The following is a 57671-nucleotide window of genomic DNA, read 5'->3' on the forward strand; positions in this document are numbered from 1 at the left end:
AGAAGCGGTAGCCTATGCCGATATTGAAACCGTTAATGGCATGGGTTTTATTATCGTCATTGATGCTGGTACCTTCGTAGCCAATATCAATCGCAACGTTGTTAACCGGGTTAATCTGTATGCCAGCCCCATACATAAATGCGGCTTTAGTCTTCCGGCCATATTCTGTGCCCATATCACGGTAAGAACCGGATTCATAATTCAGCCAGGAAGAGGAGTATTTGGCCCGGTCGACATTGATACCCAGCAGGCCATAAACACTCACCAGCGGGTTAAACCGGTAAGCAGGGCCGGCAGACAGCGAAAAGTAATTAATATCTGCTTTGTTATGAATAATATCTTTGGACCCGGAGGGAGAATATTCAGCCTTACTGGTCATATAAGTAATTGAGCCGATAACACTCAGCGGTGAATTCCACTCATAGCGGTATTTTATATTCACCCCGTTCAGGCCTTTTGCATCCTGTATTTTACTGTGCGCATAGCCCAGAGATACGGTCTGCTCATTTGCCAGCACTGGCATACTCAGGCCCAGACAGGTAGCGAGTATGGAAACAGTTAATAATACTTTCATCGTTAAGTCCTTTTATTGTTGAGGATTAGTCCCGGGTGACGGCCTTGTCAGGCTGAAACCCGCGGGTAAGGTATTCCCGTTGACCGTTCGGGAATTCAGGAAGAGGGACCATTAACGGGTTCGCCTCACGCCAGGCGATGGCCTGCTGGTGGCTGACCTGGTCTCCTTTAAAATTGATCACCCGCGGGCCTTTTTCGGCTCCGCGGTGATAAAGCGCGCGTGCGCAGCGTTCAGGAAAAAGTATCCTGCCGAACAGATGGCGCATGGACAGGGTGTCGCCAAAAGGGGCAATCCAGTCGCGGATCCACATTCTTTCGCCGCTGGCCCAGTCCCGCTCCTGCACCATGATCGCCGGTTGTGACAGATAGCGCTGTTCGGCGACATCGTCCAGCCACATCCAGCTCATAAACACCCGTGGCGTTGTGCCGCGACTGACCAGTACATACTGCTGGCGATTAATTAGCGGCAGCAGCACCGTCGGTAGTGCATGGATCGGCAGATCCCGATGCTGCAGTGAGTGCATCCACAGCCAGACGGCAGCGCCGAAAGCTTCTGCGTCACTCATTTCCCCGCCGATGATCATCGGTGAATGCACATCATAAGGTCCGGTCTTCATCTCTGCCTCTCAGTACTGCCAGTTAAGGTTAAAACCGAGCGATACCGGGCTGGTTTTGAAACCTTCAGGTTTGGAGAATGGCACGGCGGCAAACAGGTCATAACCGGTGTTAAATGCCGAGCCGCGGATACCGAGGGCGCCCCCGGCCAGATGGTTACCTACCAGATTTTGCGTGCCATTGCCCCCCGTTTCACCGTAATCAACGCCCAGATAGAGTTCCTGCAGCGGGACCGGTGTCACCCAGGCGATTTCATTGCGCACGAACCAGCCGCGATCGGCATTCAGCGAACGCTCACCGTCAAAACCGCGCACTGTCCAGCGGTTGCCGATAGCAAACTGATCCTGTGGCGTCAGCGGGGTGGTGCTGAACTGGCGCTGGTATTGCAGGTTATAACGGAGTTTCTGCTTCGCCAGTGTGAAGGGGAGATCGAGCTGAGACGATATGCGGATAATTTTGCTCAATGCCGTGGCATCCCCGAAATTTTCTTCCGGGGCAGGCAGGGCGCCGAACCAGCGGGTGCCTCGCTGATAACTGATACCTGCATCCAGCGTGGCCTGAGCAATATAATGGCGATGTTGCAGCCCGATACGCCAGGCGGCGGTATGCCGCCGCTGCACTTCAACTTCGGTATCGTTGATATAGTTTTTCGATTCGCGGGCCAGTACATCGTAAGTCAGGGTGGTTTTCTGACTGCCGTTACGATGCAGAACACGGCTGACCCGGAAATCGATATTGCTGCTTTTTCCACTGTAACGGTAATCACTGTTCAGGCCGGCGACCGTCTGGTGATAGCGATAACGGTTGACGGTGATGCCCGACATCCAGTAACCGGCAGGGACCGAATAGTGGCCGGTGATATTCCCCGAGCCTTTTCCGCGTTGACTGTCCAGGCTGCTGCTGGCGGAAATATAGGCTAAATCGCTGAGCGAAAAGGGGTTATCCAGAAACAGTGTCAGCCCCCCCTGATAACGGCCGGTACTACGGGTTCCGGAGTCATCCAGCGAAGCGGCAACCCGCCACAGACGCCGTTGCTGCCAGTGCAGGGCAATATCACTCTCGCCTGGCTGACCGCCAGGCAGGATTTCCATGCTGGCCTGCACCGAAGGCAACCGCTGTAAATTCTCCAGCCCCTGTTCGATGTCGCGCAGATCCAGAAGAGTACCGTTGCGGACGGGGAACGCGTTATACAGCGTAACGTAGTGGCCACTGTCCGGTGTCAGCGTGAGCTGGCGGATATCCCCCGGGATCACTCTCAGCTTCAGTTCGCCGCCGGTGAGATCCTGCGGCGGGGCCAGCACGCGGGTCGTGATATAGCCGTGATCCACCAGACGGTTTTGTAATGTGCTCATCAGCAGGTTGATGCCTTTTGCGCCCAGACAGTGACCGATCGCCTGGTGGCTGAGACGTTGCAACGGTAACCAGTGCGGCAGGGTATCAGTGCCCGAAAGAGTGACCCGGGAAAGAGTAAAACACGGGGTTTCCTGCGGAAAAATTACCCTTCCGTTACGGCCGGCAGACGGAGACAGGCGAACATCGGGGACCGTCGGGGTCAGACGCTGCTCTAATGCCCGCTGTTGCTCCTGCTGATGGATCCACTGTCTGTCACCCGTGTTCAATGCGGGCGGTGACCCGGGGACGGGTGGCTGAAGAACAGGTGCGGGTAATACCGGCAAGGCCAGTAACGGCAGCGGTAAGAGGATCAGCAGAATAAGATAAGCGCGGCATCGTGCCGCATTTAGCGTAAAAATCATGACATATCCTTGTCAATGAAGCGTAAATATCCATTTATGCTTTAAATACATTCATAAAATGACACTTATTGTACGGATTGGCAATGAACTGTTTATTAAATATACACTGCATGTCGCAAATCAGACGAAATATCCCGGGGCCGTCACGGTTTTTACGGAGGACAGAAAAGGTAATTATTTCACCCGGCAGTGAGCACCTATTTCCTGCCGCCGGACGTCTCGCCTGAAACATATCTTGTGCTGTTCAGGCCCGGGGTAAGCACTCTGCGCATCTGTTCAGGCAGAACCCTGGCTCTGTATTTCGTCATCGCTCTGTTTTGCCGTTTCTCATCACGGCTTATCGTGCGGGTGGGTTCACAGATTTGTGATAAGTACCGTGGCGGGGATGTTAAATGCCGGGTTGTATGATATTTAATCACCGGAAGGGTTTTTCGATGGGTGAAAGAAGGATTTCTATCTATGCAGAAGGAACAGGCTCAGTACCCGTACAAGGAAGGGACGTTACGTCTGATGACTCCGGGTGAGATTACGATGGCCCGGTGTGTATTTGGCAATCATATTATTTATCATCGTGTATGGATTCATAATGACAGCTATTTCCCTTTTGGATTGCAGGGGAAGCGGGTTGCAATGTCTCCCAATGGGGAGGTTTGGTTCCGGAAAGAATATTATCATCCGGACTTTTCTTCGGGTTCTGTCGATGAGCGTTTAAAGCATAACTTCATTCATGAGTTAGGTCATGTCTGGCAACATCAGCATGGGCAATGGGTAAGGACCAGGGGGCTATTTAGTTGGGCGGCATATTATTTTTACACTCTTGATAAACCGCGACTCACCGATTACTCCCTTGAACAACAAGCCAGTATCATTGCTGATTACTGGCTAATTCTTCGTTATGGTATAAATATGTGGCTATATTTTCATAATAATATTTTGCAGGGAGAGTATCAGGGGAACGATAAGCTTAGTGATATCCCCGGATTATACAAAAAAATTGTCACTACGGGTTGGCTGCAATGATCAAACATACTTTATTGTGTGTGCCGGTCCTGCTTACCGGATGCTGCGGGCCGGGGGATAGGCTTCCGGAGATCCGCTATGCACAGGTTAACCTGAGTGGAAAACTGCCCTGTATTACCTATGCAGTGAGCCAGGGAGACCATATTTCTGCGGTTCAGATTGCCAGTGAATCCTCAGAAGGGCGTGCTTTTTTCCGGTTTTTTACTGAAGATCCGCCTTTCCCGAAAAAAGGACAGTGCCTGCCTCTCTTTGAATATCCTTTTAAATCTGCAATGAGTTATAGCGTTTATTATTCAATTTATAACATTAATAACCCGGAAACTTTCGAGGTTAAGGCGCGCTTCACTCTCTCTGATCAGAAGTAATTATCTTCTTTACGGTTAGTTATCCGATGGTTTTATTTATATTATTTTTTTAGTTTTTTATAAATTAATAGCTATGACGGTTGTTGTTTTTATAAAAGTGATTTTTATAAAAGCGCACTACAGAGACTTCTGTTAATCGCAGACTTCCGTTATCGGTTGACTCCCGGAGGTCAGTTTCCGTGAGCGGAAGTCTGTGGGAGGAAGGCGGAAACAGGTCTCAGGCACCGCAGGGAAGTGAAACCAGACAGAACACAGGTAAAACGCGAAACGCTGAATCTGACCGCCGGGGAGTTTATTTTCTGCTTTTTACGTGATGCAAAAAACGCTGCAAAGTCATATGCGAAAGACAAGGACAAGGTCATGAAAATTTATCTGTTAGCTGCGCTGGCGCTGCTCACCGGATGTTGCGGGCGCTCAGGAAACGTCCCGGAGACCCGTCAGGCGGTTACCGTTCTGCAGGAGAATCAGCCCTGTATAACCTATGCTGCCAGCCCGGGGGACATTCTGCTTTCTGCTGAATTTATCCGTGAATCCGGTAAAGGCGACAACTTCTATAAATCTCTTATCAGCTCCCGGCCGGTGATAACAAAAGGAGAATGCCTGCCTGTTTTTGGTTTTCATTTTGAACCCGCAGAGCAATATAACGCGTATTATCTGATCAGCAATCTGAATCATCCACGGAAATTAATACTCAAATCAGTATTCACTCTGCCCGGTGATCACTCCGGGCCAGCCGGGGTCGGGCCATAGGGGATCCGGGCGAAATGATGACGTCAGGTCTTTCCTGACGATAACAGCCCGATACGGGGGCATTCCACCTGCCTGCCGACCGTATAAAAAGGCTCTTAGCCGGATTTGCTGAGGCCCGGATTTCCCAACATACCCGCATTGTCCTAGAGCCCGGACCCGCCGCTTGCGGGCGGGCCCGGCAAACGCCGGTTACTGACCGTATAAAAAGGTACTTAGCCGGATTTGCTGAGGCCCGGATTTCCCAACATACCCGCATTGTCCTAAAGCCCGGACAAGCCGTCTGCGGGTGGGGTCGTTAAACGCCGGTTACTGACCATATAAAAAAGCACGTAGCCGGATTTCCTGAGGCCCGGATTTCCCAACATACCCGCATTGTCCTAAAGCCCGTACAAGCCGCCTGCGGGCGGGCCCGGCAAACGCCGGTTACTGACCGTATAAAAAGGTACTTAGCCGGATTTTCTGAGGCCTGAATTTCCCAGCATACCCGCATTGTCCTAAAGCCCGGACCCGCCGCCTGCGGGCGGGGCCGGCAAACACCGGCTACTGGCTTTCCATCAATAACGAGCACACGGCACGTTCCGCTGGCAACGAGTGATACCGGGAGCGATGGCTCACCGTGGTTGTGCATTACGCTGGTGCGAAAGTGCACCGGTAATTAACAGCGCAGAGAGGTGAAGGCGGAAGGATCGGGGTAAATTTTATTAATAAACAGTCAGATAGTGTTATGGCACAGTTTTTGCTCTGTTGAATTCCATCTTGTATACCAGTCGGGATTCAAACATGGCATCTACTTTCGGACTCACCCTTCAGGATTGGCAACATCGTTACCGGCAGGATCCGCAGTGCATCCATTCGCTGCTGGCCGCACACCTCGACGCGATCGACCCGCAGGATAATGCCTGGATTTATCTTGCGACCCCCGCGCAGTTACAGGCGCAAACCCAACCTCTGCTCGAACAGTATCTGCGTGACCCGCAGTCGCTGCCTCTTTTTGGTGTTCCCTTTGCGGTGAAGGACAACATCGACGTCGCCGGCTGGCCGACCACGGCGGGCTGTCCGGCCCTGACCTATACCGCGCAGGCTGATGCCTTTGTGGTCGCGAAACTGAAAGCGGCAGGTGCGGTAGTGATTGGCAAAACCAATCTCGATCAGTATGCCACCGGACTGGTCGGCACCCGTTCGCCGTATGGCGCGGTCCCCAATACCTTTAACCCCGATTATGTCAGTGGCGGGTCCAGTTCCGGTTCGGCCTCTGTACTGGCGCGGGGCCTGGCAGGCTTTTCTCTGGGCACCGATACTGCCGGATCCGGCCGCGTGCCGGCCGGATTTAATAATATCGTCGGCCTGAAACCGACAAAAGGGTGGCTGTCGGCCAGCGGCCTCGTCCCGGCCTGTCGCCTCAACGATACGATTTCGGTATTTGCGCTGACGGTGGAAGATGCTTTTACGGTCGCGACCCTCGCAGGCGGCTACGATGCCACCGATGCTTACTCACGCAACGACCCGCATACCGCGCCTGCCGGGTTCAAAGCACAGCCGGATTTCGCGATCCCGGCGGCCCCGGAATTTTTTGGCGATAAGCAGGCGGAAGCTGCCTGGCGGAAGGCACTTGAACAATTACAGGCCGGCGGGGCAACACTGCATCCCATCGATTTCACCCCGTTCAGCCAGCTGGCAGAACAACTCTATTACGGCCCGTGGGTGGCGGAGCGTACCGCTGCCGTCGGCGGGATGATCCACCGGCCGGAAGAGATGGACCCGGTGGTGTACGGCATTGTCAGCAATGGCCTGAAATACAGCGCGGTGGACGCCTATCAGGCCGAATACCTGCGGGCTGAGCTGGCGCGTCAGATAGGGCAGACGTTGTCCGGGTTTGATGCGCTGGTGGTACCGACCTCGCCGACGATCCATACGCTGGAAGAGATGAAACAGGAGCCGGTGAACTACAACTCGCAATTCGGCACCTATACCAACTTTACTAACCTCGCCGACCTGAGTGCGCTGGCGCTGCCTGGTCCGTTCCGTGACGATGGCCTGCCGGCGGGGATCACACTGATCGCGCCGGCCTGGCACGATCGTGCGCTGGCCGGGTTCGGGATAACCTGGCAACAGCAGCTGGCATTGACTGCGGGGGCCACCGGAAAACCGCTGAAGACCCCGTCTGCGCCGTTACCGGCCTCCGCCGGGCATGTCCGGGTGGCCGTGGTGGGCGCGCACCTCACCGGTATGCCGCTGAACTTCCAGCTCATCACCCGCAATGCGGTGCTGGTGGAAGAAACGCAGACCGCCGCCAGTTACCGGCTGTTTGCCCTGATCGATGGCCCGGTGAAAAAACCCGGTTTGTTGCGTGACGAAAACGGGGCGGCGATCACCGTTGAACTGTGGGATATCCCGCTGGCGCGCTTCGGGGAATTTGTGGCTGAAATTCCGGCACCGCTCGGTATCGGCAGCCTGACGCTGGCCGATGGCCGGACGGTTAAAGGCTTTATCTGCGAACCGGCGGTGCTGTCTCAGGCCCCGGAAATTACAGAATTCGGCGGCTGGCGTCACTGGCTGGCCTCTCAGGAGAATAAATAACCATGTTCAGCACCGTTCTAATTGCTAACCGTGGCGAAATCGCCTGCCGTGCTATCCGCACGCTGAAACGCCTGGGTGTGAAAAGCGTGGCCGTCTATTCGGACGCGGATCGTAACGCCCGTCATGTTAAAGAAGCCGACCTGGCGATTGCGCTGGGCGGCGATAAAGCCAGTGATAGCTATCTGCGCATCGATAAAATTCTGGCAGCCGCGAAGGAAAGCGGAGCGGAGGCTATCTGGCCCGGTTACGGATTCCTGTCTGAAAGCCTGCCGTTTGCCGCGGCCTGTGAAGAGGCCGGGATTGCATTTGCCGGCCCGACCGCGCAGCAGATTGGCGAATTTGGCCTGAAACATCGCGCCCGTGAACTGGCGGCGAGTGCCGGAGTGCCGATGACACCGGGCACGCCGCTGCTGAACTCGGTGGAAGAGGCTCTTAGTGCGGCAGAGACCATCGGCTACCCGGTGATGCTGAAAAGTACTGCCGGTGGCGGCGGGATCGGTCTGACCCGCTGTGCAGATGCGACCGCATTGCAGGAGGCCTGGGAGAGTGTCCGTCGCCTCGGGGAACAGTTTTTCAGCGATGCCGGGGTGTTCCTTGAACGCTGTATCGATCGCGCCCGTCATGTTGAAGTGCAAATTTTCGGGGATGGTCGCGGTAAGGTGGTCGCGCTCGGCGAACGGGACTGTTCGCTGCAGCGTCGTAACCAGAAAGTGGTGGAAGAAACGCCGGCACCGAATCTACCGCAGGCCACGCGTGACGCCTTACTGGCGTCTGCCGTCCGCCTGGGCGAACTGGTCAGTTACCGGAGCGCCGGGACGGTGGAATATATTTATGATGCTGAACAGGATGCCTTTTATTTTCTTGAAGTCAACACCCGTTTACAGGTCGAGCATCCGGTGACCGAATGTGTCACCGGTCTGGATCTGGTGGAGTGTATGCTCCGGGTTGCGGCAGGGGATGCCATTGACTGGGATCGCCTGCAACAGCCCCCGGCCGGTGCGTCGGTTGAAGTCCGTATTTACGCCGAGGACCCGCTGAAAAACTTCCAGCCCTCGCCGGGTGTACTGACCGGCGTCACCTTCCCGCAGGATGTGCGGGTGGATAGCTGGATCGATACCGGTACAGAGGTCTCTGCTTTTTATGACCCGATGATCGCTAAACTGATCGTCCATGCAGAAACGCGTGAAGCCGCACTGGCCAAAATGCAGCAGGCGCTGGATGCAACGCAACTGCACGGGATCGCCACCAATCTCGATTATCTGCGGCAAATCGTCGCCACCGACGCCTTCCGCAGCGGGAAAGTCTGGACGCGCTTCCTCGACAGTTTCACCCCGGCCGCCAGTGTGATCGAAGTATTGCAACCAGGCACCTTCAGCACCGTTCAGGATTTCCCCGGCCGTCAGGGCTACTGGGATATCGGTGTTCCGCCTTCGGGGCCGATGGATGACTTTGCCTTCCGGCTGGCAAACCGTATTGTGGGTAACCATGAAAGTGCCGCCGGGCTGGAGTTTACGCTGCAGGGGCCGACACTGCGTTTTCATTGCGATGCCGTGATAGCGCTCACCGGTGCCGATTGTCCGGCAACCCTGGACGGTGAAAGCGTGCCGTACTGGCAGCCGGTCAGGGTCCGTGCCGGGCAAACGCTGGTATCAGGCCGTGCACAGAAGGGTTGCCGCACCTATCTGGCGGTACGTAATGGTTTCGATGTGCCGGAATATCTGGGCAGTCGTTCCACATTCTCACTCGGTCAGTTTGGCGGTCACGCCGGACGCACCCTGCGGGTGGCCGACATGTTACCGGTTTCCCGCCCGCAACTGGCTGCCTGTACCACACCGGCCCCGGTCAGTGAGCCGCAAGCGGCGGACCCGGCACTAATCCCTGAGTATGGCAATGAATGGCGTATCGGCGTGTTGTACGGCCCGCACGGTGCGCCTGATTTCTTCACCCCGGAAGCCATCGACGAGTTCTTTGCCGGTGAATGGCAGGTACATTACAACTCTAACCGGCTCGGCGTGCGGCTGACCGGCCCGAAACCGTCCTGGGCCCGCGCCAATGGCGGTGAAGCCGGACTGCACCCTTCCAATGTCCACGATTGCGAATACGCGATTGGCGCAGTGAACTTTACCGGAGATTTCCCGGTGATCCTGACGCATGACGGCCCGAGCCTCGGCGGTTTTGTTTGTCCGGTGACCATCGCTAAAGCGGAATTATGGAAAGTCGGTCAGGTGAAACCCGGGGATCGTATTCGTTTTTATCCGATCAGTGCCGACGAAGCCGTCGCGCGGGAAAAAAGTCAGGCCCGCAGCGTGGAAACGTTACACAGCAATGAGACGCCGTCTTTTGCCACGCCGTCACTGGCCGCCAGTGACACCGGTTCGGCGACACTGTTAGCGGCATTACCGGCGACCGCTACCACCCCGGCAGCCGCGTACCGGCAGGCCGGTGACAAATATATTCTGATTGAGTATGGCGATAACGTGCTGGACCTGGCACTACGTCTGCGCGTGCATTTACTGATGAATGCCCTGCGTGAACGGGCCGTGCCGGGCGTGGCAGAACTCTCACCCGGAGTGCGTTCGCTGCAGGTGCGTTATGACAGTCTGATCCTCAGCCAGAAACAACTGATGGATCTGCTGCTGGAACTGGAGGCCGGGCTGGGGGATGTCAGTCAGCTGAAAGTGCCGTCACGTATTGTCTGGCTGCCGATGGCGTTTGAAGACAGCGCCACCCTGGGTGCCGTGGAACGCTATAAAGAAACCGTCCGCGCGACAGCGCCGTGGCTGCCCAATAACGTGGATTTTATTCAGCGTATCAACGGGCTGGAGAGCAGGGAGGAAGTCCGCGACACCCTGTTTAACGCCAGTTATCTGATCCTCGGCCTCGGGGATGTTTATCTCGGCGCACCCTGTGCCGTTCCTCTCGACCCGCGTCATCGCCTGCTGAGTTCCAAATACAATCCGGCCCGTACCTTTACTGCGGAAGGGACCGTGGGTATTGGCGGCATGTATATGTGTATCTACGGCATGGACTCGCCAGGCGGTTATCAGCTGGTGGGCCGCACGTTACCGATCTGGAATAAATTCCTGAAAAATGATCAGTTTGCGACAGAGGAACCCTGGTTACTGCACTTCTTTGATCAGGTGCGTTTTTATCCGGTATCGGAAGAGGAACTCAGCGGGCTGCGGGATGATTTTCGCGAAGGCCGGGCGACCGTCCGCATCGAAGAAACCGTCTTTGATTTTGCGGCGCATCAGCAGTTCCTGCAGGAAAACGCAGCCCCGATAGCCGCGTTCCGTGAACGTCAGAGTGCGGCCTTTGAACAGGAAGTCACGCGATGGGCACAGGAAGAGCAGGAAGTCCCGCTGACCAGCGAAGAAACACTAGTTATCACCGAAGAGGAGTGCGATGCACTGGCGGTCAGTGCCGACATGAACGGCAATATCTGGAAAGTGCTGGTGAAGCCCGGCGACCAGGTCGATGCCGGCCAGACCCTGATCATCGTTGAAGCGATGAAAATGGAACTGGCGATCACCGCACCGCAGGCCGGAACGGTAAAACGACTCGCCTGCCAGGCGGGCCGGGCAGTCAGCCCGGGCGATACCCTGCTGTGGCTGGAGTAAGGCGTGATGATGACCCCAACCCCGAAGAGTAAAGGACGGCCTGAGGCGCTGGCAGAGAAGGTCTACCAGGCGCTGAAACAGGACATTTTTGAGTTTCGTCTGATGCCCGGCGACCGTTTCAGCGAAAACGAGATTGCAGAGCGGCTGGAAGTGAGCCGTACCCCGGTACGTCAGGCGCTGTTCTGGCTGGAGCGCGAGGGATATGTCGAAGTGTGGTTCCGTAGCGGCTGGCAGGTAAAGCCGTTTGATTTCGAATATTTCGAAGAGCTGTACGACTTTCGTACCGTGCTGGAGCGCGAAGCGGTGCGTCGTCTGTGTGCCATGCCACCGCTGGCCTGTGCCGAAGTGCTGGCTGAACTGAAACGTTTCTGGATCGATACCCCGCGTCCGGACGACGGCAGGATCGTGTCGGCGAAGGACGAAGCCTTTCATACCACGCTGGTCGCCGCAGCCGGAAATCAGGAGATGGCGCGGGTCCATGCCGGACTGACCGAAAAAATCCGGATTATCCGGCGGCTCGACTTTACGCGGGAGGACCGGGTAGAGGCGACTTACCTCGAGCATGCGCAGATCCTGCAGGCCATCTTCCGGCAACACACCGACGAGGCACAACGTATTTTAACCGGCCACATTGCAGTCAGTAAGGCGGAGGTCCGGAAAATCACCTTACACCGGTTACAGCAGGCCCGGCCGCAGCCGGCGGCACCGGAGGAGGCAGACACCATTCATCGGCGAGGGTGAACAGACCGGGGCGGACCCACGTATTTAGCCGCCCCGGGGGTGCCTGCGGAGAAACCGGCAGCAGGGCAGGCAGGGTTTTTGTCACTGCCACGCCGCAGAGGGCACTGAAAGGAGACGCGGCACTGCCTGTGACCCGCCGTCAGCAGGGAACCGTACCGGGACCGGCCGGGAACCACGGGGTCACTGCGGCCGCAGAAAGTGAGGGTAAATCATCGGCGACCGCTGACGGTGGCGCAGCGTGTCAATGAGCAAGGGTAAGAGAACCTGTGGCAGAAACCAATCAACGAGTTAACCGCAATAGGATGGATTATGAATATAAACGATGATGTCGTGACGTCGGGGGCTTCCCCGCAACAAAGTAATCATTCTGTCAATGAAACGCTGGAGGACTATACCTTACGTTATGCTCCTTACAGTTTCAGACGCTGGGGCAGCCTGACGGTTGCCATTACGGCGCTGGGCGGAATTGCTTATCTGGCAGATTTCTCCATCGGGGCCAGTATCAGTCTTTCCTACGGAACAACCAATGCGCTGCTTTCCATTCTGTTTGCGGCGATCATTATTTTCCTGACGGGGATACCGTTAGCCTATTACGCTGCCCGTTATAATATCGATCTCGATCTGATTACCCGCGGCGCAGGATTTGGTTATTACGGCTCGGTGGTCACCAGTATTATCTTTGCCAGTTTTACCTTTATATTCTTTGCCCTGGAAGGATCTATTATGGCCCAGGGGTTACAGCTGGGGTTAGATATTCCCTTATGGCTGGGGTATTTATTATCCACCGTGCTGGTGATCCCTTTAGTGATTTACGGGATGAAAGTCTTAACTAAACTGCAGATCTGGACGACGCCCTTATGGCTGGTGCTGATGATTGGGCCGGTCCTTTACCTGGTCTGGAAACAACCGGATCTTCCGCGACAGTTTATGGCCTTTGCGGGGCAGCAGGGCAAAAGCGGCATTAATATGTCTTCTGTGATGCTGGGGGCCGGGGTCTGCCTTGCGCTGATTATGCAGATTGGTGAGCAGATCGACTATCTGCGTTTTATGCCGGCAAAAACGGCTAAAAATAACAAAACCTGGTGGCTGGCCGTGATTTCTGCAGGCCCGGGCTGGGTGATCCTCGGGGCCATTAAACAGGCCATCGGCGCCTTCCTGGGGTTCTATCTGCTGACGCTCACGCCCGGGATTAACAGTACCGAACCGGTCCGGCAGTTCAGCGCCGCTTTCCACGATATGCTGCCTGGCGGAGCTGCGCTGACACTGGCCGTGATCCTGGTGATTATTTCCCAGATTAAAATCAATGTGACCAATGCGTATTCCGGTTCTTTGTCCTGGACCAGTGCGTACACGCGGATACGCAAACATTACCCGGGGCGCATCGTCTTTGTACTGGTTAACCTGGCCATCGCACTGGCGCTGATGGAAGGGGATATGTTCTCTGTGCTGGGCAATATCCTGGGCTTTTATTCCAACTTTGCCATCGCCTGGGTCACCGTGGTTGCGACCGATATTGCCGTCAATAAATACCTTCTCAGGCTCTCTCCTAAGCAGCCTGAATACCGCCGGGATATGTTGTATAGCGTCAATCCGGTGGGAATGGTCTCATTCCTTGTGGCTGCCGGGCTGTCTATTGCGGCATTTTTCGGTCTGCTGGGGACGTTTCTGACCTCTTACTCACCGCTGATTGCTCTGGTGGTGGCGGCGGTGATGACACCGCTGATGGGGCTGCTGACGCGCGGGAAATTTTATATTAAAAACACCTCGGATGGCATCGAAGAGCCCCGTTATGATCACGACGGGGCACCGGTCGGCACCGTCTATTCCTGTGTTGCCTGCGCCCAGCCTTACGAGCGTCCGGATGTGCTCTTTTCCCGCCAGCATCAGGGCGTGATCTGCTCGTTATGTAAAACCCTGGAGTAGCCCCGGTAACCCCCTCCGACCGCTGATCATCAGGGACGATTATCAGCGGTTATCTGCAAGGATTACCGCCATGCGGAACCCGTTAAGTCACTGGCTTTCTGCAGGGCGGCATCACCGGAAGTACACCGAAAAGCCCCGCCGTTGGCAGGCTGCCCTGATTCAGCGCGTTTTTTATTTTCTGTCATGCCATGGCTTACCACTCTGCCTGGTCGCGCCATTTTTGCCGGCACGGTACGGCGTTTTCCGGAGCCGGCAGCCAGCGCAGAATCATCTCTGTCAGCGATTCTGTTGCCTCAGGAATTAATCTCGCGGTCAGATAAAAACTCACGACGTATGGCGGGGGATGGCAGGCACATTAAAACGCTAATATGGCCGTACCCTGGTTTTCCCGGCCCGGTCTGTGTTTATCCTTCACTGACCGAAGGTTCACCGGCGGAAAAAGGAACGTCCCGTATCACACCGGTCCTCACCGCCTTTAAGACAACGAGCGCGGGCCACTCAGGCTTTGAAAACGTTTGTCTGATGCCATTCGATAAATTTATCCGCGGGCCAGTAGGCCTTATTGCCGGGCAGCAGCAGTTTTTTCCCTTCGAGGTCCCGGAAAAGACGGTCTACCATGGGGCTGCGATTGATGCCGCCGGAGATACGGATGGTAAGATGTTCATCGACCCCGATTGCGCCTCTGTCGAGTGCCGAATGGTGTACCGAACACAGCGCCAGTCCGTTACTGACCTCGCACGGGCCACCATACTGTTTCCAGCGGATATGTGCCGCTTCCAGCCCGACCAGCGCCCCATCCAGTCGCAGGTTATAACCGCACACAGCACATTGAGAATGGTATGCCCGCAACACACTCTCGCGGAAACGCGGGTCGCGTGTTTTCATCAGCGTCATAATATCAAAGCCTAACTGATCGGCGAGTACCTGCTGCAGACTTTCCGGAAAGCGTTCCGTCAGAATATTTTGTGCCAGCTTATCGATCATTGCCGGGTTTTGATTCAGTGCCCGGAAACTCTCCTCATCAAAGCCCCCGCTGACCTGATGTTCTGTCAGTTCACGTTTTAAAGGCTGGGTATTACCTTTGCGCGGTTTACAACGTTCGGCATTTTCCAGGCACCAGAAGCTTTCTGTCCTCAGTCGCCAGAAAGGCATGTTCGGGTAATAATCCCGCCGTTTCGGGCCAAATTCCTGCAGTAACTGCGTCAGTGGCTGCTGGATCTCGTCACCATAATTAAACAGCCTGTGATGGCCTTTTTTATATTGCGATAATACATACAGTATCAGCAGAGGTTTATGGGGCGCACATTGGTCACCTTTCCGCCAGACAGCGACATCGGCAATGGCCTGGTTCAGGATGTGATATGAGGTCATAGTCATTCGTCACAGCTCAGGGGGATAACGAGCATGCACGTAACCCGGAGAAAATTCAATATTCACCCGGCGGCGGCAGGCCATCATCGTTAATCAGGCGGGTCTCCGGGGCTGGGGAGATCAGTCACCGCCGCCGGCAGACAGGCAGACAGGAAGACAGACAAACAGGCAGGCAGGCAGATAAACAGACAAACAGACAAACAGACAAACAGGCAGACAAACAGACAGACAAACAGACAAACAAACAGACAAACAGACAAACAGACAAACAGACAAACAGACAAACAGACAAACAGCCAGACAGACAAACAGGCAGACAGACAAACAGACTGACCGCCAGCCAGAGATCTGCCGGTGGCAGTCCCGCGGGGATGCCGGGACAGAAAGCCATCTCCCGGTTTCAGGACATCGCGGGGACAGGGTTTGATAATAGGGTCGGGGAGTTGTTTATTCCGCCATTAACGACAGTGCAACTTCCGCCTGCCGTGATCGGCCGGGAAGCTGCGCTGCATATTATTGAAGGACGTACCGGTGGGGGCTGTAAGCGGCTTCACTGCCCGCTACTGATCCGCAGTTCCGCCTGAGGACGGTTAACTCAGTGACCAGAGCGCGCCGCTCATCAGCACGGCCTTACCGCCGGCAGCGTACAGTGAAAGTTCCCGCTCTCCGGGCCGCGGATAGATTCGGCTACTGAGCACCGCCTCGCCATCATTGACGAAGACTTCTGCCGAAGACATGTCCAGAAAGATCCTCAGCGACAGGGACTCCCCGGGGGGTAAAGCAATACTGCGATAACCGTCGATCGCCTCCTCCGGACTGTGACGCCACAGCACCAGCCGGCCTGCCTGATTATCGACATATAACTGCAGGCTGCTGCCGAGTCTGAGTCCGTAATGTTCGGCCTCGCTTTTCCGCAGGCCCCACTGTAGCGTGACTTCCACTGCCTGCGCGTTATCCTGTAATACGCGGGTTCCGGTGATCTCCCCGGCAGGGATTGCCTGATGTGAACCGCGCAGGGTCTCCGCTTCCTGCACCGGCCGCTGGATCAGTTTCCCTTCATGTTCGGAAAGTTCACGGGCCAGCGTCAGGCAACCGGACCAGCGCTCTTTTTTGGAGGGCATGGGGGATTCCCACATATCCATCCAGCCAATGATCACGCGCCTGCCGTCACCGGCCGTAAAGCTTTGCGGCGCGTAAAAATCATGGCCATTATCCAGCTCGGTAAAAGGGCCGGAGGGGATAAAGTCACTGCCCGGAGACCACTGACCCGGGATGACCCCGCTCTGAAACAGGTTACGTTTGTGGTAGCCTTGCGGTGACATCCCCTGCGGGGAGAACATCATATAATGGTGTTTGCCGAGAGCGAAAAGATCCGGACATTCCCACATATAGGTTTCACCATCATCGGCCTGGCCGAGTACGCGATCGAAGGTCCATTCACGTAACGAACGGCCACGGTAAAGCAGGATCTGCCCGATATTGTCCGGAGTTTTTGCCCCGACCACCATCCACCAGTGGCCGTCCTGCTGCCAGACTTTCGGGTCGCGGAAATGCATAATCCCTTCCGGAGGCGTTAACACGACCCCCTGTTTCACGAAATGCACGCCGTCCCGGCTGGTGGCCAGGCATTGTACCTGACGGATTTCAGCATCATTGCCTTCTCCCGCCAGCCAGACATGGCCGGTATAGATCAGCGAAAGGACACCATTATCGCTGACGGCACTGCCGGAAAAACAGCCATCTTTATCCTCATCATCGCCCGGCGCCAGGGCGATAGGTTCATGATGCCAGTGCACCATATCTTCGCTGGTGGCATGTCCCCAGTGGATCGCTCCCCAGTTCTCATTCAGCGGGTTGTGCTGATAAAACGCGTGGTAGCGGTGGTTAAACCAGATCAGGCCGTTGGGGTCATTCATCCATCCCGCCCGGGGGGCGAGGTGATAATGCGGGTAAAAAGTGTTACCACGATGATCGCACAGCTCTTCAAGCGCCTTCTGCGCCTTATCCGGACGGGATTGAGTCATATTCAATATCCTGATTCAGTAAATTCACCTGATTGTTAACGTTAACTATGACAAAGATAAAGCCGCTAAGTTTGCTTTTTGTGATGTTATTCGCAAATGTTAACGTTAACCATCCGGATTTGTGATCGAATATGCATATTGCCGATAATTCGCAACGAATTTCGCATAAAGCAGTTTATCAATGTGCTTATGCAGCATAAGCACAGGATAAAAACATGTCAGTGAAAGTGTGGGTGTTAGGGGATGCGGTGGTGGATCTGTTACCGGAGGCCGATGGCCGCCTCCTGCCGTGTCCCGGCGGAGCGCCGGCCAATGTGGCCGTGGGTATCGCCAGGCTGGATGGACGCAGTGGTTTTATCGGCCGGGTGGGGAGTGATCCTTTCGGTGCCCTGATGCAAAAGACTCTGCAGGCGGAGGGCGTGGATACCGCTTACCTGACTGAAGACGAAGGGCACCGGACGTCGACCGTCCTGGTGGCACTTGAACAGGGCGAACGCTCATTCACCTTTATGGTTCGTCCGTCTGCCGATCTGATGCTGGAAAAAACCGATCTTCCCCGATGGCATCGCGGTGAGTGGTTACATCTCTGTTCGATTGCTCTGTCGGCGGAGCCCTCACGCAGCAGTGCATTGGCCGCAATGTCAGCACAACGGGACGCCGGCGGATTTGTCAGTTTTGACCCGAATATTCGCCAGGATCTCTGGCCCGATACCCGGCGATTACAGGAGTGCCTGCAACAGGCGTTACAGCTGGCCGATGTGGTCAAACTTTCAGAAGACGAACTCACCTTTATCAGCGGAGAACCGCTCAGCGATCGGGGTATCCGCACGCTGGCGGCAGAGAATGATATCCGGTTATTGCTGGTCACCCGCGGAGCCGACGGGGTGGCGGTTTTTTGGCGGGGGGAGGTCCGCCATTTCCCGGGCAGGCCGGTGACCTGTATCGACAGTACCGGGGCCGGGGATGCCTTTATGGCCGGTTTACTGGCCTGGCTGGCGGCGCGGGGCTTTCCGGAAAACGAAGAAGAATTACAACAGATGATCGACCAGGCCCAGCGGTGTGGTGCGATAGCGGTGACGGCAAAGGGGGCGATGACGGCACTGCCCCGTCGGCAGGCATTGACTCAGGGAAAGTAACAGCCAAACCGCGCTTCCCGTGGACAGTATCTCCATTTTATTAACGACAGGCAGGTGATTATGACGCTGAATATCCCCTTCAGAAATGCGTACTATCGTTTTGCATCCGGTTACTCGTTTCTCTTTTTTATCTCCTGGTCATTATGGTGGTCGCTGTATGCCATCTGGCTGAAAGGGCATCTGGGGCTGTCCGGTACCGAATTAGGGACGCTGTACTCCGTTAACCAGTTCACCAGTATGCTGTTTATGGTGGTCTACGGCATTATTCAGGACAAACTGGGCCTGAAGAAAACGCTGATCTGGTGTATGGGGATCGTGCTGCTCCTGACCGGGCCGTTTATGATTTATATTTATGAGCCGTTGCTGCGAACCCACTTTTCGGCGGGCCTGGTGCTGGGCTCACTCTTTTTCGGTCTGGGGTATCTGGCCGGTAGCGGCCTGCTGGACAGCTTCACCGAAAAAATGGCCCGCAGTTTCCACTTTGAATACGGGACGGCCCGTGCCTGGGGATCTTTCGGTTACGCCGTCGGGGCATTTTTCGCCGGTATCTTTTTCAGTATTAATCCGCATATTAATTTCTGGCTGGTGTCGTTATTCGGTCTCGCATTTATCGCGATCAATTTCCGGGTGAAATTTCAGCCTCAGCATTGTGTGACCACCGGGGAAGGCCGCGTCAAAAAAGAGGATTTCCTCGCGGTGTTTAAAGATCGCAATTTCTGGATCTTCGTGCTGTTTATTGTCGGGACCTGGTCCTTTTATAATATCTATGACCAGCAATTGTTCCCGGTCTTTTATGCCGGCCTGTTTGAATCCCGTGAGGTCGGTACACGGGTTTACGGCTATCTCAACTCGTTCCAGGTCATATTGGAAGCCCTCTGTATGCTGGTGGTCCCCTTCTTTGTGAACCGTGTCGGCCCTAAGAATGCGTTGCTGCTGGGGGTAGTGATTATGATGCTGCGGATCCTGTCCTGTGCGCTGTTTGTTAACCCTTATATTATTTCGCTGGTGAAGTTATTACATGCGATAGAAGTGCCGCTGTGTGTGATTTCAGTGTTCAAATACAGCGTCGCCAATTTTGATAAACGGCTCTCTTCGACGATCTTTCTGGTGGGATTCCAGATTGCCAGTTCCGTCGGGATCATTTTTCTGTCTGCGCCGATCGGGATCCTGTTCGATAACGCAGGCTACCGGACCGTATTCTTCGCCATCTCCGGCATTGTGTTTCTGATGTTGCTGTTCGGGAGGGTATTACTCAGTAAAAAACGGGAATGCCCCGGCGCTGAACCTGCGGCAGCCACCGCGCCCGGAACACTATAGAACCGCGGGATAGCCTGCCGACGAGGTATTCATCCCGATGTATTTGCCGGTAATAACGACCCTGGAGGTCATTGATTACCGGCATTCGGAAGCGAGTACCGATGGCCTCTTTGCCGTAAGTTGCCTCCCGCATAAGCGTGCAATTGCGGGAATGTGGTGAGGCCTCTTATGAGAGGACAATGTAACTGTTAGTGGCTGCTGGCTCTCTGTGTCATCTCTCTGTGAAGAGCAGGCTGACGATTATAGCCAAATAAATAATAGAAAAGAGTTAGCATACCGATCCATCCTAACCCGACAACGACTGCCCCGCGTAATTCAGGTTGCATTAGCATGATAATTAATACACCAAACATAAACAGCAGTGCCAGTATGGAGCTCAGTGGATATAACGGAACCAGCAGAAGAGTTTTTGCCTTATCCTGAGCGGAAAGCCCGGCACGAAACCTGAGCTGAGAGAACAGGATGATGATCCAGGTCCAGATGGAGGCAAAGGTAGATACCGCACTTAACCAGACAAAGACTTCCCCGGGGGCAAGGTAATTCAGTGCTACTCCGATAAGCAGCATGATGACAGAAAAAGTAATGGCAGGCACCGGGATACCTCGTTTGTTAATCTTTTTGAACACCGGTAGTGCATGACCTTGTTCTGAAAGATTTAACAGCATACGACCTGTGCTGAAAATACCGCTATTGCAGGACGAAAGCGCAGCAGTAATCACGACAAAATTAATAATTCCGGCAGCTGAAGGTATACCCATTTTTTCAAAAGTCATTACAAAAGGACTGCCCTGGGTACCAAGTTCATTCCACGGGTAGATAGACATTATGATGAATAAAGCGCCGACATAGAAAATAAGGATACGCCAGAAAACAGTATTAACAGCTTTACTTATTGTTTTCTCAGGTTCTTTAGCCTCTCCTGCTGCAATTCCTAACATCTCAATACCGCCGTATGAGAACAGGACGAGCGGCAGGGCCATCAGGAGACCACTCACACCTGCCGGAAAAATGCCACCGTGAAGCCATAAGTTATGGATACCGGTAGCAATACCATGATTCCCTAATCCGAAAATAATCGCACCCAGACCAGAAATGATCATTAGTATAATGGTGACAATCTTTATCATCGCGAACCAGAATTCAAATTCACCGTAAAATTTTACTGAGAAATAGTTAACGCTGGCCATAATAATGAGAGCCGAACATGCCCAAATCCAGTTAGCCACATCGGGAAACCATACATGCATATAAATCCCGACAGCAGTAATTTCTGCCATACAGGTGACTATCCACATAAACCAGTATGTCCAGCCGGTAAGGTAACCCGCCAGTGGACCCAGAAAATTCCTGGCATAGCGGCTAAAAGAACCTGACACAGGGTTAGTGATTGCCATTTCACCAAGAGCCCGCATGACGATAAAAATAGCCAGACCACCCACCAGGTAGCCAATCAGTATGGAGGGACCTGCTATTTTTATTGCAGTGGCAGATCCAAGAAATAATCCGACCCCAATGGCAGCCCCCAAAGCCATAAGACTAAGGTGACGTCCTTTTAGTCCGCGTTTTAGTTCACCTTGTTGCATAGAAATACATCTCCTGCTTATCGGTTATTGAGTCAATGTGTTTTATATAAGTAAGGTATGAGTTACTGACAGGGGGTTTCTGAAGCAAGATATAAGCCAGGTATGATTAATTGATTAGTAATATAAGTAATTAATTCCAAGGTGGTTGTGTTATTTTTTGGCTACTTATTGAGTTCTAAGGTTTTTTGTTTTTTTAAAGTTTAACCGAGGGTGGTTTGTTTTTTTCTTTGGTTTTGTTTTATGTCTGATAACTTTTTATATTGCACTCAAATGGTGATTTATAGTTTATTTTGGTGCATAATCTTTCTGTTTTTATTTTATTCAAACGCAAGTTCACCCTTTATTTTAAATAGAGAGTGTTTATTTTTAATTATAATTTGAGTGAATGATACCATGTGTTCGGATATTCCATGATAGTTTCTATTCAGATTATTGTTGCTATAATCAGAACGCACCTTACCCCTTGGCTTGGGTGAAGTCATCCCCTGAACAGCGTGCTGAGTATCTGTTGCAGTAATTTATTTACACCACTCCCCAGCTGTCGTCCGAGTCGTGTGATAATGTGGGTTTGCGTTGCGGAGAAAAAGTTATGATGTAATGGCAATGCAACCAGTTGTTTATCCGCCACTTCTTTTTCGACCATAAAGCTGGGTAACAGGGTGAGCCCACCATCTCTGGCATAGGTTTTCAGCAACATAAGATTATTACATACCAGGGTCGGATCAAGACTAATACCAGTGTCTTCCTCAACGACAGTGACTATCTGCCGAATACCATGTGAAACTCTTGTCAATGCAATTCGGTATTGTGTCAGGGTATGCATCTCAATCCGTTCATTTACACATGCTATCGGATGTTCAGGATGCGCGATAACGCATAACGGATGGATAAATGATTGGTGAGAGCGGAGCTTTGTATCGCGCGCGGGGTTAAAGAGAATTCCGATATGGGCCTCATCTTCTGCGATAGCACGGATAACCTCATTACTTCCGCAGACCTCAACCTGAATGCGTATACCAGGATAGCGGCAGGAGAATGCAGAGATAATAGTAGATACACTTTCTATATACCCCTCTCCGATCGCCAGTGTAATGCTTCCCGAGTGTAGCCCGCGTAAGGATTGCAATGAATCCAGTAGCAATTCCTGCTGTGCAACATGCTGGTGATGATATTCTAATAGCCTTTCTCCCGCCTCTGTCGGGTTTATTCCTCTGCGATGTCGTTCGATTAATGGTGTAAATAACTCCTGTTCCAATTGTGAGATTTGGCGGCTGACTGCCGATGGCGCTACATTCAGATAGTCAGCCGCTGCTCTCACACTTTTAAGCCTGACAGCTTCGAACAAGTATTTAATTCTGTGGTCATTGATTCCGCTCATAACACCCCTTATCTGTGTTGCTTCAAGCGCAACAAACTATAGAATTTGTGAATATTGTATGAAATTAACACTGAAGTCTATAGTGTGGTTAACTTTTATCTGAGAGGTTTGATGATATGTTATGGGACTTAATTCGGGAACAGGCTGTGGGGATGTTAAGCATTAATCCACGACTGTCTGATTACCTCAATTCTTACATTCTCGATTTTGACGATTTCAATGATGCTCTGGCATTCCATGTAGCAGAGCATCTGGGTAAACAAGTCCGTCAGATTGATATTAAATGCTGGTTCTCAGAAGTTCTCGCTGCAAACCCTTCAATTTACCAGGCCACTGAAAAAGATATTTTAAAATTAGTTACCGTTAATCCTGCATGTCCGGATGAATTAACCGGGTTATTAACTTCCCGTGGAATAATCGCAGCGGCAGCACAACGCATTTCTCACTGTATTTATCTGACGGGGGATGTGCGTAGCGCAGCTTTGGTACAGAGTTGGATTGCTTTGCAAATGAATATTGATATTCATCCTGCCGCAGTCTTAGGTGCCGGGTTATTTATTGACCATGGGATAGGGATTGTGATCGGTGAAACGGCCATCGTCGAGGATGATGTCAGCATCTGGCATGGCGTCACTTTGGGCAGCACGCTCAGAGAAGCAGGTGACAGGCATCCAAAAATAAGAAGGGGCGCTCTGCTATGCGCCGGCTCGTCGGTGCTGGGCAACATTGAAATCGGCGAAGGCGCGATAGTTGCTGCAAATGCAGTCGTCACGAAAACGGTTCCCGCAAAAGTTATTGTCGCCGGGTGTCCCGGTAAAGTACTGGGAGCAGTCCCGGATGAGCTGAATACTCTTACATCAAAGACAGTTAAAAATAAGGAATTTTCATGACAGTCCCGAACCAGAAACGTTTCGGTATCGATCATCCTTTGGTTACCGTCAAAGACCATGCGAGTGCGCTTGAAGGGTATATGAAAATGGGATTCGCACCTTCTCCCGTCAGTTATCACCCGTGGGGTACGGTGACATCGCTTATGATGTTTCCGGATAATTTTATTGAACTTATCGGTGTTGATGACCCTGCTAAATTCGGAACGAATGCTGTTGATGGATTTTGTTTCGGACGCCAGCTGGACTCCTTCCTCTCACGGGATCAGGAAGGAATTTATCTTGTTGCTCTACATAGTAAAAATGCCAACGCCGATGATGAATTTCTCCGAAATCAGGGATTAGAAGGGCAAGGGAGGATCGATTTTCGACGTAAAATGACTCTTCCGGACGGGACTCCTGATGAAGCTGTGGTTTCGCTGGGACTGTTTGTTGATCCAGAACTGCCGGATGCCTCAAACTTTATCTGTCAGCAACATAGACCTGAACTTATATGGGTACCTGGCTGGCAGAACCATCCGAATGGCGTCAATGGCATCACGGCAGTGACCTACCTGGCAGAACCTTCCGAGCTGTCCGGGCGGTGGCGGGCTATTTACGGAGACCGCGTCACCTTAGATGACGGGGTTCTGACTGCCGATACCGGATGCGGAATTCTTCGTGCGATGAATGCCGCTACAGTAGAACGTTACTACCCGGGCATTCCCTTACCTTCCGGAAAATCTAATGAGCCTCACGGGATAGCTATCTCTATGAGCACGAAAACACCCGATGTGCTTAAGGAAATATTGACGTTACAAAATATACCCTTCACGACGATCAATGGCAGCATCGTGGTTGCTCCGGAATGGACAGGTAATGTCATTTTCGAATTCCATGAATATTAATAAACAGGGGGAAGTATGTCCGGAAATATCGGTGTCATTGGATTAGGTAATATGGGTGCAGGTATGGCATCCACACTGCATAAAAAAGGTTTTTCTGTCATTGGTTACGATCTATCTGAACAGGCAAGAGGCCGTCTGCAGGAAAAGGGGGTTTCTTGTGTTGATAGCTGTGAAACATTATTAAAACAGGTCAGTATTGTCATCCTTTCCTTACCTAAATCTGAGCATGTTGAAGCTGTCTGTCTGAAGGAGGGCGGGATTGGCACGTATGGTCAGCCAGGCTTAATTGTTATCGACACAACGACTTCTACCCCGGAAGTCAGTCGGCGGGTAGCCTGCTGCCTCAAAGAAAAAGGGATAGGGTTCGTTGATGCGCCTGTCTCTGGCGGTCCGGCAGGTGCTGCCGCCGGAACGATGGCAATGGTTATTGGGGCAGAAGATGAACAACTGAATAAAATTATGCCGGTTTTAAAGGCAATGAGCAGCACTCAAATTCATATTGGCAGTTGCGGTGCAGGTAATGTTGCAAAAATTGCTAATAATTTGCTTTGTGCGACTCATCTAATTGCTACGGCAGAAGCCCTCTCGATGGCAGCAAAAGCCGGGGTCGATCCGCAAAAAGTGTTGAACGGTATCAATGCCGGTTCGGGGAGTAGTTCGGTCAGCAAAGTCTCGTTTGAAAAATGGATCCTGAATAAAGCTTATGATTCAGGATTCACAATGGCGTTGATGCGTAAAGATGTCGGGCTGGCAAACACGCTGGCTGAACAGTTAGACCTTCATTTACCGCTATCTTCTTTTGTCGGTCAGCAGTGGCATAAAAGTATTGCCACTATTCCGGATAATGAAGACTTCAATTATATCGTTACCCAGACAGATGAAAGTCTATTTTCCCGTGGAGAATAATCTAATGAATAATGAAAGACTTCAGCAATTACTTGCCAATTACTTACCCGCAGAATACGGTGTTGCCAGTTTAGTGGGGGGGCAATTTATTCGTGGTAACGGTGAAATAATCAGAGTCCGGAAAGCACATGATGGTAGTGAGCTTTATTCATACCGCGATGCAGATGAAACATTAATCCCTCAACTCGCCGATGCCACAAAAAATGCCGGTACCGCCTGGTGGGCGCTGACCGCTCAGGCCCGGGGGCGGATAATGTATCAGATTGGAGCGGAGGTTCGTAAGGAAGCTGCCAATATCGCAGAAATTGAAGCCATTGCTTCAAACAAGCCGGTCAGGGATGCTATCGGTGAAGTACAGAAAGTCGCAGAGATGTTTGAATATTATGCCGGCTGGACAGATAAACTCCATGGAGAAGTGATTCCTGTACCTACCACACATCTTAATTATGTCACTTATGAACCTCTGGGGACAGTTTTGCAAATCACTCCCTGGAACGCTCCTGTGTTTACAGCGGGCTGGCAGATAGCACCTGCAATTGCTGCAGGGAATGCGGTGATCCTTAAGCCGTCAGAACTCACATGTTTAACCTCTTTGGTACTGGGCGTTCTGATCGAAAAGGCTGGGGCACCAAAAGGCCTGGTCAATATTGTTGCAGGATATGGACATACTATAGGCCAGTCACTCATTGCAAAAGCACCTATCCGTAAGGTTGTCTTTGTCGGTTCTCCTGCTACCGGACGTCATATTGCTGTAGCCGCAGCGCAACGTTGTATTCCTGCGGTGCTCGAACTCGGGGGGAAATCGGCCAATATTATTTTTGATGATGCAGATTGGGATAAAGCATTGCGCGGAGCCCAGGGAGCCATTTTTGGTGGGGCAGGGCAGAGTTGTGTTTCCGGCTCCCGGTTACTTATCCAGGAAAATATTTATCATATGTTTGTAGCAGATATGGCGACAGCCTCTGCAAAATTTAAAGTCGGTAATCCGGAAGACTCTGAGACTCAGATTGGCCCGATTAATAACGAAAAACAATATAAGCATGTCTGTAATATGCTTAATAAAGCCAAAAATGAAGGCGCTGTAGTTGCCGGAGAATTTACTGTTCCGGTACCGGACTCTGAGGGGTTCTATATTAATCCAACGATTCTGACAGGGCACAATGACATGTATGTCGCACAGGAAGAAATTTTTGGGCCAGTCGTTGTTGCAATCCCTTTTAAGGATGAAGCCGATGCTATCCGGATCGCTAACGAAAGCCGTTTTGGTCTGGCCGGGGCTGTATGGACGAAGGATGTTGGTCGGGCTCATCGTGTTGCGAAGCAAATTAAAGCAGGGACTTTCTGGATTAACGGTTATAAAACTATCAATGTCAGTTCACCTTTCGGAGGATACGGCGAGAGTGGATACGGGCGTTCTTCCGGGCTTGAAGCCTTGCGGGAGTATAGTGAGGTTAAAAGTGTTTGGGTAGAAACTGCTGAAAACCCGCTGGTTAATTTCGGCTACGGGGCACAGGAGAAATAAACCCATGACAATCCCCACAGAACTTATTGCCGAGGCAATTTCCTGGAGACATGAATTTCATGCTAACCCTGAACTTGCCTATGAGGAATACCGGACATCGGCACGAATTGCTGAGTTACTGAAAAGTTTTGGTCTGGAAGTGAAGGTCGGGATAGGGGGGACCGGTGTTGTAGGTACGCTTCGTCATGGTCAGGGGCCATCCGTGGGTCTCAGGGCTGATATTGATGCCCTGCCTCTTGACGAGTTAGGGAGTATTTCTTATCGCTCCCTGACGCCAGGATGTATGCATGCGTGTGGTCATGATGGACATACGGCCATATTACTGGCTACTGCAAAATTGTTAAGTGAAACGCTGGATTTTCATGGCACGCTATATTTTATTTTCCAGCCAGCGGAAGAGGGGCTTGCCGGGGCGAAAGCGATGATTGACGATGGTCTGTTTACTGACTTCCCGATGGACAGTATCTATAGTTTGCATAACTGGCCAGGTCTCGATGTCGGTTACGCCGGCATCAATGAAGGCGCGATGATGGCTTCGCTGGATACCTTCGATATAACAATCACAGGTAAGGGATGTCATGCAGCGATGCCTGAATGCGGGACAGATAGCATATTGGTTGCAGCTGAGCTGGTCCAGCGATTGAATACGATTGTTTCGCGTCAGTTATCGCCGTTATCAAATGCCGTGCTGAGTATTACCCAGATACATGCCGGAGATGCATACAATATCTTACCTGAGAAGGTTGTCCTCCGTGGCACTGTACGATGCCTGCAACCAGAAACGCGTGAAGTGATTGAAAATTTAATAAGTAAGGCAGTAGCTTCAGTAGAAAAACAAGGAGAGGTCAGTACGCATTTCTGTTTTACCCGGGGGTATCCTGTAACACTTAATCACAGCAAAGAAGCAGATAACGTCCGTAAAGCGGTGATCATGGCGCGTGGTGAGTCGCGGGTTCGCTGGAATATACATCCATCTATGGCCTCTGAAGATTTCTCTTACATGCTGGAGAGCTGTAAAGGGGCTTATTTTTGGTTGGGAGCCCGGGGAGAAGATGTGAGCACTCATTATCCATTGCACAGCCCGTATTATGATTTTAATGATAATATTATAGAAGATGGTATTGCTATCTGGCAGGCCCTGGTAAGCAACCTGCTCAGTAAAGTATAAGACTTTATTCTTATGCCTAAGGGTTTGTGTATTTGATAAATGCCATGTGAAAACATAAAAAATAACATTAACTACGTTAATTTCTGTATTTTTGCATAAGGAAGGTGATTTCGTCAGGGAGGGAACCCTTTGTTCTGTTTTTTCGTGTTTTGTTTATAATATTACCTTATGCATTTACTTGTGTTCTGATTTTAGCAACAAACGAACTCCCTGGCTCGATTGTTATTTATTACCCTCTCACGTAGCTTTTATAAATGTTAAATCTTATTGATGCACGCTACGAATATAACGTGACGACCCAGGTCGGGGGGGAGATAGTAAATGACTCATTTGGTTTGTAATCGATTAAATGCTTCTAAGCATCTTTCAACTTCGTTTGTTCTTTTTTGTTGGGCAGTTGTGGTTTTGGTTATCTCTGAATTAATAGGTCCTGTTGCTTTTAATATTCTCAGTATTAAATTCATGCTCCTCCCTATGATTTGGGCTCTGATCGCAGGCGCACTGGTTGGAATTGCAGGAAACAAATTTAAATATCCTTTACTTATCAGAACAGAACACCAAAATCTGGCATCTGAATTATTACAGCCAGCATTGCTTTTTTTTACGGCTAAACTCGGGTTGGTAGTAGGGCAGGAAATTCCTGTAATTATTTCAGCAGGATGGGCTCTGTTATTTCAGGAGTTTGGTCATTTCCTGGGGACTATCATACTTGGGATGCCATTAGCATTATTGTTAGGTATCAAACGGGAGGCAATTGGAGCAACCTTCTCTGTCGGGCGTGAACCTAATTTAGCAATTATTAGTGAAAGATATGGGATGAACTCTCCTGAAGGAAGAGGAGTGATGGCTGAATATATTACAGGCACTTTACTCGGTTCTGTTTTTATTTCAATTGTGGCAGGTATTATGACCAGCCTGCACTTATTCGATCCCCGCTCACTGGCCATGGCATCCGGGGTGGGATCCGGAAGTATGATGGCTGCCGCTTCAGGAACAATTGCAGCACAATCAGATGCGAAAAGTGCTCAAGATATTATGGCATTGGCTGCAGCATCTAATCTCATAACCAGTACTTTCGGGACATATTTCACTCTATTTATTTCATTACCACTCGCCATTTTCGCCTATAAATTTCTTGAGCCTATATTAGGGCGGGGTAGCCGTATAGATGAAAAGAATAGCCAGTTAAGTGAGAGTGAGAATCTCCTGCAGGGAAACACTAAACTGTCATGGAGATGGAAAATACTGGCCTGGAGCATGACAGCGGTTCTGTCCTTACTTTCAGGGTTTATCGGGTCGCATCAGGTATCATTGACAATGGTTGTGGGGTGTTTACTTCTGGTAATTATTTCAATACTTGGGGATTGTATTTATATTTTATTAAGAGGGAAAATCCCATCTGTTTGCATAGTTTCTTTAATTGCAATGTTGATTACTTCGCCATGGTGCCCATGGGCAAAATATATTTTATCATTTACCGGAAGTCTAAATACATTGTTTATCATAACACCAATGTTAACTCTGGCCGGTTTATCGATAGCACGAGATTTATCTGAGTTCAGGAAGCTTGGCTGGAGGATAATTGTAGTGTCCTTAATGTCTAACCTGGGTACTTTCGTTGGTTCTGCTGCCATCGCTGAAATCTTTCTCTAGTTACTGTGGAGAGTGAATGACTCAGAATGAGATACCCTCGACATATTTTGAGGGTATCTCATTAATTTATTCAGCTAAATCCCAAAAAAGTCCGGTCATTATCTGCAAACCTTCCTGAATTATTGTTGTGAGTAAATGCTCATCCGGAGCATGTTGTGCACAGGAAGGGTAGGAATGAGGGATCCATAATGTGGGTAAACCCAGTACGTCAGAAAACGCAGCATTAGGTATTGAACCCCCAAGGTTTGGCAGGATTGTAATTTTTTTGCCCAGGCTGTCTTCCATAGATTTTTTTGCCCGTGTCACCCAGGAGTTATTTTGATTCAATCGGGTTGCCTGCATAAAGTGTGACTTATCTTCATACAGGGTGATATCATCAACCCCCTCTTTTTTAAGTGTATTTCGGATGGCGGGGAGGAATTTTAGAGGATCACTTTCTGTGACATAGCGGATATGGCAGTAGGCTTTAGCTGATCCTGATATTGCATGTGTGGGGGTAACCGGGTTACCTGAATACAGTGCCAGAACACTGAATGAGTTCCAGCCATAGAGTTTTTCACTCAGACTGAGTCCTGGTTCTCCCCATTGTTCAAAAATTTCGGGTGAGCTGTTTGAAACTGATGGGCGTATTTCTATGCTACTCAAAGAAGACTTCACATCTTCAGGTATTTCTTTGGGTTTTAATTCCTGTATTTTTATTTTACCATGATGATCCACGATACATGAAATAGCGTTTGATAATATAATTCCCGGGTCTTTTATAATTCCACCCCAATTTCCGGAGTGGAAGTCCTTATCTCTTAGGTTTACTTCCATACAAAAATTAAAAACACCACGAGACCCTAAGTATAGTGTAGGAATGTTAGCGGCTATCCGGGGCCCATCAGAAGCAATAAAAACATCTGCCGCAAGATTTTTTTTGTTTTCGGAGCAAAAATCTATAATTCCTGGAGAGCCACTTTCCTCTCCCATTTCTAATAGTATTTTTATGTTCAGTCCTATACTTCCTTTTTTTAATTCAATTATTGATTTAAGGGATAATATGTTTATAAGATGCTGGCCTTTATTATCTGCAGTTCCACGGCCATAGATTTTATTATCTTCTGATGAAATACTCCATGGCGAGCGCCCATCCCCCCAGCGTTCATCCATTCCATATATGACATCGCCATGTCCGTACAGTAGTATTGTGGGTAGTTTTTCATCTTCGAAACGATGACCTACCATAAATGGAGGTTTACCACTGACAGGGTTTTCATAAGATTTGCATACAAAATCCATATTAGTAAGCAGTGGTATCATGAATTCATTAATATAGGCATATAAATCTGTTTGGTTTTCTTCTGCCTGACTGAGCGTTCTCATATTCACTGCCTGAGAAAGGATTTTTAGGAATTCTCCATTTTCATAGTATTCCATAATGTAATTAATTGCATCTTGTTTTTTCATTTTATTGACATCCGAATGTTGATATTGATTTCTATTTTATATTTTTTAAAATGTTGAACGTCATATTATTTTTTTATGGGCTGGATTTTAAATGATTTGCACTTAAGGTTATTGAAGGAACATGAATTTTACATACCATATAAGTTATGTTATTCTGTTTTTTACCTCTCCCAGTGATACTTCCCATTGTTTTTTAACGGATGTTTTAAAAATTCTGTTATATCTGTTATATCTGTTATATCTGTTATATGTGTTATATCTGTTATATCTGTTATATTTGAGAAAAAGTATAAGATAAGGATATTCGCGGATAGATGATATAGTTAAGCGAAAAATTAATTTAGTGTTTTCTGCCTCTGTAAGCTCCCTGTCTGCCTGATATTGACCACCTCCGGTTTTCTTCAAATTGAAAATATAGATTTTTTTTCTGTATTTTTACTATACTGGGGCTGACAAATATTCAGAAACTCCGCTGTACTGTTGTTGGTTTTATGTTTCATTTTTGTTTTGTATTTTTGTGGTTAATTGTCAGGTTGATTATAAGCTGAGTTCACTACGGGATGTGATTATGGAATATTATGCAATTGTTCTGTTGAAATTCATTATCGGTTTTGTGGTAGTGATTTCGCACCTTAACTTTTCAGGGAAAACGCAACTGTCCCAAATGACGCCGGTAGATTTTATCGGTAACTTTGTGCTCGGGGGGATCATCGGCGGGGTGATCTACAGTGATGCTATCCCGATGCATCAATATATTCTGGTGCTGTTGATCGGCGTGATGCTGATTTCACTGCTGAACTGGGTGAGTAAACATGTCTGGTTTTTCCGCACGTTTACTATCGGGGAGCCGATCCCTATCATCAAAAACGGTAAGTTCCTGATGGATAACATCCTGCGCAGACGCAATAAAATCGATATTATCAATGTGGCTTCACAGCTGCATTCGCAGGGGATCCACTCTTTCCAGGAGATACGTTACGCACAGATTGAGCCGAGCGGATCACTGTCGGTGGTCTGTGAGGGCAGCAAGATGCCGTCGATTATCGTGATGAAAGATGGCCGGCCAAGAGCGTCGGAACTGAATATGATTAATAAAGATGAAGAGTGGCTGGATGCCAAACTCGACAGCCTGAATATCCCGCGCAGCGATGTGTTTATCGTTGAGTTCTGGGATGGCAGTCTGAACGTGGTGCTGCATGACGGGCAGGTGACACGGGACGTCGCATAAGCGTATACCCGGGGCTTAGGCCCCGGGCTGTCCGGTCTGCCAGCGGGATTTCCTGCGCTCGTAGCCGTTCCCGGCCACCCGAACCCGGTTTTTTAACCCTATCTGCCCTGACCTGATTACCCCCGGACCCCGTGCGACAGTCGTTTCCGCCGAATGTGATCACGAAGCAGACTGATATTAGCCCGCGACGCTGCACGGGTATCACCGATCCACTGTTCGTGGTGGGGCTGCACCGGTAACGGGCACGGTGCAGGCCAAAGGCCCTCTTTTCAGGCAATCGCCTGGCGGGGGCCTTTTCTGTAAGGATTACAGTGTCTGCAGAAATGCCAGCAGGTCATCGTTCAGTTGTTGTGCATGGGTCACGACAAAGCCATGAGGCGCATTGTCATACACCTTTAGTGAAGAATTTTTAATCATTTCGGCCGCCAGTTTGCCGGTGGTTTCAAAGGGAACTACCTGGTCATTGTTGCCGTGGATCACCAGTGCCGGTACATCTATTTTTGCCATATCGGCACGGAAATCTGTCTCCGCAAAGGCCGTCACACACTCCACCGTCGCCTGCAGCGATGCCAGCAAGGCGATATTCAGCGTCTGTGTCCGGACGCCATCAGACACGGTCTGGCCGGCATTCGTGCCGTAAAACGGGGTCGCAAAATCGCTGATAAACTGCGCGCGGTCTTTCAGTAAGCCCTGGCGGATATCCGTAAACACCGATGCTTCCACACCTTGCGGGAAATCGGGTTTGGCCCCCAGTAACGGGGTCACTGCGCCCAGCAGGACCAGGCCATCAATACGTGAACTTCCGTAATGACTGATATAGCGGGCAACATCGCCTCCGCCCATCGAAAAACCGACCAGAGTGACGTCCTGCAGATCCAGATGGGTCAGCAGATCATGGATATCCGAGGCCAGGGTATCGTAGTTATACCCCTGCCAGGGTTGGCCGGAACGTCCGAATCCCCGGCGGTCAAAGGCGATGGCACGATAGCCATTCTCCGCCAGAAACCTGAGTTGTGTATCCCACATATCGCTGTCCAGAGGCCAGCCATGGCTGAAGACCACCGGTTTGCCGGTGCCCCAGTCTTTAAAATAGAGCGGCGTCCCATCCTGAGTTTTAAATGTACACATAGGTATCCTTTTCGCTGAGAGAGGGTGGCTGCAGGGCTATTTCCCGGACCTGCCGGCGGGGGGCGGGGAAATAAAGGTCATCTCCCGGCCGGTGAATAAAGTATAGCGTTTACGGAATAGGGCGGGTCAGACAGCACTATTTTCTTTCACTGAAAGCGCGGGATTGAGCAGGACAGATAGCGGATGACACGGGCAGGAAGCGTGAACGGCAGCATAAAAAAAGCCCCGGACGGTGGCCGGGGCGGTGAGATGACAACTTACAATGGCGGGCTTAAGATTCCATCCCGGCCACCAGAAGCTGTTGTTTGTTAATGACCAGATAGCCTCCGATTAACGCCAGCACCGGGATGACGGCCAGCAGGGCACTGACCAGCATGCTGCCGCCGGTCAGGGTGGTGAAGTTAGAAAGCACCATCACCAGCGAGGCCGAAAGCGTCAGTACAGAAACACCCGGCAGGACACGGGTTTTCCAGTGTCTTCCCTGTACCAGGGATTTGTTTTTATTAAAGAACACCACCACCGAAAGGCTGGTCAGCAGCATCAGTAACACAATACCCACGGTGGCAATTCCTGCCATATAGCCGAAGACCTGAGTCAGTGGCTGCAGTTTGCATAATGCACAGATAATAATCAGCACCAGCGCGGTTACCGACTGAACCAGTGAGGCATTAGACGGTGATTTATGCTGATGGTGCACCGCGGACAGGAACTTAGGCATATAGCCCTGGCCGGACAGCACATATTTGTAGCGGGCTAACACGTTATGGAAGCTCAGCACACAGGCAAAGATACTGCTGATCAGCAGCACCTGAATGATGTTACTTAGCAGGGCGCCGTTATACTGACGGGCAATATCCAGCAGCATATTTCCGTTACCGTTCAGGGTATTGTTGGCGACCGTCACCGCCTGGGATGCCCCTGTCGCTTCAATCATCGCCCAGGCCGAAAAGGTATAAAACACACCGATAATCACTACCGCCAGGTAGGTCGCACGGGGAATTGTCTTGCCGGGATTACGGGATTCATCGCGGAAAATGGCCGTCGATTCGAAGCCGATAAATCCGGTCAGGGCAAACAGTACCGCCATTCCTAAACCATGCGAAAAGGCCGTGGCAGGTTCGAATGAGTTCAGGTTGATACCGCTGGCACCGCCTTTTGACAGTACGGAGAAGTTCATGATTAAGACCACACCAATCTCCAGCACCAGCGCAATCCCGAGGATCTTTGAGCTGAGCTCAATGTGGCGGTAACCCAGAATAGCGACGGCTACAATCGCCAGCACCGAGTACAGCCACCACGGATGGGCCGCGCCCCCGTAATGCACCACCAGGTCATTGACCGCCCAGCCCATATAGCCATAAACCCCGGCCTGAATCGTGGTGTAGGTCACCAGTGCCAGCCAGGCGGCACCCATCCCTGCACGGAGGCCCAGCCCCTGGGTGATATAAGAGTAAAAGGCACCGGCATCTTTTACATAGGGTGTCATCGACACAAAGCCGACCGCAAATACCAGCAGGATCAGCGAGGCGATAAGAAAGCCAAAGGGAGCGCCGGCGCCGTTACCGATGCCGATAGCCAGCGGCACGTTGCCGCCGATCACGGTCAAAGGTGCAGCCGCGGCGATCACCATAAAGACGATGCTGCCCACCCCCAGATTTCCGCTGAGTCCGGCGGATTTTCGTGTCGATTTACTGTCACTCATACTGGTATCCCCTGAGTTTTTATGATTCATAATATGTCGGTTCGCAGATCAGTCAGGTAAGGGTTATCCCGTTGTGCCTGAATCACCTGAGACGGATCTATCTCTGCATAAAGCAGTTGTTCCTGAGTTTCTGAAGCCTGAGCTATCACCTGTCCGTCCGGGCCTGCCACCAGACTTAATCCCACATATTCCAGATGTTCTTCCCGGCCTGTCTGGTTGACGTAAGCCACATAGAGCTGGTTTTCCCAGGCCCGGGTGGCTATCAGATGTTTATTCACGAAGTCGAAGGGTTTCATCTGTGCGGTTGCCACCGCGACCAGATGCGCACCAGCCCGTGCGGCAGCACGAACGGTTTCCGGAAACTCGACGTCGTAGCAGATAAGTAATGCAATATTGACCCCGTGACAGGGGATGATGCAGACCGGTTGATCCCCGGCGGTAAACTGACTTTTATCCAGTTCACCAAACAGGTGCGTTTTGCGGTAAATCCCGCTGACTTCCCCTTGTGACGAAATAAAGTAACTGGCATTAAAGACCTTACCGTCCGCGGCCTGCGGTCCGCCTGCGATAATGGCTATCTGCCATTTGGCGGCCAGCGCACGGAGTGCTTCGAGGGGAAATGTCTCAGCCATTTCACGGGTACGTTGGTTAAGCACATATCCGGAAAGAAACATTTCTGGGGTGATCAGTAATGACGCGCCCTGACCTGCAGCTTCCTGTAACGCAGAATCCAGCCGGGCCAGATTTGCGGTGTAGTCACAGTGGCTGCTCTGTGTTTGCCAGATTGCGATTTTCATTATTTCCCCTATCAGCGTTGACAGAATAATTAAGCAATTAGCGTGCCAGTCGTCCCGGTCAGCGGATTTTGCGTTAATACATTAGAAATTATTGAGAATACGGTGACATGGCGGACAGAAGACGCTGCCGGATAAAAGTGGGAGTATGCGGTGAGCAGACAGAGTGCTCCGGATTGGTGCAGATGGCTGGTGTGCTCAATGATGGCGCACCAGCAGAGGGCAGCGATCATTCTCCGGGCCAGAACCGGCGAAAGCGGGCGTGGAATATTCCGGAATCCGGAGTCATAAAATGAAATTTCATCAGAGTGCAAATGATAGGAATAATATCACTGTTTAACCTGTTAACTGATTAAAGGGTTTTTATAGCATTGGTGATTCTACTCACATATAAAAACAGAACAGTCTGCTACTGTCTGATTGATAATAAATCCCCCGGCAAGATGAATAAGAATAACGCGAACTTATCGCGGTGGTATTTATGCATCATCAGGAAGAATTAAGAATGCTTCATTCAGGCTATTAAAAACCGGAAACTGTATTAATTCCTGTCATACGGCTAATTGATAAAGGACACTATCAATGATGAAACCTCTGTTATTATCATCGATGATTACAGGAATGCTTATTACCCCGTCAGTCAATGCAGTCAATATGCCATTCCAGCCACAAATCCGCAGTGACCGTCCCAATATTATTCTGATTGCCACCGAGGATATGAACGCCCGTATCGGAGCGTTTGGTGACCCGGTGGCTAACACGCCTAACCTGGATGCCCTGGCGAAAGAATCGGTGCGGTTTACCAATGCATTTACCATGGCGGGAGTCTCTGCTCCCTCGCGTGCAGGGCTGATTACGGGGGTATTTGCTCATACCCTCGGATTACAGCATATGCGCACTGCCACCCGACCGGAAGGGGCCTATGTCGGCGTACCGCCTTCCTGGATCAAAGGCTACCCTGAGTTACTGCGGCGCAGTGGCTACTTTACTTATAACGACACGAAAACCGATTACCAGTTTACCCGCGGCCATGCGGATGTCGGGCCGTTCTCGTTGTGGAGCGCACACGGTGATTACGGCAATATGGACGATTTGCGGGTGCCGGTGGCCTGGCGTAACTATGATCTGCAGGGTAAACCGTTTTTTATGAACTTTAACCCGCAAATTACCCACGAGTCGGCACTCTTTACCGACAATAATACGCCGAAGGGTTTTGAATATATTACAAAAGTGTGGAATGAACTGCGCTCGTATTACCGCTATACCCCCACCGACCCGGCCAAAGTGGTGATCGAACCCTGGCTGGTCGACACCCCGGAAACCCGTCAGGAACTGGCTCAGCTGTATGACAATATTCAGGTGATGGATCAGCAGGTCGGTCATCTGGTCCGGTCCCTGAAGAAAGATAAGCTCTGGGACAATACCATCGTTATTTTCACCGCCGACAACGGCGATGGCCTGCCGCGTAAAAAACGGGAAGGGTATGATTCCGGCACCCATGTCCCGATGATGATCCATATCCCGGCCAGATACCGGCCGGCGGGCTGGCCTGCCGACGGCAGCAGTGATGACCGGCTGATTTCGTTCGAAGATCTTGCGCCGACCCTGCTAGGCTATGCTGGGGTAAAGGTGCCTGATTATATGAAAGGGGTCGATCTGTCGAAAGATAATGCCCCGCGCCGTGAATATGTCTACGGCTCCCGGGGGCGGATGGATAACCTGAAGATGCGTTCGCTGTTTGTCCGCGATAAAAACTTCCAGTATGTGCGTAATCTGGACAGCACGCCGGGCGGCGCCAGTATCCCTTTCCGGAATGCGTTACGCAGTATGCATGATCTGGTGAATGCACAGCAGAATAAGCAACTGAATCCGGCACAACAGGCCTGGTTTGCCCCGCGTCCGGCCGAAGAGTTTTATGACCTGAGAAAGGATCCGGCGCAGTTAAAAAATGTCATTGCAGACAAGGCCTATAGCGCAGAAATCGCCCGTTTCCGCAAGGCGATGGATGACTGGCGTGATCAGGGGAATGATACCAACCTGATCGATGAAGGGCAGATGGTAGCCGACCTGCTGGATGCTAATGGACAGCAGCATGTCACCCTGCCGCCGGTCGCCATGCAGGATGAGGTAAACCATAAAATCTACCTGAGTAACCGCACCGAAAATGCCTCCATCGGTTACAGCTGGGATGGTAAGACCTGGCAGCTCTATACCGGTGCAATTACCCCGCGTTCAGATCAGTCAGTCCTGCATTTTAAAGCGGTACGTTACGGCTGGCAGGAAAGTCCGACAGAACAATGGACGCCGGCGGATGGATCCCTGTAATGATGCAAGTGCTGCCCTGACAGGCAGCTCTGCCCGCAGGCGGAGGAGTGATCATGAATCGTCCTTTTGAGCATTTCCAGGTGATTGCCAAGCCTTCCGGGTCGGTTTGTAACCTTGACTGTACCTACTGTTTTTACCTGGAAAAGGAGCGGTTGTATCCGGACAGAAAAAACCACTGGAAAATGGACGATGCCACGCTGGAAGCCTTTGTGCGGCAGTATATTCAGGCAGACCGTTCCGGGGTGGTGGAGTTTATCTGGCAGGGCGGCGAACCGACCCTGATGGGCATCGATTACTTTGAAAAGGCGCTGGCGCTGCAACAGCGCTACTGCGGCGGCCGGCAAATTAATAATTCTCTGCAGACCAACGGCATGTTGCTGGATGATCGCTGGGCCCGTTTTCTGAAAAAGCATCACTTCCTGGTGGGGATATCTCTGGACGGTGACCGCGTCAGTAATGACCGCTGGCGTCAGACGCGCGCAGGAAAGAGCAGTTATCCGCAGGTGCTGGCCGGTATCCGTGTCCTGAAGCAGCACGGCGTGGAATTCAACACCCTCACGGTGGTCAACGCGGAAAATGTCCGGCGTCCGCTGGAAACGTACCAGGCGCTGAAGCGCGCCGGCAGCCGTTATATTCAGTTTATTCCGCTGGTGGAAAGGGCCGCCAGCAGGCCAGGCCCGGACGGACTGACTCTGATTTCACCGGATTTCACCGGACAGAGCGAGGTCACGCCCTGGTCGGTGCCCGCACAGGCCTATGGCCGGTTTCTGAACAGGATTTTCGACCACTGGCGGCTGCACGACATGGGGCAGGTGTTTGTGATGAATTTTGAACAGACGCTGACCCAGCGGGCCGGGGGACAGGGGGCCTGTGTCACCGCGCCGACCTGCGGGGCGAACCCGGTGATGGAAGCGAACGGGGATGTCTATTCCTGCGATCACTTTGTCTATCCGCAACACCGGCTGGGAAACATACACCATGCGGATCTCCGGGATCTGATCAACGCTGAACAGAATATCCGCTTCGGTCAGCAGAAACTCCGTCACCCCGACCCTGACTGTCCCCGTTGTACGTTCCGGCCACTCTGCCATGGCGGGTGCCCTAAACACCGTTTTGAACCGGCGGTCAACGGTATGCCGAATAAAAACTATCTCTGTGCCGGATATAAAGAATATCTGCGGCATTGCTTACCTTCAATGGACATTATTCTTTCACTGCTTAATTCGGGGAGGTCACCGGAAAAAATAAAACGCTATTTCAGACATCATACCGCATAACAATAAAATCAACGCAATGGGATAGGTTGCGAAATAACATAAATTAATATTATTTCAGGATGAATTAATATGATGACGATTAAAAATACTTTCGGGGGAATACTGTTTGCCGGGCTTTCTGCTGTGCAGATGAATGCACAGGCTGTACCGGTTTATGATCAGGGGGGAAACCGGCTGCATCTTGACGGACGTGTACTGGGACGTCATTTCTTCAGTCAGAACAAGGCGATGAGTGGTGATGCGGTAATAGCCCGTATTAATTTATGGGCGGAAACCGATATCAATGATCAGATGTACGGTTACAGCCGTTTCGAACATGATTTCCGGGCAAATAAAGCCGAAAGTGAGCCGGGGGAAGATTATACCCGTTATGCGTATGTCGGACTTTCGGCCCGGGAATATGGGTATTTCGATTACGGCAGGAATGACAGTATTTTTTATGATGTGGTCCGCTGGACGGATATTTTCCCTGTCTGGGGCGCGGGCTCTTTTGCTATCGATAACTTTCTGTCACGACGGGGTTCAGGCGCTTTTTCCTATCATAACCGGGACTTTTTCTCTCTGGTGAAAGGGCTGGAAGCCGGTATCCAGTTTCAGGGAAAAAAAGAGGGGAACACCCCGGTACTGAAACAGAATGGTAACGGTTATGGCTTGTCCCTGACCTATAAAATCCCGGAGACCGGGCTGACGGTTGGCGGGTCCAGTATCCGTTCGTCACGGACGGATGCACAGAAAAAACTGTCGCCCGGTCGCGGGGACAATATGGATGCATGGGTGGCCGGCGCTAACCTGGAGCACGGTCCTTTTTATGCGGCGGTATTGTATTCAGAAAGCCGTAATCTGAGCCAGGTCCGCAGCAGCCCGCTCAATATTTACGGGTTTGCGAATAAAGCCAAAAGTTTTGAAGCAGTCGCCTCCTGGAATACACCTCTGCGTTTTACGGCCTCTGTCGGCTATATTCAGTCGCGTGCTGAACGCCTGGAATCCATCGGTCAGGCCTGGCTGGATAAAGCGTGGGTCTTTTTTGCCGCCTGGCCGTTTAATGATAACTTCCGTATTACGACAGAGTACAAAATGAGCCTGCTGAAAGACGATAACGCGCTTCGTCTGGCCAGTCAGGATGCGGTGGCCGTCACCATGATCTATGTCTTCTGAGGCCTGCCCTAAAGACCGACAGTCAGATGCGGATTGCGGGCGGAAAGTTGTCACGGTTGCCGGAAGTGTCTGGCCGGCAGTGAGGCAACCGGCCCCGCCCGCAATACGCTGCATTTCATCGGCGGGCCGTTTTCACCTCTCCGGACGCCGGCAGAATCGCCACCCTCAGCCCCCCTCCGAAAATGCGGCACTATGGACCCGTTCAGGGGTAAGACGTGGGTTCCGGACTTCGGTTGACGAACCACGTGACCGGTTATGCAGATTTCTGCACTGACAGATGACAGCCCTTAGCGATATCACATAAATTTTCTGCGGTAATGACTGACCAAAAGCGGTGGCAAATTTCGGCGCTGGCGCAAAGAAAGGCCTGTCCGGAAACGCTATGCTCGCAGTTTGTCAGAAAAAGGGCGATGGCAGATGCATGAATTACGTTTGATATTACTGTTGCTGCAGCAGATGTGTGTCTTTCTGGTCATCGCCTGGCTGATGAGTAAGACACGCCTGTTTATCCCGCTGATGCAGGTCACGGTCAGGTTTCGTCATAAGTTGCTCTGCTATATCACTTTTTCAGTCTTCTGTATCGCCGGAACCTATTTCGGGCTGCATATCGATGACTCCATCGCCAATACACGGGCTATCGGCGCGGTGATGGGAGGGCTGCTTGGCGGGCCGTTAGTAGGGGTGCTGGTCGGGCTGACAGGCGGTCTGCATCGCTATTCTCTGGGAGGGATGACGGCCGTCAGCTGCATGATCTCTACGGTGACCGAAGGACTGCTGGGTGGTCTGCTGCACCGGTATCTGGTCCGCCGGGAGCGGGCAGATAAAATCTTCAGTCCGCTGACGGCGGGGCTGATTACGCTGCTGGCAGAACTGGTACAGATGCTGATTATTCTGCTGATTTCGCGGCCTTATCCGGAAGCGCGGTCGCTGGTCAGCCATATTGCCGCCCCGATGGTGATCACTAATACGGCCGGTGCGGCGCTGTTTATGCGCATTTTGCTGGATAAGCGCGAGATGTTTGAACGCTATACCTCCGTGTTTTCAGCCACGGCATTACGGGTTGCCGCCGCCACCGAAGGGATATTACGCCAGGGGTTCAATCAGGAAAACAGCCTGAAAGTCGCTCAGGTACTGCACCGGGAGCTGGATATCGGAGCCGTGGCGATCACCGATTGTGAAAAGCTACTGGCTTTCACCGGGATCGGTGATGATCATCATCTGGCCGGACGGCCGGTCTCTTCTGATCATACCCGCCGTGCCATTGAAACCGGCAACGTGGTCTATGCTGACGGTAATGAAGTGCCTTACTGCTGCCGGATCAGTCCGCAATGCCGGCTCGGATCGTCACTGGTGATCCCGCTACAGGGAGAAAACCAGCGGGTCATCGGCACCATTAAGCTGTATGAAGCAAAAAACCGCCTGTTCAGTTCGATCAATCGTACGCTGGGAGAAGGGATCGCGCGGCTGTTATCCGCACAGATCCTGGCGGGCCAGTATGAGCGTCAGACCGCGCTGCTGGCCCGGTCAGAGATTAAACTGCTGCATGCTCAGGTTAACCCTCACTTTCTGTTTAACGCGCTGAATACCCTACAGGCGGTGATCCGCCAGGACAGTCAGCGGGCCGGTTTACTGGTGCAGGATCTGTCGACCTTCTTTCGTAAAAATTTAAAACGTTCGTCAGAAATTGCGACCCTGGGCGATGAGCTGGAGCATGTACAGGCTTACCTGCAAATCGAGCAGGCGCGCTTTCAGTCGCGGCTGAAAGTGACCCTGCAGATCCCGGAGGAATTACGTCATTACCGGTTACCGGCATTTATTCTGCAGCCGCTGGTGGAAAATGCGATCAAACACGGGACATCACGGCTGTTCGGGGTCGGGGAAATTACTATCTTTGCCCACCGGCAGCCACAATCTGTGGAAGTGACCGTTCAGGATAATGCCGGTCTTTATCTGCCGGAGGATCACCACCACCAGGGGATGGGGATGGGGCTGGCTGACAAACGACTGAAAGCGAAATTCGGCGATGATTACGGGATTACGGTGACGGTGGACAGCGAATGTTATACCCGCGTGACGCTCCGTATACCGGCGGAGGCGGAGCGATGCTGACGGTACTGATCGTCGATGATGAACCTCTGGCGCGGGAAAATCTGCGGGTGCTATTACAAGCGTATCCGGATGTGGAGATTGCCGGCGAAGCCGAAAATGCGATAGAGGCCATGGAGGCCATTAACCGTCTGCAGCCGCGGGTGGTTTTTCTGGATATCCAGATGCCGCGGATCAGCGGGCTGGAGATGGCCGGGATGCTGGATACCCGTCAGCGGCCCCGTATTGTGTTTCTTACGGCCTATGATGAATACGCATTACAGGCGTTTGATGAAAATGCCATCGATTACCTGTTAAAACCGCTCCAGCCGGCCAGACTCGAAAAAACACTACAGCGTCTGCGGCAGGCAGAGGAGCCTCAGGATTTCAGCCGGATAGAGGTGACCCAGCGGCCGCTGAAATATATTCCCTGTAATGGCATGAACCGTATTTATCTGTTACCGATGGAGGATGTTGCCTGTGTCAGCAGCCGTATAGGTGGCGTCTCTGTGACCGGCCGGGATGGAAAAGCCGGGACGACGGAGTTAACCCTGCGGACACTGGAGCGACGGACCCCGCTGATCCGCTCTCACCGGCAGCATCTGATCAATCTGGATCTGCTTAGCGAGATCCGTATGCATGAAAATCATCAGGGTGAACTGGTGATGAAAAACGGACTGACAGTCCCGGTCAGCCGCCGTTATCTGAAGGTGCTGAAGGAGATCCTCGGATTGTCCTCTCCGCGACCGCCGATCTCCGGGGAATGATCCCGGGACGGTAAGAGGATCCGGCGGTTATCCGGGAGTTTACCGGTGTTTCGCCGAATGATTATCTCCGCGACCCACGGTCTGCGCAGATTGACTCCCGGGCGGTAAAAGGATCCGGGAGTTTACCAGCGTTCCACCGGTGATCATCTCCGTGATCCAGGGTTTTGCGGGGAGAGATCCCCGGGCGGTGACAGGGCCTCTGATTATTCAACAGGTTGACTGAATTTCCCGGGATGATCACTACTGTGACGACGACCAGTGGCAAGAGATCGACCTGTAAACGGATTACCCGGCCCGGCAAGGGGGGATTCGTCGTGGTGGTCTGAGGGGGACAACATCGCCCCGGAACCCACGGGGGCGGAATATTCTCTGGGCGGAGCATTACGGCTCGCGTATCAGGCAGACGAAGGCCGTGACACCGGTGACGGTGATTACCCGGCCCGGTAAGGGGGGGCGTCGTGGCGGTCCGGGGGGGACAGCATCGCCCCCGCCCCCGGGGAGCGATCCCGGGGATCCACCCGACAGCCAGTAACAGAAAGGCCGCAGTGACGGGGCCGTTCAGCAGCAGCGCATTCCTCCTTTCCCCTCACCACCATAGCGTGCCTGCTGGCGTTCACGGAAAAACTCTTTATAACTCATCACCGGCTGGTCAGGATGCCTGAGCTGCATATGCGCTACATAGGTATCATAATCGGGAATACCGACCAGCATTCTGGCGGCATGTCCGAGGTGTCTGGCAACAGAACCCGTTTTACTCATCGCTTCTCCTTCGTCACCGGCCCGGCAACCGTGGGCCGTGACTCTGTGGTATTCAGTGGCCGGAGGTAGTTTTCACGCCGCCTTCCGGGATGGGCACATACGGTGTTTCTTTGTCGGTACGTTGCGGTATCCGGCTGGCCTGACGCCAGATTTTCACGCCGTAAATCATAATGCTGTACACCACTACCAGGAACAGCAGGCTCAGCCCGGCATTAGTATAATTATTAATTACAATATGCTGCATATTGCTGGCCTGTTCCGGGGTCAGCTGGCTACCGGCGTCACGCAGACGTGACTGATACTCGCGGGCCATATAGAAAAAGCCTTCCAGTTGCGGATTATTGCTGAACAGCTTCAGACCTAATGCCCGGGTGGTACAGATCAGTAACCAGATGGCCGGCAGCAAGGGAACCCAGACATACCGTTGCCGTTTCATTTTGATAAGGATGACACAGCCCAGCATCAGCGCGACGGCGGCCAGCATCTGATTAGAAATACCGAACAGCGGCCACAGACTCTTCACGCCCCCCAACGGATCGACCACCCCCTGATACAGTAAATAGCCCCATAATCCGACGCAGCCCGCCGTGCCGATAATCCCGGCGGGCAGTGACTGTGTCTTTTTCAGGAAAGGAATAAAGTTACCGAGCAGATCCTGCAACATATAGCGCCCGGACCGGGTTCCGGCATCCAGAGCGGTCAGGATAAACAGAGCTTCGAACAGGATCCCGAAGTGATACCAGAATCCCATATCTGCCATTGGCATAATTTTATGGAACACCTCGGCAATCCCCACGGCCAGTGTCGGGGCTCCCCCGGCCCGGTTCAGTACCGACGGTTCCCCGATACTTTGCGCGGTTTGCAGGATCTGTTCCGGGGTGATCACAAAGCCCCAGGAACTGACCGTGGCGGCAGCGCGGGTCGTCACCTCCTGCAGTTGTGCCATGATCAGCGGGGCATTTTCGCCTCCCATCTGATGCAGATCAGGCATGGTGATGCCGAGGGTGGCGGGCGGGCTGTTCATGGCAAAATAGAGACCGGGTTCGATCACCGAGGCGGCGACCAGAGCCATCATGGCAACGAAGGATTCCATCAGCATGGCACCGTAACCGATAAAACGGGCATCCTGTTCGTTGGCCAGCAGTTTCGGGGTTGTCCCGGAGGCGATTAGTGCGTGGAACCCTGAGACTGCGCCACAGGCGATAGTAATAAATAAAAACGGGAACAGGGCGCCTTTCCACAGCGGGCCGGTACCGTCGATAAACGGTGTCACTGCCGGCATTTTCAGATCCGGATTCAGGATCATAATCCCTGCGGCCAGACCGACAATCACCCCGATCTTCAGGAAAGTAGCCAGGTAATCCCGCGGGGCCAGGATCAGCCAGACCGGTAACAGGGCAGAGACAAAGGCATAGCCAATCAGGGTAAAGGTGATGGTGGTATCTTTAAAGGTCAGCGCCGGGCCCCAGTAAGGATCATGGGCGATGACACCGCCGAACCAGATAGAAAGCAGCAGTAATACCAGACCGATGACCGACACTTCACCCACGCGACCGGGCCGCAGAAAGCGCATATAAATCCCCATCAGCAGGGCAATAGGCACAGTAGAGCAGACGGTGAAAACGCCCCAGGGGCTTTCGGCCAGGGCTTTGACCACGATCAGTGCCAGCACCGCCAGAATAATAATCATGATCAGAAAACAGCCGAACAACGCGATGGTTCCGGGGACCGGCCCCATCTCCTGTTTAATAATCTCGCCGAGAGATGCCCCGTTACGGCGTGAGGAAATAAACAGCACCATAAAGTCCTGTACGGCCCCGGCCAGGACCACCCCGGAGAGCAGCCACAGCGTGCCGGGCAGATAGCCCATCTGTGCGGCCAGCACCGGCCCGACCAGCGGCCCCGCTCCGGCTATCGCGGCAAAGTGGTGGCCGAACAGAACATAACGGTTGGTCGGGACGTAATTCAGCCCGTCATTATTGAGTACGGCCGGTGTGGCCCGCGTCGGGTCAAGCTGCATGACTCTGCGGGCAATATAGAGACTGTAATAGCGATAGGCCACCAGATAGACAGAAACCGAGGCGACCACCAGCCACATCGCACTGATGGTTTCACCCCGCCGCAGGGCCACGATCGCAAGACATCCGGCCCCGAGTATCCCTAAACAAACCCAGGGCAGGTGCCTGAGAAATTTATGTTTATCCATAAGTTATCCGTAGTGTTAGCTGAACAGAAGTTAACGGTCCTGAGGTCTCCGGTCGGAGCCGGGGACGGTGCCTGGCCGGTCGGTGGCGGCACTCCCATCCTGGCGATTTTTGTTAGCTTGCGGGAAGAAAACCGGGCCAGTGGCGTTATAGGGAACAGAGCGGTTGCCGGTGACCGTGAGCGGTTCTTCGCGGGGCCGGGAACCGGTAAATTTGTGATGAGCTTCGCATCCGACTGGCAGGATCCGTCGTCCGTAAGAGACGGCGCAGACGGAATTTCAGTGATGATTTTCTGATTAAAAGAAAAAACGTGAGAGAACTCACCGGGTGTGAATGCTGTACTCCGGCTTAATCCGCGCCAGCGCTACGCCAGGCCGCTTGCTGAGCGGACGAAAAAGGGGATCATCCGGCGACCGCAGGAGCTGAACTCACTGTTCGCGGACGTTTTTACGGCCAATCCCGGGGGTGACGAGGTTGACGGCTGTGGGGACCAGACAGGGGAAGATTACAGGCAGTGGTGGCTTACGGGCAGAAAATCCCGGCTCTTCCGGATAGGGAACGGTTTGCGTGGCAACGGTGATACCGGGTTTTGACCGGGACCGGGGCCCGGCCCGATGACATCCTGAAGGGAGCGGTGTTCGGGGCAAGGAGGGCTGAGTTCTGCCGGAGACCCTGGCACTCACATTAGATATATACTGGCGGTATGACTTTCCCGTGCGGGGAAAATTTCGGCCCGGCCGGGCGGTACTTCCAGCGACGCCGTCCCGCAGAAAGGTTTCACCAAATAGTGGCGGTCAGCAGAGGGTAGCGGCCCGCAAAGTATATGATTTACTCTCACTGCTCTCACTGCTCTCACTGCTCTCACTGCTCTCAGGCCCGGAAAGCAGCGACCGGGGGCGCTGACCTTCAGTGATACTTCTGACGGCGGCCTCTTTGTGCCATCACTGCCGCCGCAGGGAGTTATGCTGGTGAATGCGCCCCGTTTATTGCAGCGATTTGCTGACCACCCGGCGGCGACGCTGTTCAGACCATAAGGTGAAGATTCCGGCAGAGGCGACAATCGCGGCACCCGCCAGCGTTGAGGAGACCGGTAAACTGTTCAGGAACAGGTAGCCGATGATCATCGACCAGACCAGCGTGGTGTAGTCAAACGGGGCCAGCAGTGAAGCATCCGTATAACGCAGGCTCAGGGTCACCAGAATCTGTGCCATTCCCCCGAAAAGGCCGCAGCCGATCAGTAACAGCAGCTGCAGTTTGTCCGGCACTATCCAGCCAAAAACCCAGCTCGCTAAGCCGATAAAGGTGGTCATCAGTGAAAAATAGAACACGATGGCACCCGGTTTCTCGATCCCGTTCAGGAAGCGGATCTGGATATTCGAGGTGGCCGTACAGAGTGCAGCGATTAATGCGAACAGCACGCCTAATGTGGCTCCGTTATGCAGTCCACGGCTGAACAGGGAGTCTCCCTGTCCGAGGCTTGCCGACAGCATCACAATAATTCCCGAGAACCCGACGATCACCGCCACCCAGCGGGAAAGCCGGACATGCTCTTTCAGCAGGATGGCTGCCATAATAACGGTGAACATCGGTGCGGCGTAACTCAGCGCCGTCGCATCGGCCAGCGAAATATAGACCAGCGCCAGATAGTTAAAATACATCCCGCCGGTGCCGGAAAAGCCCCGGATCAGGTGACCGAATATATTGCGGGTTCTGAGGTTTTCCAGAATATTGCCCTGCAGCTTCAGCCAGAACAGGAGCGGAAATAAAGCCACAAAGGAACGAAAGAAAATCACTTCACCGGTAGGCACCGAGCCATGCAATCCTTTCACGCAGGCCAGCATTAACGTCGAACAGAGACATGAGGCAATTTTTAACATTACCCCTAATTTGGAGTTCATTGTTTTACCCTGTGCAGTGAATGACCTCAGCCATTCCGGTGGTTAGCAGTCTCCTACCTTAGGGAGCGGGGGAGGCGGGCAGTTAACAGTATTTGGTTTTGGTCAGATAATTTTTGCTTATAACGCTGAGCAAATAAGGCGTTATCCCGCCATATAAATCCCCTATCGACCAACAGGCTTTACCTCTTACCCCTGGTATTTTTCTGTCGATATAGTTCATTCTGCACCGCAGAAAACCTATGTAAAAGTGACTGACTTTTTTCCTGCCTGCTGAACAGGTGGCAATGACTACATCTACAGGAGAATACTGCATGGCATTTAAAAAATACTCTTATCTGGCGCTGGCTTTACCCTTGCTGACCGCTGTGGGTACCGCGAAAGCGGACTTATTAGCCAATATCAAAACCAGCGGCGTATTAAAATGCGCTGTTTACTCTGACGTCCCGCCATTTGCTGCACCGGATCCGAAAACCCGGCAGTTAGCGGGGATGGATATCGATTTATGTAAGGCACTTGCCAGCCAGATGGGGGTGAAAGCTCAACTGGTACCGACCTCCGTAGAAGCCCGTGTGGCGGAAATTGCCACCGGACGTGCAGATGTACTGATTGCTAATCTGGCCTACACCAAAACCCGTGGCGATCAGATCCAGTTCAGTGACCCGTACTACGTCGCCAAAGAGATGCTGGTGGTGAAAAAGGCCAATGCCGGTAAGCCATTAACCTACTTCAAAGGTAAAAGGATCAGCGCCAATAAAGGTACCACCTCTGAGCAATCCATTGTGATGAAAGGCGGTAAACCGGTGACCTTCCAGGACGCGGCCTCTGCCTTCCTGGCGCTGGAGCAAAATAAAGTGGTGGGTTTTGTGACCAACACCATGACTGCCATCAAGATGATCAGCCAGGCCCAGAAGGACGGGATCAGTCTGGGAATGGTGAAAGAACCTATGGCGCTGGAACCTATCGGTGTCGGTATGAAGAAAGGCGAACCTCAGTTGCTGGCCGCCGTCAACAGCGGGCTGAAAGCGATGGATGATAACGGCACCATCGACAAGATCTGGAACCAGTGGATCGGGCCGAATACCGAATACAAAATGGTACGTGAAGAGCATGTACAGCCTCTGTCATCCCTGAAATTTCAGCCGCTGGAATAACGCATGGAATTACTTTCAGGTGCCCCGAAAACACCGTCCGGCAGCACGTCAGAAAGCGGAATGCTGTTATCTCTTTCCACCATGGGCTGCCGCGCCTGGCTTGCCGAGGCGCCCGGGACATTTGACCTTCACAGCCAGCGGCGGGTCTGGGCACTCGCTGCCCGGCTGAGAAGTGATGATCGCGTGGAAACGATCATCCCCGGGGTGACCAATCTTTTAGTGGTACTGAAAGAGATCCCCGGGGATGCCGAACGGGTCACGCACTGGCTGCAGGAGCTGTGGCTCGCTTCACAAGCGGTCACACTCAATGGCCGGCAGATAGAGATACCGGTGACCTACGGCGGAGAGCAGGCGATCGACCTGGAAGAGGTGTGCCGGCATACCGGTCTGGCTGCCGGGGAAGTGATCCGGCGGCATTACCAGGCGGAATACACGGTCTGTGCCGTCGGTAGTGCGCCGGGGTTCGGTTACCTTCACGGGCTGGATCCGGCACTGGCCACGCCCAGGAAGAAAACCCCTTCCCTGAATATGCTTAAAGGCACGGTCACGATCGGCGGACCTCAGACCGGGGTTTCGGTGTTAACCGGGCCGAACGGATGGAATGCCATCGGCTTTGCCTGTGCAGATTTCTTCGATCCGCTGCGGGATCCCCCGGCGCTGATCGCACCCGGAGATATCATTCGTTTTGTGCCGGAGAAAATTGAACTGTGATTGAAATCGAACAGAGTGCCGCACTGAATACAGTCCAGGATACCGGACGTTACGGCTGGCGTGATATTGGCGTGTCGGTGAGCGGCGCCATGGACTCACTGGCGCTGCGGGCCGGCAATATTCTGCTGAATAACCCGCAACAGGCGGCGGCCATCGAAATCCAGATGTTCCCATTCCGTGTGCGCTTTCTCCGTGATACTGCGATTGCCATCACCGGGGCGGATTGCCGGGCATTGCTCGACGGCAAACCCCTGTTGCCCTGGAGCGTCCGGCATGTACGTCAGGGAGAAACGCTGGAGTTACGTTTTCCGCGTCAGGGCGCACGGGGATATCTGTGCGTGGCCGGCGGAATCGATGTTCCCGAAGTGTTAGGTTCACGCAGTACGGCGCTGCGCGGAGAGTTCGGTGGACATGAAGGTCGTGCCCTGAAACGCGGAGATATTCTGAACACCGGTGACGCGCTGGCGCTGAATCTGCCGGAAGACGGCCTGAGTATTGTCCCGCCGGCACAGGCATTGGCCGAATTTTTCCCGGTAACCGAACAGGGAGAACTGAAGTTACGGGTTATCCCGTCCGGTGAGTTCGGACTCTTCACCGCCGACAGCGATCGTATCTGGCAGCAGAGCTGGAAAATCTCCATGCAAAGTAACCGTACCGGTTACCGTCTGAATGGCGCACCTCTGCGCCCGTCAAAAACCACAGAGCTTCGTTCTTACGGATTGATCCCCGGCATCATTCAGGTTCCGCCGGCCGGAGAGCCTATTATCCAGCTCAGTGACGCCAATACGGCCGGAGGCTACCCGAAGCTGGCCTGTGTTATCGAACAAGACCTATGGCGCCTGGGACAGCTCCAGCCAGGACAGTCCGTCTGGCTGGTGGAAAGCAGTGCCGCAGAAGCTCGCCGTGTTCAGGCAGCGACAGAACAGTGGCTGAATACACTGAAAGAGACGATGAGGCTGTGGGGAAATTCAGCCAACTGATAGAGGCAGAGTGAAATGAAGATTGATGTAAACTCAGATATGGGGGAAGGTTTCGGGGTTTATCAGCTCTGCGACGATGCGGAACTGATTAACTCTGTGTCTTCCGCCAACATCGCCTGCGGGGGCCATGCCGGGGACCCGGTATTAATGACCCGTCTGGTCCGTCTCGCGCGTCAGCGGGGTGTCGGGATTGGCGCGCATCCCGGGTATCCTGATCGACAAGGGTTCGGACGGCGTCCGCTGCCCTACACCGCCGATGAGATCTGCCAGCAAGTGGCTTACCAGCTGGGCGCACTACAGGCGATCGCTAAAGCCGAAGGCACATCGGTCGTCCATCTCAGTTTTCATGCGGCGATGGGGAACCGGATTAATCAGGATGAAGCTCTGGCAGACCGGGTGATGCAGATGCTGACCCGCATCGAACCCGGGCTGATTATCTTTTGTATGCCGGACTCTCTGATAGAGTCGGCAGCGCAGCGAGCCGGCCTGAAGACATTACCGTTATTTCTGGTAGACCGTGCCTATGACCGTCAGGGGCAACTGGTTCCCCGGGGCGTGGAAGGGGCGGTGATCACTGAAGAGGCGCAAGTCCGTGCCCGTGTCCGTCAGTTTTTAAACGACGGCACCGTGACGACGATTGAGGGATCGGTACTCCCGGTTCGCGCTCAGTCACTGCTGATCCACAGCGATACGCCGGGGTCGGTAACGCTGGCTTCACTGGTGCGCAGTGAGATTGAACGTTGTGGTCATACACTGGCAACCGCAGCCGACGTACTGAGTTAAGCCGGGAGAGAGACAAAAAAAACACCGTGGCCGAAAGGCACGGTGTTTTTTTTTTGCTGACCGGCCGCTCAGGCGGCCGGCAGACTATCAGGATAAAAAGCCCTGACAGAAAGCTTCGATACGGTCACAGCCGGTTTTCAGCCTTTCGGTGCTGGTCGCATAAGAGATACGGAAATACGGGCTCATTCCGTAAGCCGCCCCCTGAACGGTCACGACGAACTGTTCTTCGATCAGTGCCATGACAAAATCCGCATCACTGGTGATTTTTTTACCGCTGGCACAGGTACGACCAATAAATTCACTGATATTGATGTACAGATAAAATGCGCCGCCCGGTGTGTGGCAATGCAGCCCCGGGATGGCATTCAGTCGTTCCAGCACATAATCACGGCGCTGGCAGTAAATTTCTGCCCGTTCACGCAGTAAGTCCTGCGGGCCATTAAGCACCGCGACAGCCGCCGCCTGAGTGAGGGTACACACGCCGCCACTGTTCTGGGTGTTCACGTTACTCATGGCCGTGATCAATGGTTTCGGACCGCCGCAAAACCCGAGACGCCAGCCGGTCATCGAGTAGGCTTTGGATACACCGTTGACGGTCAGGGTCCGGTCATACAGGCGGGGTTCAGCCTGCGCCAGGGTGAAAAACTCACGCCCGTCATAAATCAGATGTTCATAAATATCATCGGTCATGATCCACAGGTCAGGGTATTTCAGTAAGACCTTACCGATAGCCTGTAATTCTTCTTTGGTTGCCACCGAGCCGGTCGGATTCCCCGGGAAATTCAGCAGCACCCATTTGGTTTTGTCGGTGATCGCTGCCTCAATATCTTCAGGTTGCGGAATAAACTCGTGCGCCTGCTGGCAGTTAACGGGCACAGGAATACCGCCGGCAAAACGGACGATATCGGCATAGCTGATCCAGGAAGGCCCGGGAATAACGACTTCATCACCCGGATTAATAGTGGCCATCATGGCATTAAAAATAATCTGCTTGGCCCCCCCTGCGGTCAGTATCTGGCTGACATCGTAATCCAGCTGGTTATCGCGTTTAAATTTATCGCGAATTGCCCGACGCAGTTCCGGCGTCCCGTCGGTCGGCGGATAGCGGGTATCTCCGTTCAGCGCAGCCTGATAAGCCGCATCGATGGCATGTTGCGGCGTCGGGAAGTCCGGTTCGCCGGTGGAGAGTACCACCACATCAATTCCCTGCGCTGCCAGGTCACGCGCTTTTTGTGTCATGGCAACAGAGGCGGAAACAGAAACTTTTTTCAGACGGTCAGAAATCTCAGGCATGGATTGTAATTCCGGATAACGAGGATGAAAACCGCGTAACAGACGGGCAGGCGAATGACGCGGTACCTAAATTAAGAAGGTAAACAGGCACTCCGGCAGCATAGATCGCCGGCCCGGTGGTCGATAATAACGGTTTGTTGTGGAGTCATAACTGAAGCTGATACCGGACGCCGGCGGGCAGAACAGGCCGGCATGGCCGGTCAGGGAGTTTACGGGTGATTATTTAAACAACATGATGAAAACAATGGGTTTTATTGCTTCTGATGCTTCGTAAGAGAACGCAGTGCACCCTGATGGTGCATTTTGTTTTCGCCTGCCGGTCCGTGGATGGGGGGCTGCTAAAAGAAATGCTTATACCCACAGGGTTTATTCTTCTGCTCCCCAGCCGTCCGATGTGGCATCAATTTTGCTTATATCTCTGTATTGTCTGATTAACCGGGATGACCTTATGAACCTGCGCCGACTGAAGTATTTCGTGAAAATAGTGGATATCGGCAGCCTGACACAGGCCGCGGATGTGCTGCATATTGCCCAGCCAGCACTCAGCCAGCAATTAGCCACGCTGGAAGGAGAGGTTAAACAACAATTAGTGATCCGCACCCAGCGGGGAGTGATCCCGACCGATGCAGGTAAAATTCTCTACGCCCATGCACAAGCGATTTTGCGGCAATGCGACCATGCGCAGAGTGCCATTGACGGTGCCGGTAAGGCACTGACCGGCCATGTCTCTGTCGGGCTGGCCCCTGGCACGGCGGCCCAGCAGCTGGCTTTACCCCTGATGGAAGAAGTCCAGCGCCAGCATCCCGGCATTATTCTGTACTTTAATGAAAACTTCGGGACCACCCTCAGTGAGCTGATCATGAACGGGCGCATGGACATGGCGGTCATCTACGATAACCGTCAAATTCATGGACTCCGGTTTATTTCATTAATGAAAGAGGATCTGTTTTTTGTCTGTCCGCATGCGCTGGGAAGCCCGGTTTCCAGTGTCAGTCTGACGGAGGTAGCAGGGTTTAATCTGTTCCTGCCCAGAATCTACAACATTATGCGAAAAGTGATCGATGATGCCTTTATCCGGCAAGGGATCCCTTATCGCGTCAGCTGTGAGATTGAATCCCAGACCACACTTAACGGCGCATTAGCGGCCGGACTGGGATGCACCATCATGCCGGAATCCGCCGCCAGGGCGATGCTGGAACCTGCCGGCGCCTGGATGGCAAAAATTATCAACCCGGAGATCCGTACCTCATTGTCATTCTGTATGTCTGATCACCTGCCGTTGTCTCAACCGGCGGAAGCGGTGAAGGATATTCTGCTGGCACTGATGGCCCCGCGGTCAAACGACAATACGCCGCTGATGCTGGCAGGTTAATAAGGCGGACTTATAGCAGCAAAACAAAAGCCTCTTTCCGGCCTCAGAAGTGAGCGGGATACAGTAACTGTGACTGTCCACTGAAAAGCGTCTGGTAGCAGGTAACCTCATGAATGGAATAAAATTGTCTGATTTACGACACATAGCCCAACGAATGGCTAAAGCCAGATTAGATGAACTGGCACTGTGTCACGAAGGGGTTTCTGTACGTATGCGTTTTGCTCCGCAGCAAGCCCAGCCCGGTAGCCCGCCAGCCCCTGTGATGACCCCCCCGCAAGAGGATCTGCCCTCTGATCGCACCGCGACGATCACGGCGACCGGTCCGGGACAGTTTCTGCCCAGACATCCTGCTCATGAACAAAATTATGTCGCCCCCGGCAGTCAAATTACTGCCGGTGATTTACTCGGGGTTATCCGTATGGGCGGGGTCTATTTACCGCTGTACAGTCCCGTAACCGGCACAGTAACCCGTCTTCACCCGGCAGACGAATATGTTGAATATGGTCAGCCGGTGGTGGTGGTCGAACAGGCGGTGTAACGTCCTTTATGCCGGTATAAGCCCCCCTTATTGGCTCACAGCGTTTACGTCTTACACCGCCGATTGAAAACTGAATACAGTCAGAAGAAATGAACTGGCAGCCTGACTGCCATGATTAGGAAAAAAGAATATGCCATTTTCAGATTATAAAGTTGCGTTAGTCACCGGGGCTTCGGCCGGGATGGGTGAAGCCATCGTTGAGCGTTTATGTCAGCAGGGGATCCGTGTTCATGCGGTCGCCCGTCGTGAAGGACCGCTTAACGCATTGGCAGAACGCACCGGGTGTATTCCCCATGCCATCGATGTCGGTGATTTATCGGCCCTGACAGAATTATGCCGTGACCTGCAGGTGGATATTCTGGTCAATAACGCCGGGGTCTCCCGCCCGGGTTCCATCCTGAATGCCGATGAAGAATCGGTGGATACTCAGGTCGATGTCAACCTGCGTGCCGTATTACATCTTTGCCGTTTACTGGTACCGGGCATGGTGGAAAGGGACTGCGGGCACGTCATTAACATCACCTCGATTGCCGCTATTTATAATTTTAATGGCAACTCGATTTATCATGCGACAAAAGCCGGTGTTCATGCGCTCTCCCGCCAGTTACGCGTCGACTGCTATGGAAAACGGGTACGGATCACCGAAATCTGTCCGGGCCGTGTGGCCACTGACATTTTCGGTAATGTCTCCGGCGATCACGAACAGGCGAAAAAGCAGTTTATTGATGGGTTTGAACTGCCCCGCGCAGAAGATATCGCAGACTGTGTTGCCTTTGCGTTATCCGCCCCGGTCGCCGTAAACATCGGTAATATCGAAATTACCCCGACACTGCAGGTGCCAGGCGGACTTTCAACCATGCGCCCGGCAGACAGCGCCTCAGGCTCAGAATAGGGAGAAACCGGCAATGGCACTCAATTTCAGCGCAGTAGTGACCGGTCAGCATGGTCAGATGATAGTGAATGGCATGGTGGTGAGTCTTGAACTGGCTGTGGGTGCCTGGATACTGGCGATGTTTCTTGCCTTCATTCTGGTGGTGATCCGCCTCAGTAAGTCGCGCATCGCACACTGGCTGGTCGCGGCTTACGTCTCCTATCATCGAAATGTCCCGACGCTGATACAGCTGATGATTTGGTATTTTGCAATACCGACCCTGCTGCCGGATTCGGTACAGGACACGCTGAATAACTACGATACCGAATTCCTGTTTTCGTTAATGGCATTGGGATTCTGTCAGGGCGCGTACTTCTCTGAAGATATCCGCAGCGGATTACGGGCCATTCCTGCCGGTCAGACAGAAGCGGCCAGGGCGATAGGTATGGGCTACCTGCAGGCGATGCGGCTGGTGATCCTGCCTCAGGCCATCCGTAATGCGTTACCTTCGGTGATCAATCACACTGTCTTACTGTTCAAAAATACCAGCCTGGCGATGGTGATTGGGGTAGCAGAACTGACGTATGTCACCCGGGATATTGAAAACCAGACATTCCGCACCTTTGAGTCGTATCTGGTGGCCAGTGCCGGCTATCTTGTTTTCTCTCTGTTATTAATGGGGGCAGGAGCCATGCTCGCCCGTCGCTTTCAGCGCGCATACCAAAGGTAATCATTATGTCTGATTTTTTTCAAATTCTGCATGACAACGGGACATTGTTACTGATGGGGCAGTACCCGCAAGGTCCGCTGGGCGGGGTGTTATGTACTCTGCTGCTCTCTCTGCTGGCGGTAGTGTTCGCCTTCCCGGTCGGGATCCTTATCGGGTTAGCCAGAATCGCTCACTGGCGCTGGTTACGGACTGCGGCGGCATGCTGGGTGTATCTGTTACGCGGTATCCCGCTGATGATGGTGGTGTTCTGGACCTATTTCTGTGTACCGCTACTGACCGGCCATGATGTCGGCGGGTTTGTCACCATGCTGTGTACGCTGGTGCTGTACGAAAGTGCCTATGTGGCGGAGATTGTGCGCGGCGGGATTCAGGCATTACCGTCCGGACAGAACGAAGCCGCCCGGGCGCTGGGAATGGGGCACCTGCGCACCCTGTGGTCGGTCATTCTGCCACAGGCGTTATTCAACACACTGCCAAGTCTGATTAGCCAGCTGGTCTCCATTGTGAAAGATACTTCACTGGGCTATGTCATTAACGTGCCTGAACTGACGTATGCCGCAAACCAGGTCAATAACCAGTTACTGACAAAACCGGTACAGGTGTTCGCGATTGTTGCTCTGGGTTATTACATTATTAATTTCAGTCTGACCTGGATTGCTGAACGGCTGGAAAAATATATTTCTGATAAACGTCAGCCAGTA

At 52.5% G+C, this 57671-nt stretch carries 46 protein-coding genes and 2 pseudogenes (2 of these 48 cut by a window edge); 32 read left to right on the forward strand and 16 right to left on the reverse strand.

The annotated features are described in order from the left end of the window. The 4 genes and pseudogenes from JK223_RS08210 to JK223_RS17140 all read right to left on the reverse strand — a co-directional run. Nucleotides 1-574, reverse strand: partial view of an Ail/Lom family outer membrane beta-barrel protein gene (locus JK223_RS08210; protein ID WP_212713704.1) — the 5' portion only. It extends 2 nt beyond the left edge of the window; 574 of the gene's 576 nt are visible here — the first part of the coding sequence; the start codon lies at nt 572-574; its stop codon straddles the left edge of the window (only 1 of its three bases is visible, at nt 1). Nucleotides 575-599: 25 nt separating this feature from the next. Beyond that, nucleotides 600-1190, reverse strand: coding sequence for a toxin-activating lysine-acyltransferase (locus tag JK223_RS08215; RefSeq protein WP_212713705.1), 591 nt, complete (start codon nt 1188-1190; stop codon nt 600-602). Nucleotides 1191-1199: 9 nt separating this feature from the next. Beyond that, on the reverse strand, nt 1200-2279 hold the full coding sequence (locus tag JK223_RS17135) for a ShlB/FhaC/HecB family hemolysin secretion/activation protein (protein WP_371813093.1): 1080 nt from the start codon (nt 2277-2279) through the stop codon (nt 1200-1202). A gap of 162 nt (nt 2280-2441) precedes the next feature. After that, nucleotides 2442-2942: pseudogene (locus JK223_RS17140) on the reverse strand (POTRA domain-containing protein); the annotation flags it as partial. Between the two features lie 459 nt (nt 2943-3401). On the opposite strand from JK223_RS17140, the gene JK223_RS08225 reads away from it, so the two are divergent. The 7 genes from JK223_RS08225 (at nt 3402) to JK223_RS08250 (ending at nt 13938) form a co-directional block, all read left to right on the forward strand. Beyond that, nucleotides 3402-3962 (forward strand): type IV secretion protein Rhs, encoded by a 561-nt coding sequence (locus tag JK223_RS08225; RefSeq protein WP_249213533.1) that lies wholly within the window; start codon nt 3402-3404, stop codon nt 3960-3962. Continuing rightward, a complete protein-coding gene (locus JK223_RS17145) occupies nt 3959-4327 on the forward strand; it encodes a putative T6SS immunity periplasmic lipoprotein (protein ID WP_371813087.1) in 369 nt (122 codons plus the stop codon). Before JK223_RS08225 ends, JK223_RS17145 begins: the two co-directional genes overlap by 4 nt. 360 nt (nt 4328-4687) lie before the next feature. Beyond that, a complete protein-coding gene (locus JK223_RS08230) occupies nt 4688-5077 on the forward strand; it encodes a putative T6SS immunity periplasmic lipoprotein (RefSeq protein WP_212713707.1) in 390 nt (129 codons plus the stop codon). A 780-nt stretch (nt 5078-5857) separates the two neighbouring features. Then, on the forward strand, nt 5858-7654 hold the full coding sequence (gene atzF, locus JK223_RS08235; RefSeq protein WP_212713708.1) for an allophanate hydrolase: 1797 nt from the start codon (nt 5858-5860) through the stop codon (nt 7652-7654). A gap of 2 nt (nt 7655-7656) precedes the next feature. Continuing rightward, a complete protein-coding gene (gene uca / locus JK223_RS08240; RefSeq protein WP_212713709.1) occupies nt 7657-11274 on the forward strand; it encodes an urea carboxylase in 3618 nt (1205 codons plus the stop codon). A gap of 6 nt (nt 11275-11280) precedes the next feature. Beyond that, nucleotides 11281-12015 carry a GntR family transcriptional regulator gene (locus JK223_RS08245; RefSeq protein ID WP_212713710.1) on the forward strand — a complete coding sequence of 245 codons (735 nt, stop codon included), beginning with the start codon at nt 11281-11283 and terminating at the stop codon, nt 12013-12015. A 309-nt stretch (nt 12016-12324) separates the two neighbouring features. Beyond that, nucleotides 12325-13938 carry a cytosine permease gene (locus JK223_RS08250; protein WP_249213534.1) on the forward strand — a complete coding sequence of 538 codons (1614 nt, stop codon included), beginning with the start codon at nt 12325-12327 and terminating at the stop codon, nt 13936-13938. Nucleotides 13939-14436: 498 nt separating this feature from the next. Here the strand turns inward: JK223_RS08250 and JK223_RS08255 are convergent, their stop codons facing one another. Then, complete coding sequence (locus tag JK223_RS08255) at nt 14437-15309, reverse strand: phosphorothioated DNA-binding restriction endonuclease (RefSeq protein ID WP_212713809.1); 873 nt, start codon at nt 15307-15309, stop codon at nt 14437-14439. Nucleotides 15310-15710: 401 nt separating this feature from the next. Between JK223_RS08255 and JK223_RS16920 the strand changes: the two are divergent. Continuing rightward, a pseudogene (locus tag JK223_RS16920) lies at nt 15711-15893 on the forward strand (transcriptional regulator); the annotation flags it as partial. A 6-nt stretch (nt 15894-15899) separates the two neighbouring features. On the opposite strand, the gene JK223_RS08260 reads toward JK223_RS16920, so the two are convergent. Next, the gene (locus JK223_RS08260; RefSeq protein WP_212713711.1) at nt 15900-17333 is read right to left on the reverse strand and encodes a glycoside hydrolase family 32 protein; all 1434 of its coding nucleotides are present in this window, start codon (nt 17331-17333) and stop codon (nt 15900-15902) included. A 215-nt stretch (nt 17334-17548) separates the two neighbouring features. On the opposite strand from JK223_RS08260, the gene JK223_RS08265 reads away from it, so the two are divergent. Together JK223_RS08265 and JK223_RS08270 are read left to right on the forward strand one after the other, a co-directional pair. Continuing rightward, nucleotides 17549-18469, forward strand: a complete 921-nt coding sequence (locus JK223_RS08265; protein ID WP_212713712.1) for an aminoimidazole riboside kinase — start codon at nt 17549-17551, stop codon at nt 18467-18469. 60 nt (nt 18470-18529) lie between these two features. After that, entirely contained in the window at nt 18530-19786 is a 1257-nt protein-coding gene (locus JK223_RS08270; RefSeq protein ID WP_212713713.1) for an MFS transporter, read from the forward strand. A 188-nt stretch (nt 19787-19974) separates the two neighbouring features. On the opposite strand, the gene JK223_RS08275 is transcribed toward JK223_RS08270, so the two are convergent. Both JK223_RS08275 and JK223_RS08280 read right to left on the reverse strand, forming a co-directional pair. Next, the gene (locus JK223_RS08275; RefSeq protein WP_212713714.1) at nt 19975-21369 is read right to left on the reverse strand and encodes an amino acid permease; all 1395 of its coding nucleotides are present in this window, start codon (nt 21367-21369) and stop codon (nt 19975-19977) included. Nucleotides 21370-21847: 478 nt separating this feature from the next. Next, nucleotides 21848-22747 (reverse strand): LysR family transcriptional regulator, encoded by a 900-nt coding sequence (locus JK223_RS08280; protein ID WP_212713715.1) that lies wholly within the window; start codon nt 22745-22747, stop codon nt 21848-21850. A gap of 116 nt (nt 22748-22863) precedes the next feature. Here JK223_RS08280 and JK223_RS08285 point away from each other — a divergent pair, with 116 nt between their 5' ends. The 6 genes from JK223_RS08285 to JK223_RS08310 all read left to right on the forward strand — a co-directional run bounded on the left by JK223_RS08285 (nt 22864) and on the right by JK223_RS08310 (nt 29770). Then, the gene (locus tag JK223_RS08285) at nt 22864-23637 is read left to right on the forward strand and encodes a hypothetical protein (protein WP_256437081.1); all 774 of its coding nucleotides are present in this window, start codon (nt 22864-22866) and stop codon (nt 23635-23637) included. Then, nucleotides 23634-24521 carry a VOC family protein gene (locus tag JK223_RS08290; RefSeq protein ID WP_212713717.1) on the forward strand — a complete coding sequence of 296 codons (888 nt, stop codon included), beginning with the start codon at nt 23634-23636 and terminating at the stop codon, nt 24519-24521. Before JK223_RS08285 ends, JK223_RS08290 begins: the two co-directional genes overlap by 4 nt. Before the next feature lie 15 nt (nt 24522-24536). After that, complete coding sequence (locus JK223_RS08295; protein ID WP_212713718.1) at nt 24537-25427, forward strand: NAD(P)-dependent oxidoreductase; 891 nt, start codon at nt 24537-24539, stop codon at nt 25425-25427. After that, on the forward strand, nt 25399-26949 hold the full coding sequence (locus tag JK223_RS08300) for an aldehyde dehydrogenase family protein (RefSeq protein WP_212713719.1): 1551 nt from the start codon (nt 25399-25401) through the stop codon (nt 26947-26949). Before JK223_RS08295 ends, JK223_RS08300 begins: the two co-directional genes overlap by 29 nt. A 4-nt stretch (nt 26950-26953) precedes the next feature. After that, nucleotides 26954-28117: an amidohydrolase gene (locus tag JK223_RS08305; protein WP_212713720.1), complete on the forward strand. Its 1164-nt coding sequence runs from the start codon at nt 26954-26956 to the stop codon at nt 28115-28117. Between the two features lie 321 nt (nt 28118-28438). Beyond that, nucleotides 28439-29770 carry a DUF3100 domain-containing protein gene (locus tag JK223_RS08310; protein WP_212713721.1) on the forward strand — a complete coding sequence of 444 codons (1332 nt, stop codon included), beginning with the start codon at nt 28439-28441 and terminating at the stop codon, nt 29768-29770. Between the two features lie 66 nt (nt 29771-29836). Here JK223_RS08310 and JK223_RS08315 read toward each other — a convergent pair whose 3' ends face one another. Then, the gene (locus tag JK223_RS08315) at nt 29837-31219 is read right to left on the reverse strand and encodes a M20/M25/M40 family metallo-hydrolase (RefSeq protein WP_212713722.1); all 1383 of its coding nucleotides are present in this window, start codon (nt 31217-31219) and stop codon (nt 29837-29839) included. Between the two features lie 568 nt (nt 31220-31787). Between JK223_RS08315 and JK223_RS08320 the strand changes: the two genes are divergently transcribed. Then, nucleotides 31788-32447, forward strand: coding sequence for a DUF421 domain-containing protein (locus JK223_RS08320; RefSeq protein WP_212713723.1), 660 nt, complete (start codon nt 31788-31790; stop codon nt 32445-32447). Between the two features lie 306 nt (nt 32448-32753). Here the strand turns inward: JK223_RS08320 and JK223_RS08325 are convergent, their stop codons facing one another. The 3 genes from JK223_RS08325 to JK223_RS08335 all read right to left on the reverse strand — a co-directional run bounded on the left by JK223_RS08325 (nt 32754) and on the right by JK223_RS08335 (nt 36074). After that, nucleotides 32754-33575, reverse strand: coding sequence for an alpha/beta fold hydrolase (locus JK223_RS08325; RefSeq protein ID WP_212713724.1), 822 nt, complete (start codon nt 33573-33575; stop codon nt 32754-32756). Between the two features lie 271 nt (nt 33576-33846). Beyond that, complete coding sequence (locus JK223_RS08330; protein WP_212713725.1) at nt 33847-35277, reverse strand: APC family permease; 1431 nt, start codon at nt 35275-35277, stop codon at nt 33847-33849. Between the two features lie 26 nt (nt 35278-35303). Beyond that, entirely contained in the window at nt 35304-36074 is a 771-nt protein-coding gene (locus tag JK223_RS08335) for a carbon-nitrogen hydrolase family protein (protein WP_212713726.1), read from the reverse strand. Between the two features lie 579 nt (nt 36075-36653). Here JK223_RS08335 and JK223_RS08340 point away from each other — a divergent pair. The 5 genes from JK223_RS08340 (at nt 36654) to btsR (ending at nt 43680) form a co-directional block, all read left to right on the forward strand. Further along, nucleotides 36654-38396, forward strand: coding sequence for a sulfatase (locus tag JK223_RS08340; protein ID WP_212713727.1), 1743 nt, complete (start codon nt 36654-36656; stop codon nt 38394-38396). 53 nt (nt 38397-38449) lie between these two features. After that, a complete protein-coding gene (locus JK223_RS08345) occupies nt 38450-39673 on the forward strand; it encodes an anaerobic sulfatase maturase (RefSeq protein WP_212713728.1) in 1224 nt (407 codons plus the stop codon). A 69-nt stretch (nt 39674-39742) separates the two neighbouring features. Continuing rightward, nucleotides 39743-40828 carry a porin gene (locus tag JK223_RS08350; protein ID WP_212713729.1) on the forward strand — a complete coding sequence of 362 codons (1086 nt, stop codon included), beginning with the start codon at nt 39743-39745 and terminating at the stop codon, nt 40826-40828. 417 nt (nt 40829-41245) lie between these two features. Beyond that, a complete protein-coding gene (locus tag JK223_RS08355; protein WP_212713730.1) occupies nt 41246-42937 on the forward strand; it encodes a sensor histidine kinase in 1692 nt (563 codons plus the stop codon). After that, entirely contained in the window at nt 42931-43680 is a 750-nt protein-coding gene (gene btsR, locus JK223_RS08360; RefSeq protein WP_212713810.1) for a two-component system response regulator BtsR, read from the forward strand. Before JK223_RS08355 ends, btsR begins: the two co-directional genes overlap by 7 nt. Nucleotides 43681-44238: 558 nt before the next feature. Here btsR and JK223_RS08365 read toward each other — a convergent pair. Both JK223_RS08365 and JK223_RS08370 read right to left on the reverse strand, forming a co-directional pair. Then, on the reverse strand, nt 44239-44439 hold the full coding sequence (locus JK223_RS08365; RefSeq protein ID WP_212713731.1) for a YbdD/YjiX family protein: 201 nt from the start codon (nt 44437-44439) through the stop codon (nt 44239-44241). A 52-nt stretch (nt 44440-44491) separates the two neighbouring features. After that, entirely contained in the window at nt 44492-46645 is a 2154-nt protein-coding gene (locus JK223_RS08370) for a carbon starvation CstA family protein (RefSeq protein WP_212713732.1), read from the reverse strand. Between JK223_RS08370 and JK223_RS08375 the strand changes: the two genes are divergently transcribed. Next, nucleotides 46634-46939 carry a hypothetical protein gene (locus tag JK223_RS08375; protein WP_212713733.1) on the forward strand — a complete coding sequence of 102 codons (306 nt, stop codon included), beginning with the start codon at nt 46634-46636 and terminating at the stop codon, nt 46937-46939. The two genes, JK223_RS08370 and JK223_RS08375, sit on opposite strands and share 12 nt — an antisense overlap. 687 nt (nt 46940-47626) lie before the next feature. On the opposite strand, the gene JK223_RS08380 is transcribed toward JK223_RS08375, so the two are convergent. After that, nucleotides 47627-48541, reverse strand: a complete 915-nt coding sequence (locus JK223_RS08380; RefSeq protein ID WP_212713734.1) for a DMT family transporter — start codon at nt 48539-48541, stop codon at nt 47627-47629. A 311-nt stretch (nt 48542-48852) separates the two neighbouring features. On the opposite strand from JK223_RS08380, the gene JK223_RS08385 reads away from it, so the two are divergent. Genes JK223_RS08385 through JK223_RS08400 form a run of 4 tightly spaced genes read left to right on the forward strand, consistent with a single transcriptional unit; the run spans nt 48853 to nt 52166 of the window. After that, nucleotides 48853-49692: a transporter substrate-binding domain-containing protein gene (locus JK223_RS08385; protein WP_212713735.1), complete on the forward strand. Its 840-nt coding sequence runs from the start codon at nt 48853-48855 to the stop codon at nt 49690-49692. A gap of 60 nt (nt 49693-49752) precedes the next feature. Beyond that, a complete protein-coding gene (gene pxpB / locus JK223_RS08390; RefSeq protein ID WP_249213544.1) occupies nt 49753-50403 on the forward strand; it encodes a 5-oxoprolinase subunit PxpB in 651 nt (216 codons plus the stop codon). Next, the gene (locus tag JK223_RS08395; protein ID WP_212713736.1) at nt 50400-51383 is read left to right on the forward strand and encodes a biotin-dependent carboxyltransferase family protein; all 984 of its coding nucleotides are present in this window, start codon (nt 50400-50402) and stop codon (nt 51381-51383) included. The genes pxpB and JK223_RS08395 overlap by 4 nt, the downstream gene beginning before the upstream one ends. A 15-nt stretch (nt 51384-51398) precedes the next feature. Further along, complete coding sequence (locus tag JK223_RS08400) at nt 51399-52166, forward strand: LamB/YcsF family protein (RefSeq protein WP_212713737.1); 768 nt, start codon at nt 51399-51401, stop codon at nt 52164-52166. An 87-nt stretch (nt 52167-52253) separates the two neighbouring features. Here JK223_RS08400 and JK223_RS08405 read toward each other — a convergent pair whose 3' ends face one another. Beyond that, nucleotides 52254-53459 (reverse strand): pyridoxal phosphate-dependent aminotransferase, encoded by a 1206-nt coding sequence (locus JK223_RS08405; protein ID WP_212713738.1) that lies wholly within the window; start codon nt 53457-53459, stop codon nt 52254-52256. A gap of 448 nt (nt 53460-53907) precedes the next feature. Between JK223_RS08405 and nac the strand changes: the two genes are divergently transcribed. The 5 genes from nac to JK223_RS08430 form a co-directional block, all read left to right on the forward strand. Beyond that, nucleotides 53908-54831, forward strand: coding sequence for a nitrogen assimilation transcriptional regulator NAC (nac, locus tag JK223_RS08410; protein ID WP_212713739.1), 924 nt, complete (start codon nt 53908-53910; stop codon nt 54829-54831). 109 nt (nt 54832-54940) lie between these two features. Then, nucleotides 54941-55369 carry a hypothetical protein gene (locus tag JK223_RS08415; RefSeq protein ID WP_212713740.1) on the forward strand — a complete coding sequence of 143 codons (429 nt, stop codon included), beginning with the start codon at nt 54941-54943 and terminating at the stop codon, nt 55367-55369. A gap of 130 nt (nt 55370-55499) precedes the next feature. Then, nucleotides 55500-56261: an SDR family oxidoreductase gene (locus tag JK223_RS08420; RefSeq protein ID WP_212713741.1), complete on the forward strand. Its 762-nt coding sequence runs from the start codon at nt 55500-55502 to the stop codon at nt 56259-56261. A 13-nt stretch (nt 56262-56274) separates the two neighbouring features. Further along, nucleotides 56275-56970 carry an amino acid ABC transporter permease gene (locus JK223_RS08425; protein WP_212713742.1) on the forward strand — a complete coding sequence of 232 codons (696 nt, stop codon included), beginning with the start codon at nt 56275-56277 and terminating at the stop codon, nt 56968-56970. A gap of 5 nt (nt 56971-56975) precedes the next feature. Further along, nucleotides 56976-57671: the 5' portion of an amino acid ABC transporter permease gene (locus tag JK223_RS08430; RefSeq protein ID WP_212713743.1), read on the forward strand. It continues 54 nt past the right edge of the window; only the first 696 of its 750 coding nucleotides appear in the window; its start codon is at nt 56976-56978; the stop codon falls past the right edge of the window.

It is taken from the genome of Tatumella sp. JGM118, assembly GCF_018257515.1.
In the GTDB taxonomy this organism is placed as follows: Bacteria; Pseudomonadota; Gammaproteobacteria; order Enterobacterales; family Enterobacteriaceae; genus Tatumella; species Tatumella terrea.

What these genes read in the sequence shown, in the direction of transcription:
- JK223_RS08345 (WP_212713728.1), top strand. Translation starts at nt 38,450, where the DNA reads ATGAATCGTCCTTTTGAGCATTTCCAGGTGATTGCCAAGCCTTCCGGG.
- JK223_RS08265 (WP_212713712.1), top strand. Translation starts at nt 17,549, where the DNA reads ATGTCAGTGAAAGTGTGGGTGTTAGGGGATGCGGTGGTGGATCTGTTA.
- JK223_RS08315 (WP_212713722.1), bottom strand. Translation starts at nt 31,219, where the DNA reads ATGAAAAAACAAGATGCAATTAATTACATTATGGAATACTATGAAAAT.
- JK223_RS08225 (WP_249213533.1), top strand. Translation starts at nt 3,402, where the DNA reads ATGCAGAAGGAACAGGCTCAGTACCCGTACAAGGAAGGGACGTTACGT.
- JK223_RS08365 (WP_212713731.1), bottom strand. Translation starts at nt 44,439, where the DNA reads ATGAGTAAAACGGGTTCTGTTGCCAGACACCTCGGACATGCCGCCAGA.
- JK223_RS08295 (WP_212713718.1), top strand. Translation starts at nt 24,537, where the DNA reads ATGTCCGGAAATATCGGTGTCATTGGATTAGGTAATATGGGTGCAGGT.
- JK223_RS08370 (WP_212713732.1), bottom strand. Translation starts at nt 46,645, where the DNA reads ATGGATAAACATAAATTTCTCAGGCACCTGCCCTGGGTTTGTTTAGGG.
- JK223_RS08320 (WP_212713723.1), top strand. Translation starts at nt 31,788, where the DNA reads ATGGAATATTATGCAATTGTTCTGTTGAAATTCATTATCGGTTTTGTG.
- pxpB (WP_249213544.1), top strand. Translation starts at nt 49,753, where the DNA reads ATGCTGTTATCTCTTTCCACCATGGGCTGCCGCGCCTGGCTTGCCGAG.
- JK223_RS08245 (WP_212713710.1), top strand. Translation starts at nt 11,281, where the DNA reads ATGATGACCCCAACCCCGAAGAGTAAAGGACGGCCTGAGGCGCTGGCA.
- JK223_RS08285 (WP_256437081.1), top strand. Translation starts at nt 22,864, where the DNA reads ATGTTATGGGACTTAATTCGGGAACAGGCTGTGGGGATGTTAAGCATT.
- JK223_RS08400 (WP_212713737.1), top strand. Translation starts at nt 51,399, where the DNA reads ATGAAGATTGATGTAAACTCAGATATGGGGGAAGGTTTCGGGGTTTAT.
- atzF (WP_212713708.1), top strand. Translation starts at nt 5,858, where the DNA reads ATGGCATCTACTTTCGGACTCACCCTTCAGGATTGGCAACATCGTTAC.
- JK223_RS08305 (WP_212713720.1), top strand. Translation starts at nt 26,954, where the DNA reads ATGACAATCCCCACAGAACTTATTGCCGAGGCAATTTCCTGGAGACAT.
- JK223_RS08405 (WP_212713738.1), bottom strand. Translation starts at nt 53,459, where the DNA reads ATGCCTGAGATTTCTGACCGTCTGAAAAAAGTTTCTGTTTCCGCCTCT.
- JK223_RS08290 (WP_212713717.1), top strand. Translation starts at nt 23,634, where the DNA reads ATGACAGTCCCGAACCAGAAACGTTTCGGTATCGATCATCCTTTGGTT.
- JK223_RS08375 (WP_212713733.1), top strand. Translation starts at nt 46,634, where the DNA reads ATGTTTATCCATAAGTTATCCGTAGTGTTAGCTGAACAGAAGTTAACG.
- JK223_RS08380 (WP_212713734.1), bottom strand. Translation starts at nt 48,541, where the DNA reads ATGAACTCCAAATTAGGGGTAATGTTAAAAATTGCCTCATGTCTCTGT.
- JK223_RS08255 (WP_212713809.1), bottom strand. Translation starts at nt 15,309, where the DNA reads ATGACCTCATATCACATCCTGAACCAGGCCATTGCCGATGTCGCTGTC.
- JK223_RS08340 (WP_212713727.1), top strand. Translation starts at nt 36,654, where the DNA reads ATGATGAAACCTCTGTTATTATCATCGATGATTACAGGAATGCTTATT.
- JK223_RS08425 (WP_212713742.1), top strand. Translation starts at nt 56,275, where the DNA reads ATGGCACTCAATTTCAGCGCAGTAGTGACCGGTCAGCATGGTCAGATG.
- uca (WP_212713709.1), top strand. Translation starts at nt 7,657, where the DNA reads ATGTTCAGCACCGTTCTAATTGCTAACCGTGGCGAAATCGCCTGCCGT.
- JK223_RS17135 (WP_371813093.1), bottom strand. Translation starts at nt 2,279, where the DNA reads ATGGAAATCCTGCCTGGCGGTCAGCCAGGCGAGAGTGATATTGCCCTG.
- JK223_RS08300 (WP_212713719.1), top strand. Translation starts at nt 25,399, where the DNA reads ATGAAAGTCTATTTTCCCGTGGAGAATAATCTAATGAATAATGAAAGA.
- JK223_RS08330 (WP_212713725.1), bottom strand. Translation starts at nt 35,277, where the DNA reads ATGAGTGACAGTAAATCGACACGAAAATCCGCCGGACTCAGCGGAAAT.
- JK223_RS08350 (WP_212713729.1), top strand. Translation starts at nt 39,743, where the DNA reads ATGATGACGATTAAAAATACTTTCGGGGGAATACTGTTTGCCGGGCTT.
- JK223_RS08420 (WP_212713741.1), top strand. Translation starts at nt 55,500, where the DNA reads ATGCCATTTTCAGATTATAAAGTTGCGTTAGTCACCGGGGCTTCGGCC.
- JK223_RS08325 (WP_212713724.1), bottom strand. Translation starts at nt 33,575, where the DNA reads ATGTGTACATTTAAAACTCAGGATGGGACGCCGCTCTATTTTAAAGAC.
- nac (WP_212713739.1), top strand. Translation starts at nt 53,908, where the DNA reads ATGAACCTGCGCCGACTGAAGTATTTCGTGAAAATAGTGGATATCGGC.
- JK223_RS08280 (WP_212713715.1), bottom strand. Translation starts at nt 22,747, where the DNA reads ATGAGCGGAATCAATGACCACAGAATTAAATACTTGTTCGAAGCTGTC.
- JK223_RS08260 (WP_212713711.1), bottom strand. Translation starts at nt 17,333, where the DNA reads ATGACTCAATCCCGTCCGGATAAGGCGCAGAAGGCGCTTGAAGAGCTG.
- JK223_RS08415 (WP_212713740.1), top strand. Translation starts at nt 54,941, where the DNA reads ATGAATGGAATAAAATTGTCTGATTTACGACACATAGCCCAACGAATG.
- JK223_RS08250 (WP_249213534.1), top strand. Translation starts at nt 12,325, where the DNA reads ATGAATATAAACGATGATGTCGTGACGTCGGGGGCTTCCCCGCAACAA.
- JK223_RS08230 (WP_212713707.1), top strand. Translation starts at nt 4,688, where the DNA reads ATGAAAATTTATCTGTTAGCTGCGCTGGCGCTGCTCACCGGATGTTGC.
- JK223_RS08385 (WP_212713735.1), top strand. Translation starts at nt 48,853, where the DNA reads ATGGCATTTAAAAAATACTCTTATCTGGCGCTGGCTTTACCCTTGCTG.
- JK223_RS08270 (WP_212713713.1), top strand. Translation starts at nt 18,530, where the DNA reads ATGACGCTGAATATCCCCTTCAGAAATGCGTACTATCGTTTTGCATCC.
- JK223_RS08355 (WP_212713730.1), top strand. Translation starts at nt 41,246, where the DNA reads ATGCATGAATTACGTTTGATATTACTGTTGCTGCAGCAGATGTGTGTC.
- JK223_RS08335 (WP_212713726.1), bottom strand. Translation starts at nt 36,074, where the DNA reads ATGAAAATCGCAATCTGGCAAACACAGAGCAGCCACTGTGACTACACC.
- btsR (WP_212713810.1), top strand. Translation starts at nt 42,931, where the DNA reads ATGCTGACGGTACTGATCGTCGATGATGAACCTCTGGCGCGGGAAAAT.
- JK223_RS08275 (WP_212713714.1), bottom strand. Translation starts at nt 21,369, where the DNA reads ATGCAACAAGGTGAACTAAAACGCGGACTAAAAGGACGTCACCTTAGT.
- JK223_RS08310 (WP_212713721.1), top strand. Translation starts at nt 28,439, where the DNA reads ATGACTCATTTGGTTTGTAATCGATTAAATGCTTCTAAGCATCTTTCA.
- JK223_RS17145 (WP_371813087.1), top strand. Translation starts at nt 3,959, where the DNA reads ATGATCAAACATACTTTATTGTGTGTGCCGGTCCTGCTTACCGGATGC.
- JK223_RS08215 (WP_212713705.1), bottom strand. Translation starts at nt 1,190, where the DNA reads ATGAAGACCGGACCTTATGATGTGCATTCACCGATGATCATCGGCGGG.